The following is a 57,671-nucleotide window of genomic DNA, read 5'->3' on the forward strand; positions in this document are numbered from 1 at the left end:
AATGCAGGTCCGGATGCGCCTGAAGGAAGCCCTGGGTCATCACTGCTGGCAGGATCGACGTGCCCGAGCCGGGTGCGCAGCCTGCGCCGCGGGCGGACAGGGGGACCACCAGCAGCAGGACGCTGCCCAGGAGGGCGGAAGAGACAATCGGGGACATGCACCCTGCTCCAGGGCTCCGGTGCCGAATCAATAGCTTAGGAACGGGGCACGTGCAAGTCAGGTCCGCCCGTCGTCGCCCCGCTACAATCCCCATCCAATGCACGGTCTCAATCCCCCCCAAGCCGCCGCCGTCCTGCACATCGAAGGTCCGTTGCTGGTACTCGCCGGCGCTGGCAGCGGCAAGACGCGCGTGATCGTGGAAAAGATCGCCCACCTGATCGGCTGCGGCCGTTATCCGGCCCGGCGCATCGCGGCGATCACCTTCACCAACAAGTCGGCCAAGGAAATGCGCGAGCGCGTGGCCAAGCGACTGCGCGAGCAGGACGCCGACGAGGTGACCATCTGCACCTTCCACGCACTGGGGTTGAAGTTCCTGCAGATCGAGCACGCGGCGGTGGGCCTGAAGCGCGGTTTCTCGATCTTCGATGCCGACGATGCCGCTGCACAGATCAAGGACCTGATGTACGGGGCCAAGCCCGACGACATCGAGGACATGAAGAACCTGGTGTCACGCGCGAAGAATGCCGGGCTGTCGCCCGAACAGGCGATGGCTGCCGCTCGCAGCAACCGCGAGAAGGAAGCGGCCAGCGTCTACGAGCGCTACCAGCTGCGCCTGACGGCGTTCAACGCGGTCGACTTCGACGACCTGATCCGGCTGCCGGTGCAGGTGCTGGAAGAGAACCCGGACATCGCCGTGGCCTGGCGCGAGCGCATCGGCTACCTGCTGGTGGACGAATGCCAGGACACCAACGATGCACAGTACCGACTGCTGAAGCAGCTGGCTGGCGACAAGGGCAACTTCACCTGCGTGGGCGACGACGACCAGTCGATTTACGCCTGGCGAGGTGCCAATCCGGAAAACCTGCAGCAGATGGGGCGCGATTACCCGGCGCTGGAAATCATCAAGCTGGAACAGAACTACCGCTGTTCCAACCGCGTGCTGCGCGCGGCCAACGCGCTGATCGCCAACAACCCGCATGAGCACCTGAAGAAGCTGTGGAGCGACCAGGCTGACGGCGAGCGCATCCGCGTATGGGAATGCCGCAACAGCGAACACGAAGCGGAAAAGGTCGCCGCCGAGATCGCCTTCGTGGCGCAGTCGCGCAAGGTGCCGTGGAGCGATTTCTGCATCCTGTTCCGCGGCAACTTCCAGTCACGTCCGTTGGAAAAGGCGATGCAGCTGCTGCGCATCCCGTATCACCTGACCGGCGGCACCATGTTCCTGGAACGCCAGGAAGTGAAGGACACGCTGGCCTGGCTGCGGTTGCTGGTAAACCCGGACGACGACACCGCGTTCATGCGTGCGGTGCAGTCGCCCAAGCGCGATGTGGGCGCTGGCACGTTGGCCAAGCTGGCCGAGCTGGCGCAGGAAAAGGACATGCCGATGGCGCAGGCTGCAGAGGCGATCGGTGCCCTGCAGCAGCTGCCGCCGCGCGCAGCCAACAGCCTGGCGCGCTTCACCGACATCCTGCGTGACCTGCGTGCGCAGACCCGCCAGATCAGCTCCGGCGACATGATCCGCAAGGTGGCCAAGGAGTCGGGCCTGCTCAGCGAGCTGCGCCAGCAGGCCAAGGAAGAGGCCAGCTACCAGCGCCGTGCCAACAACATCGAGGAACTGGCGCAGTGGTTCGAGGGCGGCCCGCGCGGTGCCACCGCCGCCGACCTTGCCGGCCAGCTGGCGCTGCTGTCGCGCAGTGACAAGGACGAGGGCGGCAACCAGGTCCGGATGATGACCATGCACGCCTCCAAGGGCCTGGAGTTCCCGTATGTGTTCATCGTCGGCTGCGAGGACGGCGTGCTGCCGCACCAGGTGAGCCTGGACGAGGGCAACCTGCAGGAAGAGCGTCGCCTGCTGTACGTGGGCATCACCCGCGCCAAGATCCAGCTGTGGATGAGTTACAGCAAGCTGACCCGCAAATTCGGCGAGCACGTGCGGCTGAAGCCGAGCCGGTTCTTCGAGGAGATTCCGGCCGAGGAGATCCAGCGTGATGGCGCTGACCCGGTGGCGGATGCGGCGCGTAAGAAGGAGCGGGCGAGTGCCGGGTTGGCGGCGATCGAGGCGCTGTTCGATTAAGGCGCTCCAACGGCGCCGCCCCTCCGTGGTGGAGCACGCGTTGGTTCGGCGGTGTGGCCGGTCGGGGTGGGTTCGCGGGGGACGCCGTGAACCCGTCCCTGGGGGCTTAGCCGCGCCATCCATGGCGCGGATACCCCCGCGAACCCACCCCAACCGGCCTCTGACACGTTCCGGGCGCGTCCTTCCACGGCAATGCAAAGAAAATCAAATTCAACAGCCGGGGGCTGGGGCACAATCGGGGTTTCGGTTGGAGGTCTGCGCATGCATCCCATTGAAAGCGAACGCCTGCGCCTGCGTGCGATAGAACCCGACCGCGATGCGGCGCCGATGCTTGCGCTGTTGAATGATCCGGGCTTCGTGCGCTTCATCGGTGACCGCAACGTGCGCAGTGAAGAACAGGCACGTGAGTACATCGCGCTGCGGGTGCTGCACAGCTACGCGTTGAATGGGTTCGGCATGTATGCGATCGAGCGCTTGTCCGATGGGGCGTGGCTGGGCAATGCCGGTCTGGTGCGGCGCGATGGCCTGCCAGCGCCGGACATCGGTTACGCCGTGCTGTCGGACTTCGCCGGGCAGGGCTACGCCGGTGAGGCGGCGCGGGCGGTGTTCAACCATGCGCGCACCGTGCTGGGCGTGCAGGACCTGTATGGCATTACCGATCTGGACAACGTGGTGTCCGGAAAGATCCTGCTTGGGTTGGGCATGCAGGAACGCGGGGTCATCCAGTTGCCGGGCATCGATACGCCCAGTCGGCTGTACGCCACCTTGGGTGCGGCTGACGTCGGGTAGTGCCGGCCGCTGGCCGGCGCAGTAGCAGCTGACGGTGGGTGCCGACCGTTGGTCGGCACGATTCAGATGCAGTGCCGACCAACGGTCGGCACCCACCATCAACCGCGCAGTTCGGCCAGCTGCGCCTGCAGCTCGGCCACGGCTGCTTCCAGCTGCGCCACGCGCTCGGCCAGGCCGGGATCGGCTGCTTCGCTGCCACCGCCGCTGCTGGCGTACTTCGCAGCCAATGCAGCGCCGTCCACTTCACCGCACAGCAGGTGCATGTAGCGGTCTTCGCGCTGGCCGCTGGCGCGCGGCAGCACTACCAGCAGCGCACGCTGCTGCAGGCGCTCGATGGCGTGGCGGGCTTCGTCGGCGTCGGCGAAGCGGTGCAGGCGTTCGCTGCGGGTGACCAGCTCGCCCAGGGTCTGCGGCCCGCGCAGCAGCAGCTGCGCCAGCAGCACGGTCTGCTGCCGGGTCAGGTCCAGCGCGGCCTGCAGGCGGTGCTCGTAGCGGTCGGCGCGCGAGGAGAAGTGCTGGCGAGCCAGCCCCAGCGTCTCCAGCTGGCGCAGTGCGTGCTGCACGCCGCCAGCGTCGATGTTCATCACCGGCTCGCGGGCGGTCTTCTGGTTGGCGGCTGATTGGGCGGCATTGACCGTCAGCGGATAGGTGTCCGGGGTGGTCGCTTCCTTCTCTACCAGGCAACCCAGCAGGCGGGCCTGCACGGCGTCGAGCAGGGGGATGTCGGGGGTCTGGGTGGAATCGGTCATGGCGGCCTCCGGAAGGGCAACGGGTCAACCGCCAAGCATAGCCGTCCCGGGACCGGCTTTGCCGGTAAAATGCGCCGGTATATCTGATTGCCGGTGAATCCATGCGTCGTCCCGTTTCCCTGTCCCTGACCCTGCTCGCCACCGCGGCGCTGGGCCTGTCCGCCTGCAAGTGCGTGGACGCGCCTGCCGCCGACGCCGCTGCGCCGGAGGCTCCGGCTGCCGCTGCCAAGGCTGAAGGCACGCCCGATGTGACCGCCAACGACAACCTCAACGCAGTGCTGTGGATGCAGCGCGCGCAGGAGTACAAGGCGATCACCGAGCAGACCTACCGTGCTGCCGCCGACCACCTCGATGTGGCGCTGAAGGAAGCCCATTGGGATGCGCTGGTGCCGGAAGAACGCGGCAACGAGGCCAAGGGTCTGAAGCCAGCGGTGGTGCTGGACGTGGACGAGACCGTGCTGGACAACTCGCCCTACCAGGCGCGCCTGGTGCGCGACGGCAAGGAATACGACGAACTGAGCTGGGACCAGTGGGTGGCCGAAAAGAAGGCCAAGGCGATCCCGGGCGTGGTCGACTTCGCCAAGGCCGCCAACGCCAAGGGCGTGACCCTGCTGTACATCTCCAACCGCGCCGTGCACCTGAAGGATGCGACCCTGGCCAACCTGCGCGAGCAGGGCCTGCCGGTGGCCGACGACAGCGTGTTCCTCGGCCTGGGCACCGTGGTCGAAGGTTGCGAGCAGGCCGGCAGCGAGAAGAACTGCCGCCGCCGCCTGGCCGGGCAGAAGTACCGCGTGCTGATGCAGTTCGGCGACCAGCTGGGTGACTTCGTCGAAGTGACCGCCAACACCAACGACGGCCGCGACGCCCTGCTGCAGCAGTACCACGACTGGTTCGGCGAGCGCTGGTGGATGCTGCCGAACCCGACCTACGGCGGCTTCGAGCCGGCGCAGTTCAACAACGACTACAGCCAGTCGCGCCAGGCCCGCCATGATGCCAAGCGCGCCGCGCTGGACTACGCACCGTGAGCCGCGCGCCGCTGCCGCTGCGCGATGACGAGCGCCTGATCTTCGCGCTGGACGTGCCTGACCGCGTGCAGGCGCTGGACTGGGTCGAGCGCCTCGGCGACAGCGTGGCGTTCTACAAGATCGGCATGGAACTGCTGGCCTCCGGCGAGTACTTCCAGGTGCTCGATGAACTGGCCCGGCGCGACAAGCGCGTGTTCGTCGACCTGAAGTTCTTCGACATTCCTGCAACGGCTGCGGCGGTGATCAAGCGGCTGTCGCAGTGGCCGGTCAGCTACGCCACCATCCATGGCTGGCACCCGGCGATGATGGAAGCCTGCGCGGCCGCCAACAGCAGCGACATGCGTTTGCTGGCGGTGACCGTGCTGACCTCGATGGGGCGCCCGGACCTGGCGCAGATGGGTATCGACCGCGAGCCGGTGGACGTCGTTGTCGAACGCGCGCTGGCCGCCCAGGCCGCCGGTATTGATGGCGTCATCGCCTCGGGCCAGGAAGCTGGCCCGATCCGCGCCGCCACCGGCGCCGGGTTCTCGATCGTCTGCCCGGGCATCCGTCCCGGTGGCCCTGTCGGCGATGACCAGAAGCGCACGGTCGGCGTAGCCCAGGCCTTCGCCGATGGCGCCGACGCCATCGTGATCGGCCGCCCGATCCGTCTGGCCGCTGATCCGCAGGCCGCGGCGCGGGCGATCCAGCAGGAAATCGCGTCGGCACTGGCTGCGCGCTGAGGCTGTCGCCGATCGTGCTCCACGCAGGTGTTGTGCCCGAATCGGCAGGAATCACGCCGGAGAATTCCTCTGGTCTCATTTTTGACTTTAGATTTTGAACAAAATCAATAAGTTGAACGGCATTACATCATGTATTGCCTTAACTTGCGGGGCAGCGTAGGATCGCCGCCATCCGGTCCTCGGACCGGACATGTGCCACAACACTGTCCACCGGCCTCGTGCCGGCTTGAAGAGCCTGTGATCCTCGTGATCCGGGCTCTTTTTTTTCGCGCGGGGCCAGAGCCCCCTGCCGCTGGCGGCGGGATCCGACCCCTCTGTTGACGGAACCGTGACCGGGCGGCTTGCCGCTGTCACGTCGCAGGCCGCAAGATGCGGACCGGTCCGGGGAGTCCGATTGCATGAGCGTGGCGGTGCGAGGAAGGTCTGCGCGTGGATGGGGGCTGGCAGCCATGCTGCTGCTGGCCGTGGCCGCGTGCCGTGAATCGGCCGACGATCCGGCCAAGCCGGCGGCCGAACCGGTGGCGGCGGTGCAGGCGATGGCCCTGCGCCTGGCCGAGGACGATCTGGTCGGCTACGCGAAGCTGTCGGTTCCACCCAGCCAGTACCAGCGCCTGCAGCAGGCCTGGACCGACGGCTACAGCCAATGGCCGCTGACCGAGCTGCCGTTGGGCGACCAGCTGCTGCCGATGCTGGCCGCACTGCGCAAGCCCAACGCCAGTGCCGAACTGCAGCGCAGTTTCGACCGCCAGCTGGCAGGCCAGGCCAGCGCGGTACGCCAGGCGGCGCAGTCGATGGGCAACTTCGGCGTGCAGTACCTGCGCCACCAGAAGGGCTACACGCCTGGCCAGCAGGCCCATTACGTCGCCCTGGTGCAAACCCTCGCCGAGTGGGCGCAGGGAGCACCGATCAGCGACCGCGCCCGTGCGCGCAACACCATCGCCGCGCTGGTCGGCGCGGCGGGCAAGGTCGGTTTCGACGATGAGGCCGGCCTGCAGGCCGCGGGCATGGAAGGCAGCCTGCAGCAGCTGGCACCGTTCATCCACACGCTCAAGGCCGTGCTCGGCAGTTACGGGCTGGGCGTGGACGAAGCGCTGCGCAGTGTGCGTGGCGAACTGCTGTCGGTGGAGGGTGACAACGCGCTGGTGCGCCTGCGCTACGACCTGGCCGGCCGCGAGATGACCCTGCAGCTGCCGCTGAGCCGGCGCGAAGGTCACTGGTACCTGACGCGCACCCTGGCTGATACCGATGCCCTGCTGCGCCAGGCCGATGCCGCCCGGGCGGCGGTGGCTCCGGCACCTGTGGAAGCCCCCACCGAGGGTGGGGAAGCGGCAACGCCGCCGCCTAAGCCATAATGGCGCCGATGTCGAAACAGAACCCGCTGCCGTTCCCCGGCGAAGAATCCCAGTCGACGCCCGCCGATACGGCGCCGGCGTCCCCCTCGACCGGTACCGGCCCGAATCCGGTACCGCCGCCGGCGCATGCGCGGCCGGCCGGCCGTCGGCCGCTGTGGGCGCGCCTGCTCGGCCGCCTGGTCGAGCCGTGGCTGTCGCTGAAGATCGAGCCGGAGGATCCGGGCCAGTACAACGATGGCCGCCCGGTGATGTACGTGCTGGAAGACTACGGCCTGTCCAATGCGCTGATCCTGGACAAGGCCTGCCGCCAGGCCGGACTGCCGTCGCCGCTCGTGCCGCTGGCCGGTGACCCGACCGGGCGCAAGCGCGCCTATCTGGCGCTGTCGCGGCGCAGTTCCAGCAATTCGCTGATCCCCGAGCAGCGCGGCGCCAAGACCCATTCCGATTCGCTGGCCAAGGTCCTGCAGGCGCATCGCGTGCGCGATGACCTGGACGTGCACCTGGTGCCGGTGTCGATCTTCGTCGGCCGCGCGCCGGACAAGCAGAGCGGCTGGTTCGCCGTGCTGTTCTCGGAAAACTGGGCGCTGGTGGGTCGCTTCCGCCGCCTGCTGGCGGTGCTGCTCAACGGCCGCAGCACCATCGTCCGCTTCGCCCCGCCGATCTCGCTGCGCAGCACCGTGGACGAAGGCCTGGAGCCGGAGCGTACGGTGCGCAAGCTGCAGCGCGTGCTGCGTACCCATTTCCGCCGCATCCGTGAATCGGTGATCGGCCCCGACCTGTCTACCCGGCGCCTGCTGGTCGATCAGGTACTGGCCGCCGAACCGGTGCGCGAAGCGATCGCCGCGCAGGCCAAGCGCGACAATTCGAAGCCGGCCGATGCCTGGAAGAAGGCGCATGCCTACGCCTGGGAAATCGCCGCGGACTATTCCAGCCCGGTGGTGCGCTCGGCCAGCTTCATGCTCAGCCATGTGTGGAACCGCATCTATGCGGGCGTGCTGGTGCACCACCTGGACAAGTTCAAGGCCGCCGCGCCGGGCCACGAAGTGGTCTACGTGCCCAGCCACCGCAGCCACATGGACTACCTGCTGCTGTCCTACCTGCTGTACGACCGTGGCATCGTGCCGCCGCACATCGTGGCCGGCATCAACCTGAACCTGCCGGTGGTCGGCACCCTGCTGCGCAAGGGCGGCGCGTTCTTCATCCGTCGCTCGATCCGTGGCAACGCACTGTACTCGGCGGTGCTCAGCGAGTACGTCGCGCAGCTGGTGGCCGGCGGCTACTCGCTGGAGTACTTCGTCGAGGGCGGCCGCTCGCGTACCGGCCGCCTGCTGCAGCCCAAGGGCGGCATGATCTCGATGACGCTGCGCGCGTTCCTGCGCCAGCCACGCAAGCCGGTGCTGTTCCAGCCCATCTACATCGGCTATGAGAAGCTGATGGAAGGCGGCAGCTACCTGGATGAACTGTCCGGGCGGCCGAAGGAAAAGGAATCGATCTGGTCGCTGCTGTGGGGCATCCCCAAGGTGCTCAAGCAGAACTACGGCCAGGTGGTGGTGAACTTCGGTGAGCCGATCGCGCTGAACGACGTGCTGGCCGAGAAGGCCCCGGAGTGGGGCGGCGAAGCGGTGTCCGAGGATGAGAAGCCGTCCTGGCTGTCGACCACCGTCGATACGCTGGCCGAGCGCATCCAGGTACGCATCAATGGTGCCGCCGACGTCAATCCGATCAACCTGCTGGCGCTGGCTCTGCTGTCCACGCCGAAGCACGCGATGGGCGAGGCCGACCTGATCGCACAGATCGAGCTGTGCAAGACCCTGCTGGTGGAAATGCCGTACTCGGGCCGGGTGACGGTGACCCCGCATTCGCCGGAGCGGATCATCGCCCACGCTGAGGAAATCAACGTCCTCACCCGCATCAAGCACCCGCTGGGCGACGTGCTCAGCGTCAGTGGCGACACCGCGGTGCTGCTCAGCTACTTCCGCAACAACGTGGTGCACCTGTTCACCGCATCGTCGTGGGTGGCCTGCTGCTTCCAGAACAACCGCCGCATGAGCCGCACCGGCCTGGTCCAGCTGGGCCGCACGGTGTACCCGTTCCTGCAGGCCGAACTGTTCCTGCCATGGACCGAGGACGAGTTCGCCCAGCGCATCGACCAGACCATCGACGTGTTCGTGCGCGAAGGGTTGCTGCAGAACGTCAACGAAGACGACGGCGGCATCCTTGCCCGCAACACCGGGCAGACCGATGAAGTGTTCCGCCTGCGGGCCATCGGCCACTCGCTGCAGCAGGCCTTCGAGCGCTATTACATCGCCATCTCGGTGCTGGTGAAGAACGGCCCCGGCGTGCTGGGTGCGGCCGAACTGGAAAGCCTGTGCCAGCAGGCCGCGCAGCGGCTCAGCCTGCTCTACGCACCGGCGGCGCCGGAGTTCTTCGACAAGTCGCTGTTCCGCGGCTTCATCCAGAAGCTGCGCGAGCTGCGCCTGGTATGGCCGGACGAGAACAGCAAGCTGCTGTTCGACGAACGCCTGGATGCCTGGGCCAAGGATGCCAAGTTCATCCTCGGCCGCGAGCTGCGCCACACCATCGAACGGGTCAGCCCGGAAGCGGCACGCCCGGACGAGCCTGCGCCGCAGGATTGAGGGTAGCGCTGGGCCATGCGGTGGGTGTGGACCTTGGTCCACACATCTTCCAGCCGTGCCAACCAGGGTTGGCACCCACCAGGGCCGTCTTTAGGCCGGTTCGTCGGGAATCTGCAGGCTTTCCAGCTTGGCGATGCAGTCCTTCAGCTGCAGCTTCCGCCGCTTCAGGCGCTTGGACTCCAGCTCGTCTTCACCGTTGGCGGCCATGCGGGTGATCTGTTCATCCAGCAGGCGGTGCTCGGCGCGCAGGGCGGCGAGGTGTTCGACGATCTCGGCGGGGCTGTAGGTGTCCACAGCCTCCGAGCATACACAGCGATGATGACTGCCGGGAGAGGGGAATCCCGACACGGGGTCCAGGCTGCCGCAAGCCGTTAGAATGGGCCGATGACCGCCGTGATTTCCCTGCCCGATCCCCCGCAGCGCGCTTCGCGTGGCCCGCGCGTGGCCGGGCCCGGGCAGGACAGGCTGGGCAAGCGGCTGCGTCGCCAGGTCGGCCAGGCCATCGCCGACTTCGGCATGATCGAAGCGGGCGACAAGGTCATGGTCTGCCTGTCCGGTGGCAAGGACAGCTACACCCTGCTGGACCTGCTGCTGCAGCTGCAGAAGAGGGCGCCGGTGCCGTTCGAACTGGTCGCGGTGAACCTTGACCAGAAGCAGCCCGGCTTCCCCGAGCATGTCCTGCCGGAGTACCTGGCCGCGCTGGGCGTGCCGTACCAGATCATCGAGCAGGACACCTACTCGGTGGTCAGCCGGGTCATTCCGGAAGGCCGGACGATGTGTTCGCTGTGCTCGCGCCTGCGCCGCGGCGCGCTGTACAACCACGCCAAGGCGCACGGTTTCACCCGGATCGCGCTGGGCCATCATTGCGACGACATGGTGGCTACGTTGTTCATGAACCTGTTCCACCATGCCAAGCTGGCGGCCATGCCACCGAAGCTGCTCAGCGACGATGGCCAGCACGTGGTGATCCGCCCGTTGGCCTACGTGCGCGAGCACGACATCGCCGAGTATGCGCAGGCCCGCCGTTTCCCGATCATTCCCTGCACCCTGTGTGGCAGCCAGGAAAGCCTGCAGCGTCGGCAGGTCGGCCTGATGCTCAAGCAGTGGGACCAGGACCATCCGGGCCGTATCGAACAGATCGCACGCGCCATGGCCGATGTACGGCCAGCACAACTGGCCGATGCCACCCTGTTCGATTTCAGGGCCCTGGGCCACAGCGGGCATGCCGCGCATGCCGATGCCTGGCTGGCCGACGCAGTCCCCGAGACGCCTGCCGACTAAGGTCGGGCGCCCTTCTCCTTCAGACACCGGAATTCCATGTTCTTTCGCAACCTGACGTTCTTCCGCTTCCCGACCACCACCGATTTTTCCGAAGTCGACACGCTGCTGCCGCACGCCCTGCTGAAGCCGGTCGGCGCACTGGAAATGAATTCGCGCGGCTTCATCTCGCCGTTCGGCCGCGAGGAGAAGGAACTGCTCTCCCACCGCATCGCCGAGCACCTGTGGCTGACCGTAGGCGGCGAGGACAAGATCCTGCCGGCAGCGGTGGTCAACGACCTGCTCGAGCGCAAGCTGGAGGAGATCGAGGAGAAGGAAGGCCGCCGCCCCGGTGGCCGCGAGCGCAAGCGCATGAAGGACGACCTGCTGCATGAACTGCTGCCGCGCGCCTTCGTGAAGTCCTCGCGCAACGACGCCTTCATCGACCTGCAGCACGGCTACGTCGCGGTGGATACCTCCAGCCGCAAGACCGGCGAGTACTTCATGTCCGACATCCGTGGCCTGCTCGGCAGCTTCCCGGCGATGCCGCTGAACGCCGAAGTCGCGCCGCGCTCGATCCTGACCGGCTGGATCGCCGGCGAGCCGCTGCCGACCGGGCTGAGCCTGGGCGAAGAGTGCGAGATGAAGGACCCGGTGGAGGGTGGCGCGGTGGTCAAGTGCCAGCACCAGGAACTGCGCTGCGACGAGATCGACAAGCACCTGGACGCCGGCAAGCAGGTGACCAAGCTGGCGTTGATCTTCGAAGACAACCTGTCCTTCGTCATCGGCGACGACCTGATCGTGCGCAAGCTGAAGTTCCTCGACGGCGCGCTGGACCAGCTGGAGCATGCAGACGAAGATGGCCGCCGCGCCGAGTTCGATGCCCGCTTCGCCCTGCAGAGTGCCGAGATCCGCCGCCTGTTCCTGTTGCTGGAAGAAGCCTTCAAGCTCAGCAAGGCTGACTGAACAGGCAGCCCGACGGCCGCCGGTCATCCGGCGGCCCGAAGCGGCGCTATGCTGGGTACATGAGCCGTCTGCTGCGCCGCCTGATCAGCCCGACCCCGCCCGCCACCGTGCAGCGCGACACCGTTCGCCTGCGCCTGGAGGATGCCGAGATCGAGGTGCTGCGCGTGCGTGATCCGCGTGCGCGCCGGATCAAGCTGAGCGTGGACGAGCGTGGCGCGCGGTTGACCTTGCCGCCGCGGGCAAGCCTGGTGATGGGCGAACGCTTCCTGGAACAACACCGCGACTGGTTGGCGCTGCAGCTGCGCCAGTACCAGAGCCAGGAACTGCCAGCACCCCTGCAGCCGGGCGAAGCCGGCGTGCTGCCGCTGCGCGGTGAACTGCTGCCGCTGCGCTGGCAGGAAGGCCGTTATGCACGGTTGGAGCTCGACGACCACGGTGCCTGCGTGCAATGGCCGACCCGTGCCGGCGACGCCACTCTGCGCCGCCTGCTGCGTGAGTTCTATGAAGCCCAGACCCGCGCCGATGTCGGCCGCTGGCTACCGAAGTACCTGCCGGGCCTGCCGCGCGCACCCAGCCGTCTGCGCCTGAAGGTGATGTCTTCGCAGTGGGGTTCACTGGCACCTGATGGCAGCATGGCGCTGGACCTGGCGCTGGTGCTGGGCCGGCCGGAAGCCTTCGAGTACGTGCTGGTGCATGAACTCTGCCACCTGATCCAGGCCAACCACTCGCCCGCGTTCTGGCACGAAGTGGAACAACGCTTCCCCGCCTGGCGCGAACAGCGCGACTACTTCCAGCTGGAAGGGCGCCGCTTGAAAGCCATGCTTCGCCAGCTTCTGTAACTGTAGAGCCGAGCCCACGCTCGGCTGCCGTTGAATGCAACCGAGCATGGGCCAGGAGCGTGCGCAGCGCGCGACCCGCTCCTGCTCTTCTTTCTTTCTTCCGTGGTGGGCACACCGGAAACTGTCGAAGGACGGGATGGGTGGGATTGCGGGGGTGTCCGCGGCATGGATGCCGCGGCCAAGCCACCATGGATGGGTTCACGGCGTCCCCCGCAATTCCACCCATCCCGGCCAACCTCATGACCGCGCAGGCCCCACCCACCACGAGGGGCTCAGCCGTTGGCCGAAACCCTCAACCCGCCCGCAACGCCGCCGCCGTCGCCCAACGCGCCGCCACCCGTGGCGCCGTAATGCACACCGCCTGGTCGGTCACCGTCGTCACCGCACGCTCCAGCAGCTGGATATCCGCCTCGTGCTGGCGCGCCACATGCGGATCCTCGAAGAAGATCGCGCGTTGGCAGCGGCCTTCCAGCACCCGGTCAGCAATCTGCGCATCCCCGCCCATCGGGCCACTCTGGTAGCGCGTCACCCACGGCGTATCGCTGGGCCAACCGCGGCTCCAGGCCAGCTCGTTCAAGCGCTGGCCGGTGGTGCCGGTTGCCACGCGCTCGCCAAAGCGCGCCAGTACCTCGAAGTGCTCATCGGCGAAGGCCAGCATCGCCGGCTTCATCGCATCGTGCGCGATCAGCGCCAGCGTCTGGTCTTCGAACGCATGCAGATCGTCGGCGCCGGCATCGGCCGCCAGCCCAGCGTGGATGCGTTCGACCTCGACCCAGTCGCGCGCCGTCGCCACCGTTGAAATGAACGGCTTGCCGTGGATCACGCACTGTCGCTTCAGCGCGGTCGCTTCCGGGAACACCGAGGATGGATCGACCGGGTCGATCAGATAGATCGCGCCATCCAGCGTCCGATCCGGACCCATGCCGACCACCTCGGCGACCAGCTTCATCAACCCGCCTTCGCGGCCATAGGGATAACGGTGCAGGCCGCCGTATCCGGCCAGGAAGCCGTGCCGTTCGATCGCGTCATGGGTGCGCCCGACCGCGTGCAGCGACACACCGAGTTCGCGCAGGCCAGCCTCACTGGCACGCAGCCAACGAAACAGGGCGGCGCGCACGTCGTGGTGGTGGAGACGGTTGGCAGCCAGGCCGATACGCATCAAGAGCTCCGCAGGTACGGGTGAAGGCGGCAGTGTATGTCGCCATTTGCACTTCTGGATGCTTTTGCAACTTTCTTCATTGCCGCCCGCCCGCACGTCGATAGCGTGTCAGGCAGCGGTACCGCTGCGCGGCCGTTTCTTCCGCCTGCGAGATGAGGACGTCCACCGTGAATGCCGCCGGCCTCCCTGCAGCTGTTGCTGTCATGGCCTGCCTGATGCTGCCCGCAACCGCGTCCGCCGCTGGCTGCGAGACACCGCTGCGCATTGCCTGGCCTTCCGATCGGGCGCCATTGTCGTCCGCGATCGAGGGGCAGGCCGAAGGGGTCAGCGCGGCCTACCTGAACCTGCTGGGCGAACAACGGCCGCTGCAGGCGCAACCGCTGCCGGCCACGGCGGTCGTCGAAGGCCTGTTGCCGCCCGCCACCCAGGCGTTGCTGGGCTGGCCGCGCTCGCAGCTGCCTTCCGGCTGGGTGGCCAGTGCACCGTACCTGCAGCTGCCGCAGGTGATCGTGCGCCGCGCCGATGCGCGGCCGGTGCTGGGCCTGGAAGACCTGCGCGAGCGCGCGGTGGCCAGTCCCGACCGGCTGCCGTTGGCCGCGCTGCTGGCCGAGCAGGCTCCGGGTGCACAGCTGCTGCCGCCGGCGCCGTTGGATGATGCGCTGTCGCTGCTGGGCACCGGTCTGGTCGACGCGGTGATCGCCAACCTCGGCGAGGTCGAGGCCGGGCTGCGCCGGTACCAGGGCGATCGGCTGGTGATTGCCGCGCCAGCCGGGTTCGACGATGCGCTTGTGCTGGCCACCGTACCGGCCTGTGCCGGCGTCATTCCCGGCTTCGAGCAGGCCGTGTCGCAGCTGACCGACACGCAGCGCGACGTGATCCGCACGGGATGGCTGCCGGACCAGCCACGCAACCCGCCGTCCTCATCGCCCCTGCGTTGGCTGGTACCGGCCTCGCTGATCCTGCTGGCGCTGGCGCTGGTCTACGCCTTCGGCTATTGGCGCGTGCACCGCGAAAGCGCAAGGCGTCGCGTGGCCGCGCAGCGCCTGCAGGAAGTGACCGCGAACCTGCCGGCGGTGGTCTACCAGGCGCGCCGCACCGCTACCGGGGACTACAGCTTTCCGCAGATTGCCGGCGATGTGCAGGCGCTGTTCGGGGTGAGCGTGGAGACCGCGCGGATCGACCACCCGCGGCTGCTGGCCGCGGTCCATCCCGATGACCGGACTCTGGTGATGGACTGTGTCGAAGCGGCCGCATTGGCCCGTGGACCGATCGACGTCACCTTCCGTACGCGCTCGCCACAGGGCTGGCGCTGGGTGCATTCGCAGGGCCGCACGCTGGCGTGCGATGACAGCAACGTTGAGTGGAGCGGCTACTGGATGGATGTCAGCGAGGTACACACACGTACCCAGGCGCTTGCAGATGCAAGGCGCGAGGCCGAGCAGGCCGCGCTGGCCAAGACCCACTTCCTGGCGACGATGAGTCACGAGATCCGCACGCCGATGAGCACGCTGCTGGGCATGCTCGAACGATTGGCCGCCAGCGATCTGGACCACCGCCAGCAACAGGTGCTGGCCACCATCGGCGACGCCGCGCAGATGCTGCGGCAGATCCTTGACGATGTGCTGCACAGCCAGCGCCTGCAGCCTGCGCCACTGCAGCGGCAGCCTACCGACCTGGCCGCGCTGCTGCGGGCAGTGCAGCAGCTGCTGCTGCCGGTGGCTGCCAGCCGTGGCCTGTACCTGCAGATCCATCTCGATCCTGCACTGCAGGCCGGGTCGCTGGCCGACAGCCTGCGGCTGCGCCAGATCCTGTTCAACCTGGTCGGCAATGCGCTCAAGTTCACCCTGCATGGCGGGGTGGAACTACGGGTGCAGGTGCTGCAGCAGCACGCACAGGGGCAGCGGTTGCGCCTGCAGGTAAGCGATAGCGGTGTGGGCATCAGTGCGGAACGGCAGCAGGCGGTGTTTGGCGCCTACACCCAGGCCGAGGCTTCGACCACGCGCCGCTTCGGCGGCAGTGGACTGGGCCTGGCAATCTGCCGTGAGCTGGCCGTGTCGATGGGGGGAGACCTGCAGCTGCACAGTGCGACCGGCGAGGGCACCACGGTATGGCTGGAGCTGGACCTGAGTGCCTGCGAGTTGCCTGCTGGCGCGCCGTCACCTGCGATCGCCGAGGAACAGCCACTGCCACCGGCACGGGTGCTGGTGGCCGAAGACCATCCCACCAACCTGCAGCTGTTGGAGCAGCGCCTGCACGACCTGGGGCTGCAGGTGCATGCCTGCGCCGATGGAGCGCAGGCCCTGCAGGCCTGGCAGTCGCAGCCATTTGAACTGGTGATCACCGACTGCCACATGCCGGGCATGAATGGCTTCGCGCTGGCACGGGCGATCCGTGCAGACACCTGCCAGCACCGCGCGCGGGTACCGATCATCGCGCTCACCGCCAGCGTGCTGGAACGCACCCGCGAGGCTTGCCGCGACGCCGGCATCGATCACTTCCTGGCCAAGCCGGTGGAGCCGCGCGAACTGCGTGCATTGCTGGCGGTGCTGCTGGCGCCGGATTCAGTGCGCCAGTAGCCGGACGATACTGGCGGCGGCGTCGCGGCCTTCAGCCACGGCGGTCACCACCAGGTCGGCCCCACGTACCGCATCACCGCCGGCGAACAGGCGCGGATGCGCGGTCTGGAACGGCAGTCTGTCCTTGCCACCAGCCACGATGCGGCCGTTGGTCTGGCCCTCCACGCCGTGCTCGGCCAGCCACGCCGGAACGGTGGGCGAGAAACCGAACGCGATGATCACCACGTCCGCTTCCAGGAGCGATTCGCTGCCCTCGATCGGCACCGCGTTCTGGCGGCCATTGGCATCGGGCTCGCCGAGGCGGGTCTCGACCACGGTCACGCCGATCACTTCGTCATCGGCACCGGCTTCAATCGACAGCGGCTGGCGGTTGAACAGGAAACGCACGCCCTCCTCGCGCGCGTTGGCCACTTCGCGCGCGCTGCCGGGCATGTTCGCCTCGTCGCGGCGGTAGGCGCAGGTCACCTTGGCCGCGCCCAGGCGCACCGCGCTGCGCACGCAGTCCATGCCGGTGTCGCCGCCGCCGAGCACCACCACGCGCTTGCCGTTGAGGTCGGGCAGGGCGATGGTGTCTTCCCAGCCGGCAATCGGCCGGCCGTGCGGATCATCGCCACCGACGATGCGGCTGTTCTGCACCAGGAACGGCAACGCCGGCAGCACGCCCTTCAGGTCCTGGCCGTCGAGGCCGCCATCGGTGTAGCGGTAGGCGCCGGTGCCCAGGAACACCGCGTCATGCGTGTCCAGCAACTGCTGCAGGCTGACGTCACGGCCGACCTCCACGCCCAGGCGGAACTGCACGCCCATGCCTTCGAGCACCTCGCGGCGGCGACGGATCACGTCCTTGTCCAGCTTGAAGCTGGGAATGCCAAACTGCAGCAGGCCACCAACCTGCTCGTAGCGGTCGTAGACCACGGCAGTGATGCCGGCATGCGCGAGGCGGTCGGCACAGGCCAGGCCGGCCGGGCCGGCACCGATCACCGCCACCGTGTGGCCGGTGGCCTGCACGGCGGCCATGTCCGGCCGCCAGCCGGTGGCCAGCGCGGTATCGACGATGTACTTCTCTACCGCGCCGATGGTCACTGCGCCGAACTCCTCCAGCGTGCAGCTGCCTTCGCACAGCCGGTCCTGCGGGCAGACCCGGCCGCACACTTCCGGCAACGGGTTGGTGCTGTGGCACAGGGTGGCCGCTTCATGGATGCGGTTTTCCTGCACCAGCTGCAGCCACTGCGGAATGGCGTTGTGCACCGGGCACTTCCAGCTGCAGTAGGGGTTGCCGCAATCCAGGCAGCGGCCGGCCTGGTACTGGGCGTCTTCCTTGCCGAACTTGCCGTACAGCTCACCCCAGTCGCCGGAGGTGCGCAGTTCGACCGGGATGCGCTGCGGCATGGTGCGGGGCAGGTCGAGGAACTGGAAGGCGTGCTTGCGGCTCATGGCGGGCTCTTTGATGTTTTCCGGTTGCCGGCCAGCGGCCGGCACTACGTGATCCTGGGTTGCCGGCCAGCGGCCGGCACTGCCGTTAGGCGGCGCGTCGCAGGGTTTCGGTCAGCGACTCGATGCTGGCGGCCTTCGGTTTGACCAGCCAGAACTTGCCGATGTAGTCGCGGAACTCGTCGAGAATCTGTTGCGCCCAGATGCTGCCGGTCAGCTCGCGATGGCGGCCGATCAGGCGGTGCAGGTGCTGGCGGTAGTTCTCGAAGCCTTCGGCGGAGACGCGATGGATGTCGATCAGCTCGTGGTTGTAGCGGTCAACGAAATCGCGGTCGACGTCCAGTACGTAGGCCAGGCCGCCGGTGAAACCGGCACCGAAGTTCAGGCCGACCTTGCCCAGCACCAGCACCACGCCATCAGTCATGTACTCGCAGCAGTGGTCACCGGCGCCTTCCACCACCGCCAGCGCGCCGGAATTGCGCACCGCAAAACGTTCGCCAGCGCGACCCGCTGCGAAAAGTTCACCGCCGGTAGCGCCGTACAGGCAGGTGTTGCCGATGATGGCCGTGCTGCGTGCCTCGAAGCGCGCGCCACGCGGCGGACGCACCACCAGGCGGCCGCCGGCCATGCCCTTGCCCACGTAGTCGTTGGCTTCGCCTTCCACTTCCAGATGCAGGCCGCCGACGTTGAACGCGCCGAAGCTCTGCCCGGCACTGCCGCGGAAGCGCAGTTCCAGCGGCGATTCGGCCATGCCCTGGTTGCCATGCGCGCGTGCCACCGCACCGGCCAGGCGGGTGCCGATGCTGCGGTCGGTGTTGTGGATCAGGAAGCGGTGTTCGCCGCCGCGCTTGTGCTCGATGGCCGGCGCCAGCAGGCCATCCATCTGCGTGGCCAGGCTGTCCGGCGATTCGTACAGGCGCTGCGCGGCACAGTGGCTGCCTTCGTAGCGGCTGTCGGCCAGCAGGCGCGACAGGTCCACGCGCACGCCGTCGCGTGGCGCGGCATCGATCTGCCGCAGCAGGTCAGTACGGCCGACGATCTCTTCCAGCGAGCGTACGCCCAGGTAGGACAGCCAGCCGCGTACTTCCTCGGCCAGCAGGCGGAAGAAGTTCTCCACGCGCTCGGGCTGGCCAGTGAAGTGATTCTCGCGCAGGCGCTCATCCTGGGTGGCCACGCCGGTGGCGCAGTTGTTGAGGTGGCAGATGCGCAGGTACTTGCAGCCCAGCACGATCATCGGCGCGGTGCCGAAGCCGAAGCTGTCCGCGCCCAGCAGCGCGGCCTTGACCACGTCCAGGCCGGTCTTCAGGCCGCCATCGGTCTGCAGCAACGTGCGCCCGCGCAGGTCGTTGGCCAGCAGCGCCTGGTGTGCTTCGGCAATGCCCAACTCCCACGGCACGCCGGCATAACGGATCGAGCTGACCGGCGACGCACCGGTACCACCATCGTGACCGGAGATGGTGATCAGGTCCGCACCGGCCTTGACCACGCCAGCGGCGATCGTGCCCACACCGGCATGGCTGACCAGCTTCACCGACACCAGCGCGGTCGGGTTGACCTGCTTGAGGTCGTAGATCAGCTGCGCGAGGTCTTCGATGGAATAGATGTCGTGATGCGGCGGCGGCGAGATCAGGCCGATGCCCGGCCTGGCATAGCGCAGCCGCGCAATCAGTTCGTTGACCTTGTGGCCGGGCAGCTGGCCGCCTTCTCCGGGCTTGGCGCCCTGCGCGACCTTGATCTGCAGCACTTCGGCGTTGACCAGGTATTCGGCAGTGACGCCGAAGCGGCCCGAGGCCACCTGCTTGATCTTGCTGCGCTTGGCGGTGCCATAGCGTGCGGGATCTTCACCGCCTTCGCCGGAATTGCTGCGGCCGCCCAGGCGGTTCATGGCGATGGCCAGCGCTTCATGCGCTTCCGGAGAGAGGGCGCCGAGGCTGATGGCGGCGGTGTCAAAGCGCGGGAACAGTTCGCTGGCCGGAGCCACGTCATCCAGCGGCGTCGGCGCAGCGGCCGGCACCAGCTCCAGCAGGTCACGCAGCGCCGACGGCGGACGCGCGTGCACCGCATCGCAGTACTGCTGCCACGCACGCGGATCGCCGCTGCGTGCTGCGCGCTGCAGGGTGGTGACCACGTCCGGGTTGTACATGTGGTATTCGCCGCCGTGCACGTACTTCAGCAGGCCGCCGACATCCACGCCCTGCTGTGCATCCCAGGCCTGTACGCACAGTTCGCGTGCATCGGCATCCAGCCGCGCAAAGCCGGCGCCACCGATGCGCGAGGCGGTATCGGGGAAGCACAGGTCCACGACTTCCGGTTCCAGGCCGATGATCTCGAACAGCTGCGCGCCGCGGTAGCTGGCCACGGTACAGATGCCCATCTTCGAGATGATCTTCGACAGGCCCTTGTAGACGCCCTTGCGGTAGCGACGGCCGATCTGCGACTGCTCACCGCCCTTGCTGAGCTTGAGGATGCCGCGGCGGCCCAGGTCGAACAGGGTCTGGTAGGCCAGGTACGGATACACCGCGGTGGCACCGAAGCCGAGCAGGCAGGCCATGTGGTGCGGATCGCGAGCCGTGCCGGTTTCAACGATCAGGTTCACGTCGCAACGCAGGCCCAGCCGCGACAGGTGGTGGTGGACGGCACTGGTGGCGAGCAGGGCATGCACCATCGGACGCCCGGCCACCGGGTAGCGGTCGGACAACAGCAGCATCACCATGCCATCGCGCGCGGCCTGTTCGGCTTCGGCGCAGATGCGCTCGATGCCGGCACGCAGGCCCTCGTCCTCGCCGTAGGACAGGTCGAGCAGGCGGTTGGCTTGCACGTACTGGTCCATCTTCAGCAGCTGGCGCAGCTTGCGCTGGCTCAGCACCGGGGAATTGAGGATGACGTGGTTCACCGTCTCCGGGCCGGCATGGAAGATGTTGGTCTCCCTGCCGAGCTGGGTGGACAGCGACATCGCGCAGTCTTCGCGCAGCGGATCGATCGGCGGGTTGGTGACCTGCGCGAAGGCCTGGCGGAAATAGTCGTACAGCGGACGACTGCGCTGGCTCAGCACCGCCATCGGCGTGTCGTCGCCCATCGAGCCGGTGGCTTCCTGCTCGGTCTCGGCCAAGGGCCGCAGCACCTGCTCCACTTCCTCGCTGCTGAGCTGGTACAGCTTGTGGTAGCTGCGCAGGGTGCCTTCGTCGAAGGGCTCTTCCACCAGCGAGGGGTCGATCAGTTCGGTCTGCAGGTAGGTCACGCCCTGCTGCAGCCATTGCTTGTACGGCGCACGACCGCGGTTGATGCGGTCCACCGCATCGGAATCGAGCAGGTCGCCGCGCTTGAGATCGATGGCGATCATCTCGCCCGGGCCGAGCTTGCCCTTGCGCACCACGCGCTCGGTCGGCACTTCCCATACGCCCGCTTCGGAGGCGACCAGGAAATGGCGGTCGGCGGTCAGCATCCAGCGCGCCGGGCGCAGGCCGTTGCGGTCGAGGGTACATACGGCGTAGCGGCTGTCACAGGCAACGATGCCGGCCGGGCCGTCCCACGGCTCGCTGTTGAGGCCGTGGAATTCGTAGAACGCGGCCAGGTCCGGGTCCTTGAATTCCAGCGACTGCGTAGCCGGCGGCACCAGGATGCGCAGGGCCTGGATCAGCTCCATGCCACCGGCGACCATCAGTTCCAGCATGTTGTCCAGGCTCTGCGAGTCCGAGCCATGCATGGAGATGACCGGGTCGAATTCACCGATATCGAAGCGTGGTGTCTTCCACACCTTGCTGCGCGCCTGCGCCCAGCGCCGGTTGCCTTCGATGGTGTTGATCTCGCCGTTGTGGGCGAGCATGCGGAACGGGTGCGCCAGCGGCCAGCGCGGCAGCGTGTTGGTGGAGAAGCGCTGGTGGAACACGATCGCGCTGGAGGCCAGCTCGCGGCGCTGCAGGTCCGGGAAGAAGCGGCTGAGCTTGTCCGGCAGCACCATGCCCTTGTAGCTGATCGCATCCGGGGTGAGGGTGGTGACGTAGAAGTCGGCGTGTGCGCGCAGCTGCTGTTCGCTGCGGCGACGGGCCAGGAACAGCGCCAGCGCGAAACCGGCATCATCCTGGCCGACGCCGGCATCGACGAACACCTGCTCGATGCGCGGCAACGTGTCGCGCGCCAGTTGGCCGCAGACGCTGTCATCGGTGGGCACCTCGCGCCAGCCGGCGACCTTGCAGCCCACCGCTTCCAGCTGCGCCTGCAGCTGCGTGCGGCACGCCTGCGCGGCATCGGCATCGTGTGGCAGGAACACCAGGCCGGCGGCGAAGCGTGCGGAGACCGCGATGCCGGCTTCGCTGGCCAGCAGTTTCAGGAACGCATCGGGGCGGCGCAGCAGCAGGCCGCAGCCATCGCCGGTCAGGCCATCGGCGGCGACACCGCCACGGTGGGTCATGCGCGAAAGCGCGGCGATGGCGGTATCAACCAACAGGCGCGATGGTTGATCGTCGAGCTGGGCGACCATGCCAAATCCACAGGCATCGCGCTCGGAGCGCGGGTCGTAAAGCCCTTGGCGGTTGCGGGGGGCCATCTCTACCTCGATGCGGAATGAATTGAACGGGGACACTCAAGCCCGCTCAATCCCTGGAGCGCATCGTGAGGCCACCGGATGCCTCGACTAGATCACAGGTTGCTGCAACGCCGCAATACACGGTTGCAGGTGCAACAGAAAGCGCCGGCAGCCCTGTGCCGGCGCCGGGTCGGACTCAGCCGCAGCGCGCGCCGCTGACTGCGCCCTTGTCGTCCACTTCGATGTTCAGGCGGTCGCCGAGGAACTCCATCGTGGCCACGTCGTTGGGCTTGAGCACGCGCACCTGGCTGGCGCCGGCGTCTTCCTGCGCCTGCTTGCCGAGCGCGTCGGTGTAGGCCTGGCCGACCAGGCTCTGCACCTGGCTGGCGTCGCAGGTGCCGACCGGCGGGGCCTCGGTGGCCTTGCCGGCGTCGTCGGCCGGTGCCTTGGCGGCTTCTGCGGCCTGCTGGGCATGGGCGGTGGCCGAATCCTGTTCGTCCAGCGCCGGTGCCTGGCAGGCGGTCAGGGCCAGCACGGCCGGCAGCAACAGGGCGGAGAGCGAACGGGCGCGAATCGGAAACGACATCATGACTCCGGAAGGGGTTGTGAAGACCCGAGCATAGCGGCGAACCGGCCCTCACGTGTTTGTCTTGTGTTATCGACAGGATCGCGGCATCGCGACGGCGACACTGCGGGCATGTCAGCCACCTCAACCCCCGAACGCCAGGCCGCCCGCGCCGCCGGCCTGCGCTATGTCGATGACACCCAGCCGGGCATCAGCCGGCGCCGCGCCGGCAAGGGCTTCAGCTACCGCGATGCCGATGGCCGCGCGCTGCGTGATGCCACCACCCTGCAGCGCATCCGTGCGCTGGCGATTCCGCCGGCCTACACCGCGGTGTGGATCTGCGCCCACGCCAATGGCCACCTGCAGGCCACCGGCCGCGATGCGCGCGGCCGCAAGCAGTACCGCTACCACGCCGACTGGGCCAAGGAGCGCGACGCCGGCAAGTTCGACCGCATCATCGCCTTTGGCGAGGCCTTGCCCACGCTGCGGCGGCGGTTGTCGCGGGATCTCAAGCGGCCAGGCTTTCCGCGGGAGAAAGTGCTGGCGGTGGTGGTGGCGCTGCTGGCCGACACCCTGGTGCGGGTCGGCAATGAAACCTATGCACAACAGAACCGTTCGTTCGGACTGACCACGCTGCGCAACCGCCATCTGGAGCTGCTGCGCGGCGGCCGGGTACGCATGCGCTTCCGCGGCAAGTCCGGGCAGCTGCAGGAGGTGACCGTGGGCGACCGCAAGCTGGGGCTGCTGGTGCGGCGCCTGCAGCAACTGCCGGGGCAGGCGCTGTTCCAGTACCACGATGATGAAGGTGCACTGCAGCCGGTGGATTCCGGCGCGGTGAATGACTACCTGCGCGAGGTGATGGGTGAGGACTTCACTGCCAAGGATTTCCGCACCTGGGGCGGTACCGTGGCGGCGGTGCAGGCGTTCGCGGCCACCGAGCTGCCGGAACCGGCCAGCCAGCGCGCGCTGGCCCAGGCGCAGCGCGCGGTGGTGTGCGAGGTGGCGTCGCTGCTGGGCAACACTCCGGCGGTGTGCCGCAAGGCCTACATCGACCCGTGCGTGTTCGCCGGCTGGGAGCGCGGCGAACTGGCCAAGCTGGCCGGCCTGCGTGGGCCGCGCCAGTGGGAACAAGCCACCCTGCGCGTGCTGCGCAGGGCGCGCCGGCTCAACCGCAGTCGTCAGCCGCAGTAGATCGCGGTGATGTTGTTGGTGCGGCCCTTCTCGATGGTCAGGCGATCGCCGCCCTCGCTGGCCGGCGGCACCCGCGGACCGTCGTGGCGCAGCACCCGCACGTGCAGGCTGTCGCTGTCCACGCGTGCGCGGGCCACGGTGGCATCCGAAGCGGCCAAGCCCAGTGCGCCGCGCACCATGTCGCTGTGGCACTGCCCGGAAATCACGCCGTCGATCGGCTGCACCTGGGCCATCGGTGTGCTGCTGCAGGCGGCGAGGGCAAAGCAGACGGCGGCGGTGGCGATGGCAAGTTTCATGGAGGCGTTCCTTGTGTGGTTGCGTGCAGCGTGCGATGCCGCACGTGGTGGCGGAATGAATACCGTGCACATCGTGGACACGGTGCGCTCACTGCCGCCAACAGCATAGGTGGAGACACTGCAGGAGCGGCGTATGCCGCCCCCGGTAGTGCGGCGCATGCGCCCGGTAGTGCCGGCCGCTGGCCGGCAACCCCCTTCCCTCCCGAGGAGACCTGCATGGCCACCACCAAGAAGACCCTGACCCGCCGCAAAGCCTCGCCCAAGGTGCGCAAAGGCAGCACCGCGACGAAGACTGCTGCCGACCCCGATCGCCCGCGCGTGGTGAAGACCGCAACCCGCAAGGCTGCCGCCAGCGATCCACGGGCGTCGCGCGTCGCGGCCCGACAGCGACGCCTGCAGGACCAGGAAAAGGCCAAGGACGTGCGCGCGGAAAAGAAGGCAACAAAGAAGACCGCGACCCAGGCAGGCGCACGCCGTCAGCCGGAGGCGATGCCGGCGCAGCAGCTGGCCAAGCCAGGGCATGAACACGAACTGGAGCTGGCGCCGCGTTTCCTTGCACCGGACTACACCGGCAGCGGCAAGCTGCGGGGCATGCGCGCGATCGTCACTGGTGGCGATTCCGGCATTGGCCGTGCAGTGGCGGTGCTGTTCGCACGCGAAGGCGCCGATGTGGCGGTACTGCACCTGGACGAGGCCGAGGACGCGGACATCACCCGCCAGCACGTGGAGCGCGAGGGCGGCCGCTGCGTGGTGATCGCCGGTGATGTGCGTGATCCGCGCTTCTGCAACAAGGCGGTCAAGCAGGTGGCCAAGGCGTTCGGCGGCATCGACATCCTGGTCAACAATGCCGCGTTCCAGCTGCATTGCGCGCGGCTGGAAGACCTGGAAGACGCGCATCTGCAGGAAACCCTGCAGACCAACATCGGCGGTTACATACAGATGGCGCGCGCGGTACTGCCGCATCTGGGCGAGGGTGCCAGCATCATCAACACAGGATCGGAAACGGGAATCTTCGGCAGCAAGGCGCTGATCGATTACTCGGCCACCAAGGGCGCGATCCATGCGTTCACCAAATCGCTGGCGAGCCAATTGCTACCGCGTGGCATCCGGGTCAACTGCGTGGCGCCGGGTCCGGTGTGGACGCCGCTGAACCCGGCCGACAAGCCGGCGGAGGACGTGGCGGAGTTCGGCAAGGACAGCGACATGGGGCGGCCCGCACAGCCTGAAGAACTGTCACCTGCTTACGTGTTCCTGGCCTCGCCGGTCTGTGCCAGTTACATCAGCGGGGTGATCCTGCCGGTGATGGGCGGGCCGCGGGGGTGAGGCCGGGCACGGCATGTGCCGCCTGAATAGGGCAGGTGCTGGGGTGTGCGCTGTGTCAAAAGCTCCGTCGGGCTGCTGGGGTAGGCTGACTCCCAACCGATCACGTTCAAGGACCGACCATGCCCGAAATGGATATCAACGCGGCGGCCAACGAAGTCGTCGCCCTGATGCGGCAGAACGACGTGCGCGGTGCCGCCGCCCGCCTGGAGGCCCTGCACGACGGGCAGAGTGTTGTGGTGCAGGAATCGCTGGATCGCTACATCTCGGCGCGTGCCGCCACCGAGCTTGAGGCGTTGCGCCGGAATGGTGGTGTTGCCGCAGCAGATGCGGCCACAGTGAACCCGATGCTGGATCGCCTGGGTGAGGCGACGCGCCCACCGCGGATGCCCGAGGCGGCAGAGACCGCGGGCTTGAGCCAGGCCCAGCAGTACGACGTCTACGGCAGCATCGTGGCCCAGCGCGGCAACACGGCAGCGAACGAAGCAATGGCAACGCAGGACCGCGTGGTGCTGGGGCTGCGCGACGAGAACCGCACCACGGAGGCGCGCGGGCGTGGTGTCTACGACGACCGCATCGTGGTGCTGTGGAAGGATGCGCAGGGCCAAGGCCATGTGCGCGAGTTCAACCAGGCCACGACCGAGCCGACCGCGCAGTACGACGGCCATGCCAAGACCACGCCGCGCAGCCCGGGCTTCGGCAACGTGGCACCGCGTACCAAGACCGAGGGCGAGGACGTCAATGGCGACCGGGTCAAGGATCTGGGGCGACTGGGCGAAGGCACCACCGAAATGCGCGCGACCACCCACCCGCGCCACGGCCACGCCGATGAGTTCGCGCTGCGTCCCTCGCAGGACGCGGTAACCGCCGGTGCCGGCCGGGTGGAGCGGGACAGCAATGGCGATGGTTGGTTCGACGCGCGCGATACCCAGGGCGTGCAGGACCTCAACGACACCTTCAAGATCCACCGCGGCAGCCGGGCAAACACCGATTCGGCAGGTTGCCAGACCATCGGTGGCGGCGAGTACGACGACTTCGTGGCGACGGTGCGCGGCACGCCCGGGCAGAACCGCTGGCAGTACGTGCTGACCTCGGTCGCACCGGGGCAGGCGCGTGAGCTGGGGCAGGACGCCCCGCTTGCTGCCAATGACGACCCCCGCCAGCCCCAGCATCGCGACCATGCCCTGCAGCAGCAGATCAGTACGCGCCTGCAGGCGTTGGGCGGACGCTACGCCGAGCATGCCGATGCCTACAGCCTGGTGATGCTGCGCGAAGCGAAGGCCGCAGGCATCACCCAGGTCGACCAGATCGTGGCCAGCAACCCCAGCGCGGGTCGTGCAGCCGGTGAGACGCTGTTTCTGGTGCAGGGCAGTCCGGGTGATCCTGCGGCGGTGCGTGCAGGGGTCAATGCGTCGGAGGTGCGCGACACCCCGGTGGAATCCAGCCTGCGCCAGTTGCAGCAGCAATCACGCGAGCAGGCTGCGCCGGCACCCGTGCCCGCGCAGCAGCCCGAAGCCCCTGCGATGGGAGGGCGTTGAATGATGGCCCGCCCGCACCTGACACCCGCCCTGTCGTTGATGCTGCTGCTGGCATGCAGCGCCTGTGCGCCCGCCGGGGAACATATTGCGGCCGCAGCGCCGACGTCGAAACCGTCGACCATGCCAGCGCAGCCCTTGTCGCCTGATCGTGGATTGCCCGGGTTGCCGGAAGCCTCTGGCAGCGCCCATCCCGGCGGCCGCTACGGTGCGCTGCCGGAACCGGCGAGGCGGGTGCTGACGCAACTGAAGTGCGACGTGGACGGCGCCAGCGACGTGCAGGTGTTCTCCCTTCCCGGACAGGGCGACCAGCAGGATTTCATGGTCACCGACCGCAGTGGGCCTGGCTTCCAATACTGGATCCGTTCCTTTGCCGGCAGCGCTGGCACCACAGGCTATCTGGTACAGCTTGAGAATTGCCCGGCAACCACCGCAGGCATGCGCGCCTACATCGCACAGGGAGCCGCACCGCTGCAGGATGTCACCGCGTCGTTGCTGGCGCAGGCCGAGCTGCCCGACGCGGCGACCATGACGGCTTACCAGGACAAGGGCGCGGGTGATCTGTTCGCCTTCATCGGGGCGCTGGACAAGGTGCCGGTGCTGCGCTGGGTGGCCGAAGCAGACCCCGAACAGCCACTGGCCGTCGATGCGCGCAGCTTCGACCATGGCAATGCCATCCACGGCGGTTTCCTGCGCTGGAACCAGGATCACTTCGAAGTGGCCAGGACCGTACCCGCCGCGCTATGGCCCTGCGATGACAGCCCGTTGCTGCCGTGCAAGGGCGACCCGTTCGTGAGCGGGCGTTGAGGCCGCGCGCGCATAGAAATCGGCAATGCGCGGAATGGACTGCTGTGGATTGGCGCCGACCAGATTGGTCAGCACCACCACCGCGACGTCGCGGTCGGGATAGACCACGAAGGCCGAGCGCGCACCGCCGATACCGGCCACCTGAAGGTCGGGCGATGCACGCAGCACCGGCCAGCCGCCCGCCCATGGGCCGGCACGGCCATCGGTGAGGCGCTCTGCGGTCCACATCCTCTTCCGCGGTGCATCCTGAAGCAGGCGCCCGTCGGTCAGCGCGACCAGCCAACGCGCGGTGTCATCGGCGGTGGTGAGGATGCCACCACCGGCCCACAGTGAAGGCGGAATGTCGTAGAACCAGTGCGACAGGCGCGGCGGTGCATCGGCTGCGTCGGTTGCACGCGGGGCCAGGCTGTACATCGTTGCCATCTGCGGAATCAGATCGTAGCTGTCGCCAAAGGTGGTGCGCGCCATGCGCGCGCTGCTGAACTGGCCGGTCGCCAGGAAGTGCGCGTACGGCATGCCCGATTGCTGCGCGATGATCCGCGCCAGCAGTACGTAGTTGGTCTGGTTGTATGCGAAGCGCTGGCCGGAGGCCGCCTCCATCGGCAGCGCAGTGACCGCCGCCCACGCTTGGGCTTCGGTACCACCGCCCAGCAGTCCGCTCGCATCGAGGATGTCCGGAAGGCCTGAGGTATGCGCAAGCAACTGGCGTACGCGTACGTCTCTCCACGCTGCCGGAAGATCATCCAGGTAACGCGAGGCCGGCGCGTCCAGATCCAGCTGCCCCTGCTGGGCCAGCTGCGCGGCGGCCACGCCGGTGAACGCCTTGATGGCCGAATTGAGCGGAAAGCGGGTGTCGCGCGAGGCAAGCACACCGTTCTCGACATTGGCCAGACCGTAGGCCTCGGACAACACGATCTGCCCGTCCTTGACCACCGCAATCTGCAATCCCGGGATGCGCTGCTCCAGCATGATCTGGCGGATCAGCCGGCGGGTCTGGTCGTTGGCCTGATCCTGGCTGGCAGAGACGGCGGCGAAGGGCAGGGCAGTGATGAGCATGAGCACGACTCGAAGCGTTGGGCGGAACATGCGGGATTCCGGCGGGGCGTCGAGGATCGGATGCAGCGGGTGCGTAAAAGGTTTAAGCAGTAGCTGCGCTGCGAGGCAGGTACTGGTTGTGTGCGCGGGGCGTGCCTGCTGCGGCTAGCGGATCTGGGAAGGAGACCTTCCGAACTGCCGCTTGAATGCGGCACTGAAGCTGCTGGTATGGGCATAGCCGGCGAGGCTGGCTGCCACGTCCACTGACACCCGCCGTTGCAGCAGGGCGTCGTGTGCCCGTTGCAGGCGCAGTGCGCGCAGCCAGGCGGCGATGCTGCTGCCGTGCAGCTGCTGGAAGGTGCTTTGCAGGTCGACGGCGTTCGTACCCAGCCTGCGCGCCATCTGGTTGATGGTCAGGCCATCGGCCTCGCCGCTCTGCAGCCACTGCTGCAACTGGTCCACGCAACGCCGCAGATGCGCGCTGGGGGCAGGCGCCTCGCGTTCGGCGATCACGGATCGAACCACGCTGGCCGCGACTTCCAGCGCAAAGCTCTCGCGTTGCAGGCTGGCCAGCAGAGGCGGCTCCGCCGTTTCCGCCCCGAACAACGCTGCGGCCCGCCGCAGCAGTGGCGCAGGCGGTTGCCACGCCTGGTTGCGTGCGTGGCTCAGTCGCAGGCGGGTGAGTCCGGCCGATGCAATGCCATCGAGCTGGCGCGACAACCAGTCCTGGCCGAGGTGCAGGCTGACCTTGGTTTCCTCGCGACCCGCCTGCCAATGGCGCTGGAACGCTTCCTCCTCACGAAGGTGGACCAGCATCGCCGGGCTCCCGGCCCGGCGGCTGTCCATCTGCAGGCGCTGGTTGGTGATGACCACTTCGGCCTGCCCCTGCAGCAGGAAACTGGCGGTGAGACCCGCAGGCAGGCAGTTCTGGCTGCGGCCGCCGACCATGTCCTGGCTGCGGCTGAGGTAGAGCACCAGGCCGCTGTCCATCGACTGCACCTGCTGCCAGCCGGCCAGCACAGGCAGCGCATCGGGGAGACCCGATTCAAAGTCGACCCGGCCGCCCAGCGCGTGGGCGGCGCTCATCAGTTCGGCGCAGGAATAGACCTGCATGCAAGGCACCCGCGAAAGCTGTCGTGCCTAAATTTTCTTTCGTCGCGCCTAAACTTTCAATGGTATTGCAAATTATTCTCATTTGCGGGGGCTCGCTGCCCCTTTCCCCTGTTCAGCAAGAAGGTCGATGGCGATGGGTCTGGTGATCAACGAGGCGGTGGTGCTGCGTGCCGTCTTCCATGGCGCGGTGGATGCGCACCAGATCCGGTACTGGCTGGACCGCGTGCAGGCGCTGATCGATGCCCACCGTCCCTTCTACTTCGTTGCCAGCACCGCGCCCGGTGCCACCTTCTGCGACGATTACCGTGCCCTGCAGGCGGTCTGGTACAAGCAGTACAAGGCCGCCTTCCGGCGGTACTGCCGGGGCCTGGTGCGCATCGCCAGCGATGCCGCCGATCAGCAGCGGCTGGACACTCCGGCGCTGCATGCGGCCTGGGCCGTGCCGTACTTCGTCACCGCCGATGCCGGCGCGGGCATGCGCTGGATTGGCGAGCACCTGGAGCAGGCCGATGCGCACTGAGCGCGCCGCCGCTTCGCCGTTCGGCCTGGGTGTGATCGTCGCGCTGTACATGGCGCATGCCTTGCCCCTGTATTTCTACAACGTGGCGGTACCGGCCATCCTGCGTAGCCAGGGCGTGGATCTGCGCTGGATCGGCATGTTGTCGCTGCTTTACCTGCCGTGGGCGCTGAAGTTCCTGTGGGCACCACTGGTGGACCGCTGGCATCTGCCGGCCCTCGGTCGCCGCCGCAGCTGGCTGTGGCTGACCCAGCTGTTGCTGCTGGCCGGGATCCTGGTGCTGGCGTTCACCGGCCTGGATCATGGCCTGGTCGTGTTCGTGCTGGTCGGCATGTGGATCTCGAGCATTGCCGCCACCCAGGACATCGCCATCGACGGCTACACCGTGGAGGCGCTGGCGCCGGCCGAGCACCGGTTGGGCAGCATGGCGCAAAGCGTGGGTGTGGCCCTGGGCAGCATGATCGGTGGCGCCGGTGTGCTGTGGCTGTATGAAACCCGCGGCTGGAGCGTGGCCCTGCTGAGCCTGGCCGCAATGAGCGCACTGACCCTGCTGGCAGTGCAGCGGATCAACGAAACGCCGGCCAGGCCCGACGCGCCGCGGCCGAGCATCCTGCGTGCGCTGCGTCGTCGCGAACTGCGCTGGGCGCTGCTGCTGATCGTGCTGTACCGGCTGGTGGAAGCGCCGGCCATGGCGATGATCAACCCGCTGCTGGTCGACCAGCAGTTCAGCCTGACCGAGATCGGGTTGCTGATCTCGGTGGGCGGCGCCGGTACCGGCATGCTGGCTGCGGTGGGCGCCGCCTGGCTGCTCAAGCAGCGCCGGGCCGAGCAGTTGCTGATGCACGCTGGCTGGTGGCGCACCGTGTTGTATGTACTGCTGGCGTTGATGCTTTACAGCGGTGCGATGGCGTCGTCACGGTGGGGCCTGGGCGTGCTGGTGATCGCGCTGCTGGCGCTGCGCTATGTGGCGATGACCAGCCTGTATGCCCTGTTCATGCGGGTCAGTTCGCGTGCCCAGGCCGGCACTGACTTCACCTTGCTGGTGTGCTTCGAGCTGCTGGTCAATTTCATCGGCGGTGCATTGTCCGGCTTCCTCGCCAAGGGACTGGGCTACCCCATCTACTACATCGCGCTGGCGGCAGTTTCGGCGCTCGGGTTGCTGCTGTGCCGGCCGCTGATGCGCCGCTTCGCAGCACCCACGAACTCCCCCTGATACGCAACGAGGACACCATGCGGCATACCGCAGCAACCCTTCCGCTGGCGATGCTGGCGTTGGCCATCAGTGGCCAGCTGGCGGCGCAGAATACGTCCGCTACGGCTGGCACCCGGCAACTGGATGCGGTGAGTGTCACCGCCGTGCGAGGCGCACGCAGCGTGGCCGAGATCGCCGGCACCGTGTATGCCATCGAGCGCGAGCAGATTGCCCCGCAGATCACCGCCGGGCGCAGCACCGCCGACATCCTCGGCCAGCTGGTGCCGTCGCTGGCGCCGGCCAGTGGGACCACCAGCAACTACGGCATGACCATGCGTGGCCGCAGCGTGCAGGTGATGATCGATGGCGTGCCATTGACCGGCGCACGCGATGGGTCGCGCCAGCTCAACAGCATCTCGCCGACCATGATCGAGCGCATCGAGGTGATCTCCGGCGCCACCGCGCTGTATGGCGCCGGTGCCAGTGGCGGCATCATCAACATCATCACCCTGCAGCCCGGTGAGCAGCCGGTGCAGCTGGCCAGCCAGTTCGGCCTGCGCAGCCCCTCGCATCTGTCCAGTGACACGCTGGCCTGGAACGCCGCGCAGACCATGACCGTGCGCGGCGATCAGTTCAGTGGCGCGTTCGGCTTCGCCTATGGCCGGCAGGGCGCATCGCTGGATGCGCATGGCCGCCGTATCGGCCCGGAGATCGCGCAGACTGATCGGCAGGACACCGAGACCCGCGAACTCAATGCGCGCTTCGATTGGACGCTGACGGACAGCCAGCGGTTGAGCGTCGGCGTACGCTGGTTCGACGATCAACAGGACAGTGATCACGGCCCCGACTATGGCCCGCGCCTGGCCGCGCTGTTCAACCCTGCATTCACGCCCAGCCACCAGGCGCTGCCCGGCCTGCAGCTGGAGGCGCAGCCGCGTACCCGGCACCAGGGAGTGAATGCGCAGTACCGCAACCGCGATGTACTGGGCGGGCAGGAACTGAGCGTGGAAGCCTATTACCGCAACGAGCAGGGACGCTGGTTCCCGTCGGTGTCGACCCTGGTGCATCCGGCACTGCGCGGGGGCTTCGCCTATGTGGCGATGCAGTCCAACACCGAAATCGACGTTTGGGGCCTGCGCAGCGCGCTGCACAAGGATTTCCAAGTTGGTGGCCGCAGCCTGCAGCTGTCATACGGTGTGGACCACGAGCGCGAGCAGGACAGCCAGCGCGGACAGATGTATGACATCAACCGCTTCATCGCCAGCAATGGTCTGGATTACCGACCGACAGCGCAGTACGCGATGGGGCCGGACGTGCGCGTGGACACCACCGGACTGTTCCTGCAGGCCGACCATTCGCTCGGCGAGCGCTTCAGCGTGCAGGCCGGCGTGCGCCACCAGATCCTGCGCAACCGCGTCGAGGATTCACTTCCCTACACCGAAGCGATCACCGCCGACGCCGTTGCGGGGTACACGCCGCGCCTGCTGCAGGGTGGCCGCGTGCGCCACGCGCAGACCCTGTTCAATGCCGGCGTGGTGTACCGGCTGGACGCATCGCAACAGCTTTTCGCGAACTTCTCGCAGGGATTCAGCCTGCCCGATACGCAGCGCATGCTGCGCGATGTGCCGGCGAGCTTCGTCATCGACAGCCGCAACGTCGGCCCGATCAAGGTCGACAGCTATGAGCTGGGCTGGCGCCGCAGCGATGCATCGCTGCAGAGCGCGGTGACCGCGTTCTACAACCGCTCGGACAAGACCGTGCAGTTCAACCGTGACTACAGCGTGTCGGTGGCCGACACCGATGAGCGCGTGTGGGGCGTGGAGGCCAACCTGCGCTACACGCCGACGGCGCAGCTGGAGCTGGGCGCCAGCCTTGCCAGCACCCGGGGCCAGTACCGCGATGCTGCCGGACGTTGGCGTGAGCTCAATGCGTTCCGCGTTTCACCCTTGAAGGCTGGTGTGCATGGGCAGTGGCGCTTCGCCAATGACAGCCTGCTGCGCTTGCAGGGACAAGTGGTGGGCGGGACCGATCGTGCCTGGCGCGATGCGCCACTCGCAGCGATCAGTCCCAGCATTCGCGCCACCCCGGCGGCGAAGATCCACGGCTATGCGGTGTTCGACCTGATCGGCGAAGTACCACTGGCAGGCGGCCGCTTCAGCGCGGGCATCTACAACCTGGCCGATCGTGACTACCGCACGGTCTATGGCCAGCAGGCCGAGGCGACCTACGGAAAGATGTCCAGTCTGCCGGCGGCAGGGCGGACCTTCTCGATCGGGTACCGGGTGGAGTACTGAGCCGGACGACATCCCCCTACCGTTCGTCGGCCCATGACTTCCGGGGGGTTGACTACAGTTGTCGTCACTCAGAAAGTGGCGACACGTGTAGTCAAGGGAGTGGTGTCATGCGTGGCAAGACGATCGGGGACCAGGAGCTGGCCCTGCTGCAGTACATCGATGAACATGCGCCGGCCAGCGTCGGCGAGGTCGCCAGTGGCTACGGCGAGGCCCGTGGCCTGGCCCGGTCCACCGTGCTGACGATGATGGAGCGGCTGCGGGCGAAGGGGTATCTTCGTCGCCAGCAGCAGGACGGCGTCTACCGCTACCAGGCCACCCGTGGCCCGGAAAGCGTGCTGCAGGGTGCAGTGGCCCAGTTCGTCGACAACACGCTGCAGGGCTCGGTGTCGCCGTTCGTGGCCTACCTGTCGCAGCGCCAGCAGGTCAGCGACAACGAGCTGGCCGAGCTGGAAGCGCTGGTCGCCGAACTCCAATCGCGCCGCCAAGAGGGCTGAGCCATGGACACCACGATGCTGATCCTGTTGTTGGAACGGCTGGGCTGGACCAGCCTGCAGACCGTGCTGCTGGTGGCCCTGGTGTACGGCGTGTGCCGCGCACTGCCGTCCCTGTCGGCGGCCACCCGCTGCCGCCTGTGGTGGCTGGTTTCGCTGCAGGCCGTGCTCGGCCTGTTCTGGAGCCAGCCGCTGCAGCTGGCCTGGCTGCCGGCACCGCAGGCGGTGGCGATGACCGCCACGGACGTTGCCGCAGATATGGTCTACCCGCTGGCGCCGGACGCCTCGGCGCAGCTGCTGGCGACGATGCCGGTGCCTGCAGCGGACGTGCCGGCAGTTGCGTGGTGGGCCGTTGCACTGGCTGTGCTGTGGGCATCCGGTGTGCTGCTGATGGCCCTACGCACCTTCGGTGAGTGGCGCCGCTGCCGGGCGCTGCTGGCCGCCGCCTATCCCTGCGAGGACGAGGCGCTGGTGCAGGCGCTGCAGCTGGCCTCCGATGCCCACGGCGTACGCCCTGCGCCGCGGCTGTGGATGAGCGCGCAGGTGGACGCACCGCAGCTGGTCGGCCCGTTCCGCCCGGTGCTGCTGCTGCCGGCCGGCGACAATGCCCTGCAGGGCGATGCGCTGGACCTGGCACTGACCCACGAGCTGCAGCATCTGCAGCGGCGCGATCTGCAGTGGGGCCTGCTGCCCGCATTGGCCCAGCACCTGTTCTTCTTCCACCCGCTGCTGCGCTTGTCGGTGCGCGAATACGCACAGGCCCGCGAGGAAGCCGTGGATGCGGCCGTGGTCGGCCAGCACGGCGCGAGTCGCCAGGCCTATGGCCGCCTGCTGTTGCAGCTGGGCGTGGCACCGCAGCCACACCTGGGCGTGGCCAGCGCCGCGCCGAACACCACCAGCCTCAAGCGCCGCCTGCTTTCGCTGCAGTCGCGCCGGTCCTGCCCGCGCATCCTGGCGATGGCGTTGACCGCTGTCGTCGTTGTGGTGGGCGTGGCACCGATGCGGCTGGTGGCGGCGCCAGTGCCGCCGGCACCGCCGGCGCCTCCGGCCGCACCGAAGGCCGTGGTGCCGCCGCCCCCGAAGGCTCCGAACGCGCCGCCCGCACCGCCTTCGGCCGCGCGCGTTCCGGCCGTGCCGGTGGCGCCCGCGCCGCCTGCCGAGCCGGCCGATGTCGAGGCGCTGTCAGGCCCGGACGATGCCGATGTGGCGGTCGACGTGGATGTCGATGTGGATACCGACATGCACAGTGAACATTCGACTTCCCACACCACCTCCATCACCACCTACGGGCGCCTGGACCTCGGCAAGTCGCCGTCGCAGGCCTACGTGCTGGTCGATGGTGATTCGACCTTCGCCAATGGCGGCATCGACGATGTAACGGTGGCGCGCAGGCAGCTCGGCAAGGGGCCGGCGCTGTGGTTCCGCCAGGGCGACAAGCGCTATGTGGTGCGCGACCCGATGCTGATCCAGACCCTGCAGCGCGCCTACAGCGGCGCCGCAGACCTCGGTCGCCAGCAGAGCGAACTGGGCCGCCAGCAGAGTGCGCTGGGTCGCGAGCAGGGCGAACTCGGCAGGCAGATGGGTGAGATGGGCCGCCTGCAGGGCGAGGAGTCACGCCGCATTGCGCTGGCCGCCGCTGAGGTAGCGCGCAGCGCGATGGCCGCCCACGACATCAACCGTGAGGCCGCCGCAGAAGCAGCAAAGGCGGCGCGTGGTGCGACCAGCGATATGGCCGTTGCGCGTGAGGCTGCACGCGAGGCCGCCGCCGAGGCACGTCGTGCGATGCAGGAAGCCCGCAGCGAGGCCGCGCAATCCGGCCGCACCCGTGACATGCAGCGCCTGGCCAGCCAGCAGTCCGAACTGGCCAGCCGACAGGCGGCACTGGGCAGCCAACAGGCCGCGTTGGGCGAGCGTCAGGCGCGCGTACATGCGCAGGCATCGCAGCAGGCGCAGCAGGTGATCGCGCGCGCACTGGCCAGCGGCAAAGCCGAGCGCCTCTGAAACGGCGGTAGCGCCGGGCCATGCCCGGCGAGCGCAGCGGCACGCCTGGAGAGGGAAGGCGCCGGGCATGGCCCGGCGCTACCCACCGGGCGATCAACCGCAGCTGGCGCGTTCGATCCGGTTCTGCGCATCTACCTGCACGGTCACGCGGTCCTGGCGGAAGTCCATGGTCACCGCCATGCCCGGCTTGACCACCCGTGCACCGCGCGCGCCGCTGGCGGTCACCAGTTTCTTGATCGTGGCTTCGTCGGCGGTCTTGCCGGTGAAGGCTTCCAGCGCCTCCGGCTTGCATTCGTGCGCGGCATCGGCCACGGGCGCTGGCGCGGGATCGTGGGAGGTGCTGCTGCCAGCGTGACTGCAGGCGGCCAACGGCAGGATGGCGAGCAGGACCAGGGGATTGAGGCGCATCGTCGGGCTCCAGGCGTGGATGGTGGCGGCAGTGTCACCGCTGCCACCGTCAGGCCGCGTCAACGCCTACTGCCCGACCAGCGCCAGGGTTTCGCGTTCACGTTGTTCTTCCCGTACCAGCCGCTGCAGCAGCAGGGCCAGGGTCACCACGTCCTGGTGGTTGTGGTCGGCCACCCGGCGCAGGTTCACCGCGTCGCCGCCGCGCAGGAAACGCAGCCATGCGCCGGGCGCTTCCGAGCCGGGCAGGTCATCCTCGCGCACCACGCGCAGCAGCTGGCGTTCGATGGTGGACAGCTTGCAGTTCTCCCACGTGCCGCGATAGCGGCGGCGGGTCGGATAGAGCAGGTCGACGTGATCCAGCGCTGTAATCGGGCAACGCTGGCGGGCCAGTCGGTAGCGCGCCTTCAACAGGGGTGCATCGTAGCTGCGGCCGTTGTAGCTGCAGAACACGGTGGACGGCTGCAGCCAGCTGGCGAAGGTGGCCAGCATCGCGTCCTCGGCGGCCATCGTCGACATCAACAATTGGCGGATGCGCAGGCCTTCGCCGCGTTGCGGGCACACATGCCAGTCGGCCGCGCCGATCATGAAGGCACGGGTGCCGGTGCCGCCGGCCAGGCCGGTGGTCTCGGTATCGAAGAACAGCAGGTCGCGTGGAGCCACGTGTTCGCCTTCGCGGCGGGCGAAATCCAGCGACATCGACTGCGCCGGAATGGGCTGCGGCTGCAGCGATTCGATCAGGAACAGGCCCGGTGCGATTTCCTCGCCAGGCAGCTGGCGATCCTGCGCGCTGGCCCGTGCAGGTGCAGGGCCGCCTCGCGTGCGCAGGCCGAGCAGGCGATGCAGGCTACCCACTTCCGGCCGACGTAGCGGTGCGGGTGTCGGTGTGGAGGCCGCTGCGCCAGTCGCCTTGTGGCGGATTTCCTGTTCGACCCAGGCGAACACCGAACGCTCGGCCGGTGGTTGCCGCGCATCGTTGGCGGCAACCGGTGCCGGCGCTGCGGGCGGCGGCTCGGGCGCAGCCGGCGTGACTGCTTTCGGGTCACCGGCCTGCTTCCGCAGCAGGCGCAGCTTGTCCAGGCTCAGGCTCACGGGGCCAGCAGCTCCATCGGATCGCGCGTGGTCATCACCACGTCGGGCACGTGCTGGCAGGCCTCGGCATCGAACAGGTCGAGCACGCGCAGCGCCAGCGCACGCGGCGAAGTCTCATCTTCTTCCTGCGCGGCCAGCACCGGCCCGACACAGGCCGGGCAGCCGGCCTTGCAGTCGCAGCGCTGCACCAGTTCGCGCGCGCGCTGCACCAGCTCGGCCTGGCGCTGCCATAGCGGTTCGCTCAGGCCGACGCCGCCGGGGAAGTTGTCGTACAGATACACGGTGGGCACGAACTCCTGCAGCAGCTCCACCACACCGGGATCACCTTCGCTGCCACGCAGCTGGCCACGGCCGCTCTGGTCGGCGATCGCGAACCAGGAACCATCGCCGTTGCCCACGGACTTCTGCAGGTCACGCGCATCGGCCATCACCGCCACGGTGGCGACGATGTGCAGCGCATACGCCGCGCCGAGGAAACCATCGAGCGCATCCTGCTTGCTGGCGAACGCGCGCAGCAACAGCGCCTGCGGCAGCTGCCACCACACCGCGGTGGTATGCAGTTCCTGGTCGGGCAGGTTCACCGGGCCGTAGCCGATATTCTCGTGGGTGTAGTAGCGGATCTTCTTGTAGCCGGCCACGCGGCGCACCACGTGCACTTCGCCATGATGCGAATCACCACGGCCGGCCACGCCACCGTCGAAGCGGTCCAGCACCTTGAGCTTGGTGAAGTCGATGCTGTCGGTGTAGTAATCCACATGCGTGCGGGTGACATAGGCCTTGCGGCCGTCCCAGTCGAGCGTCTCCACCTGGTAGGGCGTGGACTGCACCATGTGGATGGCGCCTTCGTACAGGGTGAGTGCGGCAGCGGAATAGTCGACCTCGGCGATGATCTGCTGGCGGCCATCGCTGCGATCGACCACCACGAAGTTGCCATCGGCCACCGCACGCAGGCTGACCGCGTTCGCTGGATAGCTGTCGGCGATCCATTCCCAGCGTTCGCCTTCGCGGTGGATCACTTCTGTCTCTGCCAGCGCTTCCAGGAACACTTCCGGGTCGATCGGGCCGAAGCCATCACCGACCCGGAACGGCAGCTCGAAGGCTGCGCAGCGGATGTGGTCGAACAGGATCAGCGGCTGGTCCGGCGCGATGCGCGCGTGCTCAGGCGAGGCCTCGGCGAAGAAGTCCGGATGCCGCACCACGTACTGGTCCAGCGGCTGCGAACTGGCCACCATCACCCCAAGCGCCGGCTGCTGACGGCGGCCGGCACGGCCGAAGCGCTGCCAGGTGGCGGCCACGCTGCCGGGGTAGCCGTTGAGGATGACCACGTCCAGGCTGCCGATATCCACGCCCAGCTCCAGTGCCGAGGTGCTGACGATGCCGTCGATGGTGCCGGCGCGCATCGCACGCTCGGTCTCGCGGCGTTCGGTGGGCAGGTAGCCACCGCGGTAGGCGCGGATGCGTGGCGGCTTGCGCGGGTCGTGGTCGAAGATGTCCTTCAGGTACTTGGTCAGCACCTCGACCATCAACCGGGTCTGCGCGAACACCAGGGTCTTCAGCCCGGACTTGATCGCGATGCGCGCGATACGGTTGCTCTGCGAGCGCGCCGAGGCACGCAGGCCCAGATCCGGGTTGATCACCGGCGGGTTCCACAACAGCACCTGCTTGGGCCCGCTGGGCGCGCCGGACTCGGTGATGGCGGTGACCGGTGCTTCGATCAGCGCCTCGGCATGCGCCTGCGGATTGCCGATGGTGGCCGAGCACAGGATGAACTGCGGTTGCACGCCATAGAACGCGCAGATGCGCTTGAGCCGGCGCAGTACGTTGGTGACGTGGCTGCCGAACACGCCGCGGTAGGTGTGCACTTCGTCGATGACGATGTAGCGCAGGTTCTCGAAGAACTGCGCCCACTTGGTGTGATGCGGCAGGATCGCCTGGTGCAGCATGTCCGGGTTGGACACCACGATGTCGCCGTGCAGGCGGATCGCCTGCCGCGCATCGCCGGGAGTGTCGCCATCGAAGGTGAAGGCCTTTACGCCCAGATCGCCGGCACGGTTGAGTTCCAGCAGCTCGGCCACCTGGTCCTGGGCCAGTGCCTTGGTCGGGAACAGGTACAGCGCCTTGGCCTTGTCCTGCATCGCCGCGCTGACCACCGGCAGGGTGTAGCACAGCGACTTGCCGCTGGCGGTGGGGGTGACGATGGCCACATGCTCGCCACGCTGGCTGGCCTCCCAGGCCTCGGCCTGGTGGCTGTAGAGCTGCTCGATGCCACGTGCCTTCAGCGCTGCAGCCAGGGCAGGCGGCACTGAATCGGGCAGCGGCGCGTAGCGACCCTCGCGGCCGGGGATGGCGAAGCTGCCGGTGATACGGTCCTGGTAGCGGCGCTGCAGGCGCGCACTGAGCAGGGCGCCGTCGCGGGCCGGCAGGCCATCACGGGTGGCGAGCTTCTGCTCGGCATCGGCGGTGCGCTTGGCGAGTTCGTAAGCCATGGAAGATGGAGCCGGGACGTTTTTCGAGGGGTCACATGGCACCACATTCACGTCTCAGGATGTGAGACACCGCACACGGAGCGCGTGAATCGTTCAGTCCTCGCGTCCCGTGGTGTCGCCGCATCTCCCCTGGCTGAACAGCTGCCAGTGCAGCAACGAAATCTGAAGCCGGTATCCGTATCCTTGGGCGCTGGACGCAACCAACAGGGTGGATGGCTGTGGCACGACGTGGAACGCAGGGAGCCGTCCTGGCCAGCATGCTGCTGGCCGGTATCGCGCAGGCGCAGCAGGCCACGCCGGTAGCGGTGCCCGACCCAGCGCCCGAACCTCCTGCAGATGCGCCGGCGGCAACCACCGCGCCGATCTCCACCACCCTGCCGCAGGACAACGTCACCACCCTTGGCGAAGTGCGTGCGCTCAAGCCCGAAGACGAGCCGCTGGATCTGTACCGTTTCAAGAACCCGGTGAAGTTCGGCGACAACCGCTTCAGTCGCGACTGGAGCGAACCGCCGTCGCCGGAGCAGGTCAGCATGGGCGGTGGCTACATCATGATGGGCGTGGTCAAGGGTGTGATGGCGGCGGCCAAGGGGATCAACAAACTCACCGGCGGACCGGCGCAGATCCAGGCCGCCGTGGCGCGGCCACCGCCGGAGCTCAGTGCCGAACAGCAGCAGCGTGCGCTGCGGTTCTCCCAGGAGCAGGATGCCGGCGATGCACCGCCGGTGAAGTAGGCCGGTATATCCTGCCGGCTCCCCACCGCTAGTGCTGCCATGTTCCTGCGTTCGATCTGCCTGCTGGCCGCATTGCTGCCGGCGTCCGCCTTCGCCGATGGCATCGCCGGTGATGGCGCCTGCCGCAATGGCGCGTTTCCCTCTGAACAGAGCCGGTTCGCTCTGGCGCGGGTGGTCGATGCGCCCCGTCTGTACCTGCTTGGCGACATGGACGGCTGCCCGGCGAAGGGCGAACCGGCCTGCCGACAGCGCAGCTATGTGGTCAATGGCGATACCGTGGTGACCGGGCGTGATCTTGGCCGCTACCGCTGCGCGTTCTTCCCGAACAAGGTGGGTGGCAGTGCTGGCTGGGTGGACCGCAGCAAGCTGCAGGCGTTGCCGGTGGTCGTGCCGTCGCTGCAGGATTGGGCGGGCCACTGGAAGGACGGCGACAACGGCCTGCGCATCACCGTGCAGGGCGGGCAGCTGCATGTGGAGGGTGACGCCTACTGGCCCTCCGCCAACCCCACGCCGGAGCAGCGTCCCTACGGGCCGAACATGGGCCAGGTGGAAGCGCGCGCGGCGCCGCGTGGTGCCGATGTCGAGTTTGTAGAGGACACCTGCAAGGTGCGCGTGCATTCGCTGGGGGAGGTGCTGATCGTGGCCGACAACCGCGAATGCGGTGGCATGAACGTGCGCTTCAACGGCGTGTACCGGCGCGCGGGCACGCGTTGACCTCGCGGAAAGGCGCCAACCAAGCTTGGCATCTACCAGGGCAACCGGCCAGTAGATCCACGCCATGCGTGGATGCTGTCCGCGATCCAATCGATGGGCTCAGCGTCGCCGTTCCAGCCACCACAGCAGCGATGCGCACAACACGAACGCCAGCCACCAGGGCCAGCGCGAGCCCGGCACGTGCTGCATCACCAACGCGTTCGCCGACGTACTGGAGGCCAACGCCTGAGTGGTTGCATCGATCATCGCCTGCCGATGCAGTGCGGGTGCGTCCTTCGGGTCGAACACATAGCGCCAGACAACGCTGTCGCCGTGCTGCAGGCGCTGCCAGCCCGGTTCGCGGGGCCACCAGCCAGCGCAGCGCAGCGCCGACGTCGCGCCATCGACGATCAGGGATACATCGTCGCCACGCTTGTTGAAGACCTGCAGCGGCGCCTGCACACCGCACAGCGATTGTCGTTCGCCTGCCCAGCCGATCGGTTGCGGTGACCACAGCGCATCAGCGCTGCCCTGTGCACGTGCCAGCGTGGCCACCACGCCGCTCCACAGTTCGCCGTGGCGATCGTCGCGCCCGGCCAGTACCCAGCGCCAGCTGTCGGTCAGCGGCAGCAGGCCGATGCGGCCCTTGCCGGCAGCGCGCCAGCCACCGACAGCCTTGCCCGTGCCATCCTGCAGCAGGGCGGTGCTGCCCGGTGCCTGCAGCGCGAGTGCTTCCAGCGCAGGCAGGGGAGCATTGTGCGAGCTGCGGTCAGCCTCTTCGCCGTAGCCGGTCGGCAGCGTACCCGCGGCGAGCGGGCCACGCCGTGCAGCGAGGACCGCGCTGTCGCCGTCGCCGGGAAGTTCGAGGGTGCGGCTGCTTCCATCGCCCTGCACCGGCAGGCCCAGATCGCGGAGGCGCTGGCGCGCGCTGGCCGAAGGTGCGCCCGCACCGCGTACCAGCACGCCCAGTCCCTCGCGCAACGCCTGCCGCACGGCAGCCAGCTGGCCGGCACTCAATGCGGCCAGGCTGCGCTCGTCCAGCAGCAGCAGATCGCTGCGCGCGAGTGACGCCGCATCCAGCGCGACCGCGCCATCTCCCACGCTGACACCCGCCCCGGTATCGGCCTGCACCTGCACGCGGATGCCGGCATCGGCCGCCCAACGCCGCAGGTACTTCAGCTCTGGACCCGGCGCACTGGCGCGCACCATCAGGCGCAGCGGTGCGGCCGGCAGGGTCTGCTGCGGCACCGGTACGCTGTCCACCACATGGCCGTCGGCATCGAGCAGGCGCAGCTGGAACACGCTGCGGCCTTCGGCGCGGGCGATGCCGCTGAGCTTCACGCGCCCGTCCTCGGCAACGTCCGTGCGATCAACCACGCTGTCGGCGGGGTCAAGCAGCTCTGCTTTCGCTCTGGCCGCGCCACGCGCCTGTGCCTGGACGTCAAAACGAGCACCGGGAGCGACATTGGCCGGTGGTTGCAGTGCGATCCAGCCGCGCGGCTCCGGTGCGGCCTGCCAACGTACATCCGGTGGCAGCAGCGCGTCATGGTCACGTGCGGCCAGGCCCGCACCGACCAGTGTCAGTGTGGACGCCGGATGCTGGCGCAGCGCGGTGGCCAGGTCGGGAACGCGCTGTGCGCCGGGAATATCGGCAGCTTCCGGCAACAGCAACAGCGGGCCTTCGCTGGCCGGGAGCGCGCTGGCCTTGTCGGCATCGGTTCCGAGCACCACCAGCCCGCCTGCGGGTTGCTGGCGGGTGGGCGGCACCAGGCAGAAATACAGCAGCGCGGCGACGATGATCTGCAGTGCGATCATGATCCACCGGCGGCCAGGGTGCGCGGTGTCTCCACGCAGCTGGCGCACGCTGGCGATGACCACGATCAGGGCGAGTGCCAGTGCAATCCACAGGTTCACAGCGGAGGCGTTCATGGCTGCGCCTCCAGCGCATCAAGGTACCGCTGCCCCATCGCATCGGCGGCACTGCGCCGCATCACCTGCGGCAGCGGACGCTGCAGCGCCCGCCACAACTGTGCACGCAGGCGCTGGCGACAGTCGTGGCAACCGGGCTCGATGCGCAGCTGCTCGATGGCCGCAGCCAGATCGAGTGCATCGGGCAGGTAGGCCGCGTTGCGCTGCTGCCAGGTCGCGAGCGCATCCAGATCCGGCGCGCCGGTGTCGTCGCCGAGACGCTGCCAGGCTTCTACGATGGCCGGATCGGGCGGGGTGCGGGCGGCCAGCGGCAGTTCACGACTGGCCAGCCCGGCACGGTCACCGCCGAGGCGGCGGCCTTCATCGATCGGTGGCAGCTCCGGTCCGACCCGGGCCAGATAGATGCGCTCGGCCTGCTGCACCTGCTTGATGAAGCCCAATGCCTTGTAGGCAAACGGCAGCGCCTGCTCCGGGCGGCCCTGGCGCAGCTCGCCTTCGGCCGACCACATCTGGTCAAGCGCTGCCTTCAGCGTGGCACGGGTCTGCGGATCGAGCAGAGTGGCCGCCTCGGCATGGTCATGGGTGTGGCCGTACTCGGAGAGCACGTCGGTGGCGCTGCCGAACACCGGTGGCGTATCGGCATTGGACGCCTTGCCGCCGTGATCGTGGCCATGCTCATCGTGCGCTCCGGCCTCGGCGCCATGGTCGTGATCGTGATCGTCGTCGTGATCGTGGTCGTGGTCGTGGTCGTCTGCGGCGGGCGTATCGCTGGTGGGCAGGTCGCTGGTCGGCGGTGGCTTCGGCGCACCTTCGCTTTCCTCACCCAGGAACTGGCCGTAGCGCAGGCGCAGGATGCGCTGGTCGACACCGATCGCATCGCTGCGCTTCACGAAATCCTCGGCGGCCAGGCTGCGTCGTTGCCGGATCAGCGCTTCGGCATCGATGATGATCTGCCGCTGGCTGCGGAAGTAGGCCGGCAGGGTCTTCTTGATGCGGCCTTCCAGCTCTGCACCGAGTGCGACTTCGGCGCTGGGCAGGCGCAGGATCACGCTGCTGCTGCGTCCGGTCTGCGGCGTGGGCGCATGGTTGTCGCGCACCTCCAGCTGGGCGATGACATCGTTGCCCGGTTGTGCGCCCAGCGCAGCCAGATCAAGGGTGTGGGCGAAACGCCGCGCGGTGGCTTCGCCGCTGCCGGCAAGCGTGACGCTGCGCTTCACGAAGGTGATGTTCTCGCCGCTGCCCTGGGTGGTGGTGATCGACAGCGTTGCCTGCGCCGCGACACCGTAATCGTCGCTGGCCTCGAAGCGCAGCGCCCACTGGCGTTGCCCCGGCGTGCCCAGCACCAGGCTGGCGGAGGGCTCCAGCACGCGCACGCTGGGCGCGCGGTCGGCCACTACATCCAGCCGGTACAGGCGGGTTTCGGCCAGCGCCGGTTCGCTCACCACGCGGTACAGCACCGGCGTGCGTGCCACATCCTGCGCCTGCCACTGTCCATCGTGCTCGCTCAGCGGCAACCGGCGACCATCGTGGAACTGCAGCCATGCCTTGGCCGGTGCGCGGTCGAAGCGCAACGACCACGACAGCTGGCTGTCGGCGGCGACCTTTGCATCCAGCGTGCTCTGCGTCAGCGTGGCTTGCCCGGTGTAAGCCGGTGCGTCGATGCGCAGGCGACTGGACTGCAGTTGCAGCGGGCCTGCGGACGCCGTGCTGCCGGTCGTGGCGGAATGAACGGCTGCCGGGTCTGGGTTCGAACGCGGCCAGCCGAACGCGAGCAGGGCAACGGCCAAGCCACCGATCCAGCACAGCATCACCGCCAGGTGCGGCCAACGCGGACGCAGCTCCGGCATCGCGCGTTCCAGCGTGGCCAGCACATGCGCACGCTGGCGCTGCTGCAGCGGATTGAGTGCGGCGGCGTCGGCGAACAGCAGGTCGGCGCTGTCCTCGCTGGCACCGCTGCCATCGAGCTGGCGCTGCAGCCACTGGCGGTCCAGCTGGCGGGCACGTGCAGTGGCGAAGGCCGCGCAGGCGAGCAGGCTGACCGTGGCGACCACGCAGGCGATATCGAAACCGGACAGCCGCAGTGCGAGCGCCGTCGCAGCCAGCGCCCACGGCAGGCCCAGCAGCAGGGTGATGGCGGCGCGGCGACGACGCGCACGTTGCCAGGCATGCTGCAGCGTCTTCATGCGATCGCCCTGCGCCGCGCGCTGCTGGCCATCCAGCGTTCCAGTGCGAACAGCAGCACGATTGCCAGCAGAAGCCACGCCGTGGGCTCACGCACCGGCGATGCTGCGGCGGGCAGTGCAATCTGGCGCGGCGCCTGGTCCTGTGCATCGCCCACGCGTGGCGACGGCGGCGGCTGCAGGGCCAGCAGCAGGGAACGCGGCAGCTGTGGATCGCGCAGCGCGGTGTTGCTGGCGGCATCCCAATCACCCGGTAGTGACAGCAGGCGGCCAAGGCCGACACGTTGCTGCCACAACAGCGGCACGCCTTCGGCGCTGCGCAGCAGGACCTGGGCTTCCGTGGCGGGCTTGGCGGCGATCAGCACACTGCCGCCATCTTGCAGCCACGCCTGCCAGTTCGCCGGCAGTGCGTCGTTGCGGCTCCATACGCCGATCTCGCCGCGTTCGGGCAGGGCATCCGCCACCAGAGGAGCGAGCGGCGCCTGCACGCCCCACGCGCGCTGCAGTGCATTCAACCAGTGCTGGGCAGCGGCCGAAGCATCGCTGTGCACGCGCAGGCGCGGCGACGTTGCGGCACGCGGTTGCGCAGTGACCGGCATCGGCTGCGTGTGCCATTGCACCTCACGCGACAGCTGCAGGCGGGCGCCATCCAGGCCGGGCAGGGGATCGGGAACGTGCACGGTCAATGCGGTGCCAACGGGCAGCTGCGCGTCCAGTTCGCGCAGCAGGCTGGGCAGGGAGGCCGTGGACGCAGGTGGCACTTGATCAATGGCCGGGAAGCCCGGCGCCAGCCAATGCCAGTTGCCCGCTTCGGCGGTGCCGCGCAGAGCGGTCGCGTCCAGCCCTGGAGCAACGACCGTCCACGCAGTGGGGGCTGGTGCAGGCCCGGTCAACGCAGGCCGTGCCAGCAGCAAAGCCAGCGCGGCAAGCAACAGCAGGCGCACCAGCAGCAATGGCCAGTCATCGAAGCGGATGCGCTGGCGTGGCCGGATCTGTGCGCGCAGCCAGCGCAGCGCAGCGAAATCCAGCGGTGTGTACGGATGGCGGCGGGCGAGGTGGATCAGCAGCGGCAGCAGCCATGCGGCGAGCGCGGCCAGACCCAATGGGAACAGCAGGGTCATGCACCGCCCCCACGGCCAAACAGCGCCTGCAGTGGTTGGTCCAGGGGCTGGTCGAGCCAGCCGGTGGCGCTGGCGATGCCGCTGGCCTGCAGGCGCGACTGCAGCGCACTGCGTGCGTCGGCGAAGCGCTGCAGGTAGTCGGCGCGGATCGCCGCACCATCGCCCAGCAGTTCCTCGCCGGTTTCCGGATCGCGGAAGCGGTGGCCGGCATCGAACGGGAAGTCGCGTTCGTCGGCAGTCAGGATCTGCAGCAGGGCCACTTCACGGCGCGCGCTGGCCAGTTGTTCCAGCAGCACGATGCCGGCTTCATCAAAGCCATCGCCAATGGCCAGCAGCATGTCGCCGGGGCGTACGCGTTCCCACAGCGGGCGTAGTCGATCCGCCGATGGCCAGCCGCCGCGCGCCTGCAGCGCATGAAGTTGAAGGTGCACGCGGTCACGTTGGCGTGCGCCGCTCGCTGCGGGCACCAGCTGCAGTCCATCGCCATTGATCGCCAGCAGGCCGAAACGGTCGCCTTGCTGCAGGGCCAGTTCGACCAGGCAGGCGGCAACGCCGCGCATGTGGTCCAAGCGCGTGCGTTCCGGCGCCGCGCGGTCGGCCTGACCGGCCGAAGCGGTGGCATCGAGCAGCAGCCAGACCGTGATCGGGCTTTCGCGTTCGGATTCGCGCACGAAGAAGCGGTCCGAGCGCGCATACAGCTTCCAGTCGATCTGGCGCAGTTCGTCACCCGGCTCGTAGGCCCGGTACTGGGCGAACTCCAGGCCGGCACCACGGCTGCGGCTGGCGTGCTGGCCAATGCCGCTCGCACCGCTGGCCAGGCGCGGCCGCAACCGCAGCAGGCGCAGGCGCGCGCGCAGTTCGGGTGGCAGGGTCAACGACGTACCAGCGTTCACGCGTGGCTCAACCCGGGAACGGCACGGCCTGCAGCAGGGCGGCGACCACGTCGTCGGCACGCTTCTGCTCGGCCTCGGCGGCGAACGACAACAGCAGGCGATGACGCATCACCGGCGCGGCCAAGGCCTGCACATCCTCACGGGTGGCGGCGAAGCGGCCCTGCAGCAATGCGCGTGCTTTCGCCGCCAGCACCAGCGATTGCCCGGCGCGTGGGCCAGCGCCCCATTTCACCCATTGGTTGATTGCCGCCGGTGCGCCTTCGGCGGGACGGCTGGCGCGCACCAGGCGGGTGATCCAGGCCAGCACATCGGGGCTGACATGCACCTGGCGCACCGCGGCCTGCAGGGCAATCACCGCTTCGGCATCCATCACCTTCGGCACCGCGTCGGTGGCACCGCCGGTGGTCTGTTCCAGGATCTGCCGCTCTTCGTCCTCGCTCGGGTAATCCACCAGCACGTGCAGCAGGAAACGATCCAGCTGTGCTTCCGGCAGCGGGTAGGTGCCGGCCTGCTCGATCGGGTTCTGCGTGGCCAGCACGAAGAACGGTGCAGGCAGTGCATACGTGGTGCCTGCGTAGCTGACGGTACGCTCCTGCATCGCTTCCAGCAGCGCGGCCTGGGTCTTGGGCGGGGTACGGTTGAGTTCGTCGGCCAGCAGCAGGTTGGTGAAGATCGGGCCCTGCTGGAAGCGGAAATGGCGATGGCCGGTGCCGTGATCTTCCTCCAGCAACTCGGTACCGAGGATGTCGCTGGGCATCAGGTCGGGGGTGAACTGCACGCGCCGGAACTGCAGCTCCAGCGCCTGCCCGAGCGAGCGCACCAGCAGGGTCTTGCCCAGCCCCGGGGCGCCTTCCAGCAGGCAGTGGCCGCCGGCCAGCAGGCCGATCAGCAGCTGTTCGACCACGGTGTTCTGGCCCACCACCGCGCGTGCGAGCGCAGCGCGCAGATCGTGCAGGCGCGGCAGCAGGGAGTCGAGGTCAGCGGTGGTCATGGGCGTGCAGGTCCTATCAATTGTTCAACGCGTACATCACGATGTTGACGCCGAAGCGGGTGTTGTCTTCGGCCAGGAAGCGCTTGTTGCGCCAGTCGTAGTCCCACTCGCAGCCGTAGTCCTTGTTGCTGTAGAGCAGGCCCAGGCGGCCGTCGACCTCGATGCCTTTCAGGTAGTCGTGTACCAGGTCATCGCCCCAGCCATTGAGCTCGAAACTGGTGGCCGGTGGCCCGTCGGGGAAGCGGAAGAAGCTGCGGTACAGCGCGTGGCTGTTGGGCAGCTTCTGCAATGCTTTCGGTCCAAACAGGCGACCCATCTGCGCCTCGAACGAGGTGGCGAACAGGCCGTCGATATCATGGTTGCAGTCGTCGACGAAGACGAAGCCGCCGTTGCGCACATAGCGCACGAAGTTCTGCCGCTCGGCGGCATTGAACTCCACCAGTGTGTGCCCGGCGAGGTAGCAGAACGGCGCTTCCAGCATGCGCGGATCGGCCAGCGCCACCACGTGTTCCTGCGGATCCACGCGCAGCGAGGTGTAGTCGATCAGCGAGGTGATCAGGTTGGACGGCATGCGCGCGTCCACGTCCCAGTCGCCGGAGTCGTACTGCAGGCGGGTGAACCAGAAGTCGTAGCGGGAACTGCGCGGGCCTGCCTGCGCGAAAGCCGGCAGCGCCGCCGCCGAAGCGGCAGCGGCCAACCAGCGCAGGCAGGCCCGGCGATCCATCAGACGGCGTCGGACAGCGAGGTGAAGGTGAAATCGCGCAGCTTCATCGGCGGGATCATCATCACGTAGTTGGATTCATCGCCGGCCACGCGCACCGGCTTGCCCAGCTCTTCGATGTTGTTGAGCATGATCACCGGCGACTCGTTGAAGCGGAAGTTCTTCACCGGGTGCTTGATCTGGCCGTTCTCGATGTAGAAGGTGCCGTCGCGGGTCAGGCCGGTCAGCAGCACGGTCTGCGGATCAACCATGCGGATGTACCAGGTACGGGTGACCAGGATGCCCTTCTGGGTGCCGCGCACCAGCTCGGCGGTGCTCTTGTCGCCACCGCTCATCAGCAGGTTGCCCGGCGAGGCCTTGGCGGTCTTGCCCTGCTTCTGGGCCCAGAAGCGCGAGTAGTCCAGGTTGGCGATCTTGCCGTTTTCGATGATGGCGATGCGCTCGCGTGGCATGCCCTCGTTGTCCCACGGCAGCACCGGTGCGTCCGGGTGCCACGGGTCGGCGAACATGGTCACGCGCGGATCGTAGACCTGCTCGCCCAGTTTGTTGCCGCCGCCCTTCTTCGACAGGAAGCTGCGGCCTTCATCGGCCGAGCGTGCGCTGAAGAAGTTCATCATGAAGCTGATCAGGCCCGCGGCTGCGGCCGGTTCCAGGATCACCGTGTACTTGCCCGGCTCCAGCGCCTTGGCTTCGGCCGACTCGGTGGCCTTGCGCATGGCGATGCGGATGTCCTGGTCGGCCTTGAAGTCCGCTGCGTCCTTCAGGTTGCGGCCGACCCAGCCCGAACCGCGGCCGTCTTCGGTACGCACGGTGCAGGTGTAGTCGAAGTTGGTGGTGCGCTGGTAGGCGAAGTTGCCGTTGCTGTTGGCGGTGGCCTGGAAGCCCTGGCCGTCTTCGAGGAAGCCGGCGGCGATCAGGCCGTGGCCACGGCACGGGGCGATCGAATCGGCGGCGACCTTGGCGCGGAAGGCCGGATCGATCGCTGCAGTGGATTCGCTGAAGGTCGGGCTGGCGCGATAGCTCTGCTTGCCGATGGCCGGCATGAACTCCGGGTTCTCCGGCGCCAGGCGCGCCAAGTCTTCGGCGCGGCGTACCACGCGTTCCAGCGCGGCATCGTCGAACTCGTTGATCGAGGCGGTGCCGACGCGCTTGCCGAAGGCGACGGTCACCGCCAGTTCGGTGTTGTCGACGATGCCGCTGGTGGAGACATTGTTCAGCGCGAAACGGATGTTGCCGTTGATCGCACCGGCCAGTACGGCGGTGCACTCATCGGCCTTGGACAGGGCGATGACCTTGTCGAGGATGGCCTTGGCCTGGGCTTCGGTGAAGATACTCATGGTGTAAGGGCTCCTGACCGGTCAGCCGAGGCTGCGTGCGGTGTTGATGACATTGATGCCGTTGAAGCGCGCGGTCGACGAACCGTGCGAGACCGCCGAGACCTGGCCCGGCTGGCCCTTGCCGTCGAAGAACGAACCGCCCAGGCGGTAGTCGCGCTCGTCGGCCACGGCGGTGCAGGCATTCCAGAACTCCGGCGTGCGGATCTGGTAGGCCACGTCTTCCAGCATGCGGGTGATCTGGCCGTTCTTGATCTCGTAGAACAGCTGGCCACCGAACTGCGCGTTGTAGCGCTGCTGGTCGATCGAGAACGAGCCGTCACCGATGATGTAGATGCCGTTCTCCACGTCCTTGATCAGGTCGGGCACGCTCAGCGGCTTCTTGCCCGGCGCCATCGACACGTTGGCCATGCGCTGGAACTGCACGCTGGACCACGAGTCGGCATAGCAGCAGCCATCGGACTCGGTCTTGCCGAGGATGTGGGCCTGGTCGCGGATGGTCTGGTAGTCCACCAGCTTGCCGTTGCTGATCAGGTCCCAGCGCTTGCACTTCACGCCTTCGTCGTCGTACGCCACCGCACCGAGGCTGCCCTGCTGGGTCTTGTCGGCGAAGATGTTGACCAGCTCGCTGCCGTACTGGAAATGCTGTTCGCGCTTGTCCAGGGTGGCGAAGCTGGTGCCGGCGTAGTTGGCTTCGTAACCGAGCACGCGGTCCAGTTCCAGCGGGTGGCCGATCGATTCGTGGATGGTCAGCCAGGTGTGCGACGGGTCGAGCACCAGATCGTACTTGCCCGGCTTCACCGACGGTGCCTTCAGCTTCTCCTGCGCCTGCTTGGCGGCCGCGATGGCGTCTTCCTTCATGTCGTAGGAGGAGCTGTAGTTGACCACGCCATTGGGGCTGACCACCTTGCCGGCGGCGGCACCGTCCAGGTACTCGTAGCCCAGGCCCATCGGCGAGGACAGGCCCGAACGGGTGCGGAACTTGCCGCTGGTCTTGTCGATGGCGGTGACCGTCATCGGCGCCCAGATGCGGTGTACGTCCTGGTCGATGTAGGAGCCATCGGTGGAGGCGAAGTATTTCTGTTCGTTGACCAGGAACAGCATCGAATTGACGAAGCTGGCACCAGCGCCCATCGCCGCAGCGTTGACGTCCAGCAGCAGGCCGACCTTGTCCTTGATCGGCACTTCCATCGCATTCTTGTGGATCGGCGTGCGCCAGCTCACCTCACCGACGCCCGGCGCCTTGGCCAGCTGTACCGGAGCAGTCTGCACGCCGGCATTGGCCTTGGCGATCGCCGCGGCCTGCTGCGCGGCCCTGGCCACGTCGGCGGTGCCCAGCGCATTGGTGGCGGCGAAGCCCCAGGCCCCGTTGACGATCACGCGGATGCCCACACCGGTGGACTCGGTGTTCACTACGTTCTGCACCTTGTCCTCGCGGGTGATCACGAACTGCCGCAGGTAGCGGCCGATGCGCACGTCGCAGTAGGTGGCGCCGGCGCTGCGCGCGGCCTGCAGGGCGGCGTCGGCCAGGCGCTTTTTCAGCGCGGGGTCGAGGCTCGACTGCAGTTGCTCGGCGGCGATCGCCTTGCCGAAGAACGACGGCACGATCAGGCCGCCAGCGGTAAGCCCGGTCAGGGCCAGGAAGTCACGTCTGTGCAAGGCTGCTCTCCATGAAGGACGGGTGGCTCAAGCGCCGAGACTGCGCGCGGTGTTGATGATGTTGATGCCGTTGAAACGGGTGGTGGACGAACCGTGCGAGACCGCCGACACCTGGCCGGGCTGTCCCTTGCCGTCGAAGAACGAACCGCCGAGGCGGAAGTCGCGTTCATCGCAGATGGCGGTGCAGGCGTTCCAGAATTCCGGCGTGCGGATCTGGTAGGCCGCATCCTCGACCATGCCGGTGATCTTGCCGTTCCTGATCTGGTAGTACAGCTGGCCGCCGAACTGCGCGTTGTAGCGCTGCTGGTCAATGGAGTACGAGCCGCGGCCGTGGATGTAGATGCCGTTCTCCACGTCCTTGATCATGTCCTCCACGCTCAGCGGCGTCCTGCCCGGTGCCAGCGAGACATTGGCCATGCGCTGGAACTGCACGCTGGACCACGAGTCGGCATAGCTGCAGCCATGCGAGGCATCGCGGCCGAGGATGTGCGCCTCATCGCGCGTCGCCTGGTAGTCGACCAGGATGCCGTCGCGTACCAGGTCCCAGCGCTGGGTCTTCACCCCTTCATCGTCGTAGCCAACCGCGCCGAGGCTGCCCGGCTGGGTCTTGTCGGCGAAGAAGGTGACGATGTCGCTGCCCCAGCGGAAACCGGCATCGCGCTTGTCCAGCGTAGCGAAGCTGGTGCCGGCGTAGTTGGCTTCGTAGCCGAGCACGCGGTCCAGTTCCAGCGGGTGGCCGACATTCTCGTGGATGGTGAGGAACAGGTTGGACGGGTCCAGCACCAGGTCGTACTTGCCGGGCTTCACCGAGGGCGCCTTCAGTTTCTCGCGCGCCTGGCGGGCAGCGGCGATGGCGTCTTCAACCGGGTCGTAGGAATCGCGGTAGGCGGTGATGCCGCCCGGCAGCTGTACCTTGCCGCGCGCGTCGCCATCGAGGAATTCGTAGCCCATGCCCATCGGCGAGGACAGCCCGGCGCGGGTGCGGAACTTGCCGCTGGCCTTGTCGATGGCGGTGGCGGTGAACGGCAGCCAGATGCGGTGGATGTCCTGGTCGATGAACGAGCCGTCGCTGGAAGCGAAGTACTTCTGCTCGTTGACCAGGAACAGGGTGGAATTGATGTAGTCGGCACCCGCATTCAGTGCGGCCGCATTGAGCGCCAGCAGCAGCTCGACCTTGTCCTGGATCGGCACTTCCAACGCGTTGCGGCGGATGGGGGTCTGCCAACGCACCTCGCCGACCGCCGGGGTGGGCGCCAGCTGCACCGGGCGGGACTGGATGCTGGCATTGGCGCGGGCGATGGCGGTGGCCTGTTCGACGGCGGTGCGCACCGCCGCTTCGGTCTGCTGGTGGGTGGCGGCGAAACCCCAGGCACCGTTGACGATCACCCGCACGCCCACGCCGGACGATTCGCGGTTGGTCACGTTGCCGACCTGGTGCTCGCGGGTGATCACCGACTGGTTGAGGTAGCGCCCGATACGCACGTCGCAGTAGCTGGCCTTGGCCGAACGCGCGGCGGCGAGGGCGACCTCGGCCAGGCGCCGGCGCTTGGCCGGGTCGACCGGGGCCAGCAACTGCTCGGCGGCGATCAGCCGCGAATGCGGCAGGGTCAGGCCCGCCAGGCCCAGAGCGGAAAATGCCAGGAACTCACGTCGTTGCACAGCGTCTCTCTCTCACTTCCGTGCGGCCGGCAAAGGACCGATCCGATCACGTCAACTCCTCGACTTTCGCCAGCGCAGCGCGTCCGGGCAAGTGACTGCAGTCATGGTTGGGGATGTTTCGGCAGGGCTTGCAGCCCTGCACCTGCTCAATGCAACGGCAACGGCCAGAGCCAGAGCCAGAGCCAGAGCGGCATTCCGTGGGATGGCGGGGCGGTGTCGGAGTGCGGGGACGCCGCAAGTACGTCCCTGTAGGCTTGGCAGCCGCATCCATGCGGCTGACACCCCGCACTCCGACACCGCCCCACCTCTGACAGATCTCCGGGGCTGTTGGTAGGTGTCGACCTTGGTCGACACATCTGTCAGATATCGAAATGAATCCGGGGTCAGATCCGTTTTCCGCAGGAAAACGGATCTGACCCCAAGATCCCTTCCAGCAGATCGCGGAAAACTGTCGAAGGCGGGATGGGTCCGGTTGCGGGGGTGTCCGCGGCATGGATGCCGCGGCCAAGCCCCCAAGGACGGGTTTACGGCGTCCCCCGCCACCGGACACACTCCGCCATCCCGCAGGAGGCCAGCTTCTGCTGTTGCTCCGGCAGTTGCCGCGGCCTCTGCAGGTGCAGGGCGCAGCCCTGCTCATTACCCCCCTCGTGCACAATGAGGCCGACCCCGCCTGGACGCCGTCTCGATGTCGAGCAAGCCGTATTCAGAAGCCTGCGAACGCAACCGCGAACCGATCGCCGCTGCGCTCGACCCGTGGATGGGAGATCGCCACCGGGTGCTGGAGATCGGCAGTGGCACCGGCCAGCACGCGGCCTTCTTCGCCGAACGCTGGCCGTGGCTGCGCTGGCAGCCCAGCGATCATCCGGACCATCTGCCCGGCATCGAGGCCCGGCGTGCGGAGGCCGCGCTGCTCAATCTGCTGCCGCCGGTGGCGCTGCAGGTGGAACTGCCCCCGGCGCCGGGCCTGTCGTTGCCCGAGGGCAGCACGTTCGATGCCGCATTCAGCGCCAACACGTTGCACATCATGAGCTGGGAGCACGTGCAGGCGCTGTTCGCCGCGCTGCCATCGGTGATGCGCCACGGCGCGCTGCTGGCGGTGTACGGCCCGTTCAACTACGGCGGTCGCTACACCAGCGACAGCAACGCGCAGTTCGATGCGTGGCAGAGGACGCGCGATCCTCGTAGCGGCATCCGCGATAGCGAAGCGGTGCAGGCGCTGGCGGCCGACAATGGCTTCACCCGCCTGGGTGACGTGGCGATGCCGGCCAACAACCGCCTGCTGCTGTGGCGGCTGGGCTGATCAGGCGTCCGGCGACATGCTGGAAAGGCGTGCCGCTGCAGCGCGCAGCCCGTTGAAAATGGGTTCGGACACGTTTACGGGGAAATCACTTGGGAGCTGACGCGTGACCTGCTCGATGGCGGGTTCGACGGCTGCGATCAGCGCTTCGATCCACGGCTCTGCACCATCAGCGACACCACAGGCGCGTGCGGTTTCGTTCCAGTGGCGTCGTCGCACAAGGTGCAGCTTCCGGTGGTGGTTCTTGCCCTGGACGGACATGGCGAGCTGTGCATTCCGCGGGTCGAGCTGGTTTGGCCCCCTGCCCAGGATGGGATGCACCGACAATACGTCGTAGACGGGCGTCAGGCGGAAGCGTCCATCGGCTTCGAGGTAGACACTGAAGTTCTTGGCATGTCCATCGGTTGCAGCCAACATCCAGAAAAGAATCTGCGTCTTGAAGAAGGTCTCGCGATCCTTGAAATGCTCGGATTGTCGAAGCAGATCCATGATGGTCACGATGCCTGGGCCGCCATCGGATTCATACTTCCTGGCGGCGGGCAGACCGAAGACCTGGCACATGTCTTCCTGCGGCAGCCGCAGCCACCACCGGCGATCCGCAGAAAGGCGGCGGTCGAATCGCTCCACAATGAGCGCGCGTTCGTCCTTGAAGCGTCCCATCTGCGTATTCGCAACGGGGATTCCAAAGGCGGAAAGCAGCTGCATGCACAGCCATTCGTTCTCGACGGATTGGTGCATGTCCGCCCGCATGTTGCCCACAATGCCAAGCGGCAGCTTGAAGATATGGGTGGATGGGGTACTGCCGGTAGGAATGCACCACTGGCCAGCATGCAGCAGAAGTCCCGTCTTCTCCTGCGCACCGGCGATGGATATGCGGAACGCATCATCACTGGTGGGTGCGCCAGGCAGGTTCCCTGTCGTCACCTGACGCAGGATCGCAGCGACGCCTGATTCGTCCAACGCTTCGCACGTAATCTGCTGGATGTCCCCCGGTGTATGCGAAAGCGGCAGCAGTTGCGCTGCGCCGACGCAATCCCGGCCAATGGCTTCGAGAAGATCGAATGTGTCGCTGCTGCGCGTGGAGAACCTGTCGCGGATCCGGTTGCGGATGACACCGTTGTCGGGAAGAAGGTTGTCGAAGTAGTTGTTGACGACATTGCCCCGATGGCTCTCGCCCTCCGGGAGCAGGGGCAGTGAGAGTGACAACGGCCGGGACTGGGCGGAGCTGATCCACGAGTCGACGTACGAAAGCCGGGAAGAGCCGCTCCGGACATCATCCCAGAGCGCGACCTCGACACCATTCATCCAGACCCGCAGCGTACCCATGGCTCACCACTCCAACGTTGACGTTGTCTCCGGGGGACTTCGCTGCTGCAATCTGACTTCCAGACCCAGCACTGCCCAGACCCGCATCAGCCGTTCGAAGCTTGCCGATGCCGGGTCGCGCTCCAATGCGCCTACTGCCTGGCGGCTTATGCCGAGCTGTGCCGCCAACTGCGCTTGGCTCAGGCCCGCCTGGCGCCTGAACGCACGCATCAGCGGTGCCAGTTGTTGAGGTGTCCTCACCGTGTGCAGCGGCCTGTCCATATCGGCAGTCCCCGAGAAAGTGACCGTACGCGAGCGTGTACGCAAAGGATAGGTTGCATTACGACAAGCAACCTATCTCTTTCCTTCGCTGGAGGCAACCTATCAATTGCTATTTCAGTATGCAATCAATAGGTTGCTTTTACGCCGTCAGCGGCGCTCAAGCCACCTGCACGATATGCAGCGCCTTCGGGTTTCGCCACTGCGCCAGCAGGGCGGCTTCGCGCGCCTTGGCCTGCTCGAAATGCGCTTCCTTGACGTGGCCGAAGCCGCGGATGTGCTCGGG

General features: G+C 67.6%; 47 protein-coding genes (2 of these 47 running past the window's edge). 22 read left to right on the top strand and 25 right to left on the bottom strand.

All coding sequences use genetic code 11. The features are described from left to right. Window positions 1-157 carry the start of an SEL1-like repeat protein gene (locus tag SMAL_RS00245; RefSeq protein WP_012509629.1) on the bottom strand. 572 nt of this gene lie to the left of the window's left edge, so 157 of the gene's 729 nt are visible here — the first part of the coding sequence; it begins with the start codon at window positions 155-157; its stop codon lies off the left edge, out of view. A 99-nt stretch (window positions 158-256) separates the two neighbouring features. On the opposite strand from SMAL_RS00245, the gene SMAL_RS00250 reads away from it, so the two are divergent. Both SMAL_RS00250 and SMAL_RS00255 read left to right on the top strand, forming a co-directional pair. Next, entirely contained in the window at window positions 257-2,233 is a 1,977-nt protein-coding gene (locus SMAL_RS00250; protein ID WP_012509630.1) for a UvrD-helicase domain-containing protein, read from the top strand. Window positions 2,234-2,494: 261 nt separating this feature from the next. Next, a complete protein-coding gene (locus SMAL_RS00255; RefSeq protein ID WP_012509631.1) occupies window positions 2,495-3,022 on the top strand; it encodes a GNAT family N-acetyltransferase in 528 nt (175 codons plus the stop codon). A gap of 98 nt (window positions 3,023-3,120) precedes the next feature. Here SMAL_RS00255 and SMAL_RS00260 read toward each other — a convergent pair whose 3' ends face one another. Continuing rightward, a complete protein-coding gene (locus SMAL_RS00260; RefSeq protein WP_012509632.1) occupies window positions 3,121-3,771 on the bottom strand; it encodes a YceH family protein in 651 nt (216 codons plus the stop codon). Window positions 3,772-3,872: 101 nt separating this feature from the next. On the opposite strand from SMAL_RS00260, the gene SMAL_RS00265 reads away from it, so the two are divergent. The 4 genes from SMAL_RS00265 to plsB all read left to right on the top strand — a co-directional run bounded on the left by SMAL_RS00265 (window position 3,873) and on the right by plsB (window position 9,506). After that, the gene (locus SMAL_RS00265) at window positions 3,873-4,796 is read left to right on the top strand and encodes a 5'-nucleotidase, lipoprotein e(P4) family (protein WP_012509633.1); all 924 of its coding nucleotides are present in this window, start codon (window positions 3,873-3,875) and stop codon (window positions 4,794-4,796) included. Continuing rightward, window positions 4,793-5,518 (top strand): orotidine-5'-phosphate decarboxylase, encoded by a 726-nt coding sequence (gene pyrF, locus SMAL_RS00270; RefSeq protein WP_012509634.1) that lies wholly within the window; start codon window positions 4,793-4,795, stop codon window positions 5,516-5,518. The genes SMAL_RS00265 and pyrF overlap by 4 nt, the downstream gene beginning before the upstream one ends. Window positions 5,519-5,916: 398 nt before the next feature. Further along, a complete protein-coding gene (locus SMAL_RS00275) occupies window positions 5,917-6,870 on the top strand; it encodes a hypothetical protein (protein WP_012509635.1) in 954 nt (317 codons plus the stop codon). Beyond that, entirely contained in the window at window positions 6,870-9,506 is a 2,637-nt protein-coding gene (plsB, locus tag SMAL_RS00280) for a glycerol-3-phosphate 1-O-acyltransferase PlsB (protein ID WP_012509636.1), read from the top strand. Before SMAL_RS00275 ends, plsB begins: the two co-directional genes overlap by 1 nt. A gap of 90 nt (window positions 9,507-9,596) precedes the next feature. Here plsB and SMAL_RS00285 read toward each other — a convergent pair whose 3' ends face one another. After that, window positions 9,597-9,800, bottom strand: coding sequence for a YdcH family protein (locus SMAL_RS00285; RefSeq protein ID WP_012509637.1), 204 nt, complete (start codon window positions 9,798-9,800; stop codon window positions 9,597-9,599). A 90-nt stretch (window positions 9,801-9,890) separates the two neighbouring features. Here SMAL_RS00285 and ttcA point away from each other — a divergent pair, with 90 nt between their 5' ends. From ttcA to SMAL_RS00300, 3 genes are read left to right on the top strand one after another with little or no spacing between them, the layout of a single operon-like run. Beyond that, window positions 9,891-10,787, top strand: coding sequence for a tRNA 2-thiocytidine(32) synthetase TtcA (gene ttcA / locus SMAL_RS00290; protein WP_012509638.1), 897 nt, complete (start codon window positions 9,891-9,893; stop codon window positions 10,785-10,787). A gap of 36 nt (window positions 10,788-10,823) precedes the next feature. After that, complete coding sequence (locus SMAL_RS00295) at window positions 10,824-11,729, top strand: recombination-associated protein RdgC (protein WP_005411825.1); 906 nt, start codon at window positions 10,824-10,826, stop codon at window positions 11,727-11,729. A 59-nt stretch (window positions 11,730-11,788) separates the two neighbouring features. Next, a complete protein-coding gene (locus SMAL_RS00300) occupies window positions 11,789-12,568 on the top strand; it encodes a M48 family metallopeptidase (RefSeq protein ID WP_012509639.1) in 780 nt (259 codons plus the stop codon). Between the two features lie 292 nt (window positions 12,569-12,860). On the opposite strand, the gene SMAL_RS00305 is transcribed toward SMAL_RS00300, so the two are convergent. Continuing rightward, window positions 12,861-13,727 (bottom strand): methylglyoxal synthase, encoded by an 867-nt coding sequence (locus tag SMAL_RS00305; protein ID WP_012509640.1) that lies wholly within the window; start codon window positions 13,725-13,727, stop codon window positions 12,861-12,863. 167 nt (window positions 13,728-13,894) lie between these two features. On the opposite strand from SMAL_RS00305, the gene SMAL_RS00310 reads away from it, so the two are divergent. Beyond that, window positions 13,895-16,303 carry an ATP-binding protein gene (locus SMAL_RS00310; RefSeq protein ID WP_041864452.1) on the top strand — a complete coding sequence of 803 codons (2,409 nt, stop codon included), beginning with the start codon at window positions 13,895-13,897 and terminating at the stop codon, window positions 16,301-16,303. On the opposite strand, the gene SMAL_RS00315 is transcribed toward SMAL_RS00310, so the two are convergent. From SMAL_RS00315 to SMAL_RS00325, 3 genes are all read right to left on the bottom strand, one after another. After that, window positions 16,289-17,734 (bottom strand): FAD-dependent oxidoreductase, encoded by a 1,446-nt coding sequence (locus SMAL_RS00315; RefSeq protein ID WP_012509642.1) that lies wholly within the window; start codon window positions 17,732-17,734, stop codon window positions 16,289-16,291. The two genes, SMAL_RS00310 and SMAL_RS00315, sit on opposite strands and share 15 nt — an antisense overlap. Window positions 17,735-17,819: 85 nt before the next feature. Beyond that, window positions 17,820-22,274, bottom strand: a complete 4,455-nt coding sequence (gene gltB, locus SMAL_RS00320; RefSeq protein ID WP_012509643.1) for a glutamate synthase large subunit — start codon at window positions 22,272-22,274, stop codon at window positions 17,820-17,822. A 175-nt stretch (window positions 22,275-22,449) separates the two neighbouring features. Beyond that, on the bottom strand, window positions 22,450-22,839 hold the full coding sequence (locus SMAL_RS00325) for an I78 family peptidase inhibitor (RefSeq protein WP_012509644.1): 390 nt from the start codon (window positions 22,837-22,839) through the stop codon (window positions 22,450-22,452). A 111-nt stretch (window positions 22,840-22,950) separates the two neighbouring features. On the opposite strand from SMAL_RS00325, the gene SMAL_RS00330 reads away from it, so the two are divergent. Then, the gene (locus tag SMAL_RS00330) at window positions 22,951-24,009 is read left to right on the top strand and encodes a DNA topoisomerase IB (RefSeq protein WP_012509645.1); all 1,059 of its coding nucleotides are present in this window, start codon (window positions 22,951-22,953) and stop codon (window positions 24,007-24,009) included. On the opposite strand, the gene SMAL_RS00335 is transcribed toward SMAL_RS00330, so the two are convergent. Then, window positions 23,997-24,305: a hypothetical protein gene (locus tag SMAL_RS00335; RefSeq protein ID WP_012509646.1), complete on the bottom strand. Its 309-nt coding sequence runs from the start codon at window positions 24,303-24,305 to the stop codon at window positions 23,997-23,999. The genes SMAL_RS00330 and SMAL_RS00335 overlap by 13 nt on opposite strands. A gap of 216 nt (window positions 24,306-24,521) precedes the next feature. On the opposite strand from SMAL_RS00335, the gene SMAL_RS00340 reads away from it, so the two are divergent. The 3 genes from SMAL_RS00340 (at window position 24,522) to SMAL_RS00350 (ending at window position 27,967) form a co-directional block, all read left to right on the top strand. Continuing rightward, window positions 24,522-25,628 carry an SDR family oxidoreductase gene (locus SMAL_RS00340; protein ID WP_012509647.1) on the top strand — a complete coding sequence of 369 codons (1,107 nt, stop codon included), beginning with the start codon at window positions 24,522-24,524 and terminating at the stop codon, window positions 25,626-25,628. Window positions 25,629-25,747: 119 nt separating this feature from the next. Further along, a complete protein-coding gene (locus SMAL_RS00345; RefSeq protein WP_012509648.1) occupies window positions 25,748-27,163 on the top strand; it encodes an XVIPCD domain-containing protein in 1,416 nt (471 codons plus the stop codon). Between the two features lie 120 nt (window positions 27,164-27,283). Beyond that, complete coding sequence (locus SMAL_RS00350; protein ID WP_232274001.1) at window positions 27,284-27,967, top strand: hypothetical protein; 684 nt, start codon at window positions 27,284-27,286, stop codon at window positions 27,965-27,967. On the opposite strand, the gene SMAL_RS00355 is transcribed toward SMAL_RS00350, so the two are convergent. Both SMAL_RS00355 and SMAL_RS00360 read right to left on the bottom strand, forming a co-directional pair. Continuing rightward, window positions 27,902-29,023 carry a serine hydrolase domain-containing protein gene (locus SMAL_RS00355; protein WP_012509650.1) on the bottom strand — a complete coding sequence of 374 codons (1,122 nt, stop codon included), beginning with the start codon at window positions 29,021-29,023 and terminating at the stop codon, window positions 27,902-27,904. The two genes, SMAL_RS00350 and SMAL_RS00355, sit on opposite strands and share 66 nt — an antisense overlap. Window positions 29,024-29,167: 144 nt before the next feature. After that, the gene (locus SMAL_RS00360) at window positions 29,168-30,115 is read right to left on the bottom strand and encodes a helix-turn-helix transcriptional regulator (protein WP_012509651.1); all 948 of its coding nucleotides are present in this window, start codon (window positions 30,113-30,115) and stop codon (window positions 29,168-29,170) included. Between the two features lie 127 nt (window positions 30,116-30,242). Here SMAL_RS00360 and SMAL_RS00365 point away from each other — a divergent pair, with 127 nt between their 5' ends. The 5 genes from SMAL_RS00365 (at window position 30,243) to SMAL_RS00385 (ending at window position 36,610) form a co-directional block, all read left to right on the top strand. Further along, a complete protein-coding gene (locus SMAL_RS00365) occupies window positions 30,243-30,635 on the top strand; it encodes a hypothetical protein (protein ID WP_198283150.1) in 393 nt (130 codons plus the stop codon). Beyond that, window positions 30,625-31,845, top strand: a complete 1,221-nt coding sequence (locus SMAL_RS00370) for an MFS transporter (RefSeq protein WP_012509653.1) — start codon at window positions 30,625-30,627, stop codon at window positions 31,843-31,845. Before SMAL_RS00365 ends, SMAL_RS00370 begins: the two co-directional genes overlap by 11 nt. 17 nt (window positions 31,846-31,862) lie before the next feature. Beyond that, entirely contained in the window at window positions 31,863-34,118 is a 2,256-nt protein-coding gene (locus SMAL_RS00375) for a TonB-dependent receptor (RefSeq protein ID WP_012509654.1), read from the top strand. Between the two features lie 107 nt (window positions 34,119-34,225). After that, complete coding sequence (locus tag SMAL_RS00380) at window positions 34,226-34,612, top strand: BlaI/MecI/CopY family transcriptional regulator (protein ID WP_012509655.1); 387 nt, start codon at window positions 34,226-34,228, stop codon at window positions 34,610-34,612. Window positions 34,613-34,615: 3 nt separating this feature from the next. Then, the gene (locus SMAL_RS00385) at window positions 34,616-36,610 is read left to right on the top strand and encodes a M56 family metallopeptidase (protein ID WP_012509656.1); all 1,995 of its coding nucleotides are present in this window, start codon (window positions 34,616-34,618) and stop codon (window positions 36,608-36,610) included. 93 nt (window positions 36,611-36,703) lie between these two features. On the opposite strand, the gene SMAL_RS00390 is transcribed toward SMAL_RS00385, so the two are convergent. The 3 genes from SMAL_RS00390 to SMAL_RS00400 form a co-directional block, all read right to left on the bottom strand. After that, window positions 36,704-37,018 (bottom strand): I78 family peptidase inhibitor, encoded by a 315-nt coding sequence (locus SMAL_RS00390; protein ID WP_012509657.1) that lies wholly within the window; start codon window positions 37,016-37,018, stop codon window positions 36,704-36,706. Window positions 37,019-37,084: 66 nt separating this feature from the next. After that, entirely contained in the window at window positions 37,085-38,107 is a 1,023-nt protein-coding gene (locus tag SMAL_RS00395) for a ribonuclease H-like domain-containing protein (RefSeq protein ID WP_012509658.1), read from the bottom strand. Continuing rightward, on the bottom strand, window positions 38,104-40,593 hold the full coding sequence (locus tag SMAL_RS00400; protein ID WP_012509659.1) for a DEAD/DEAH box helicase: 2,490 nt from the start codon (window positions 40,591-40,593) through the stop codon (window positions 38,104-38,106). Before SMAL_RS00400 ends, SMAL_RS00395 begins: the two co-directional genes overlap by 4 nt. A 212-nt stretch (window positions 40,594-40,805) precedes the next feature. On the opposite strand from SMAL_RS00400, the gene SMAL_RS00405 reads away from it, so the two are divergent. Together SMAL_RS00405 and SMAL_RS00410 are read left to right on the top strand one after the other, a co-directional pair. Then, the gene (locus tag SMAL_RS00405; protein WP_012509660.1) at window positions 40,806-41,324 is read left to right on the top strand and encodes a hypothetical protein; all 519 of its coding nucleotides are present in this window, start codon (window positions 40,806-40,808) and stop codon (window positions 41,322-41,324) included. Between the two features lie 39 nt (window positions 41,325-41,363). Next, a complete protein-coding gene (locus tag SMAL_RS00410) occupies window positions 41,364-42,038 on the top strand; it encodes a hypothetical protein (RefSeq protein WP_012509661.1) in 675 nt (224 codons plus the stop codon). A 99-nt stretch (window positions 42,039-42,137) separates the two neighbouring features. Here SMAL_RS00410 and SMAL_RS00415 read toward each other — a convergent pair whose 3' ends face one another. From SMAL_RS00415 to SMAL_RS00455, 9 genes are read right to left on the bottom strand one after another with little or no spacing between them, the layout of a single operon-like run. Beyond that, window positions 42,138-43,946 carry a hypothetical protein gene (locus SMAL_RS00415; protein WP_012509662.1) on the bottom strand — a complete coding sequence of 603 codons (1,809 nt, stop codon included), beginning with the start codon at window positions 43,944-43,946 and terminating at the stop codon, window positions 42,138-42,140. Then, window positions 43,943-46,129, bottom strand: a complete 2,187-nt coding sequence (locus SMAL_RS00420) for a hypothetical protein (RefSeq protein WP_012509663.1) — start codon at window positions 46,127-46,129, stop codon at window positions 43,943-43,945. The genes SMAL_RS00415 and SMAL_RS00420 overlap by 4 nt, the downstream gene beginning before the upstream one ends. After that, window positions 46,126-47,247, bottom strand: coding sequence for a BatA domain-containing protein (locus SMAL_RS00425; RefSeq protein ID WP_012509664.1), 1,122 nt, complete (start codon window positions 47,245-47,247; stop codon window positions 46,126-46,128). Before SMAL_RS00425 ends, SMAL_RS00420 begins: the two co-directional genes overlap by 4 nt. Beyond that, on the bottom strand, window positions 47,244-48,140 hold the full coding sequence (locus tag SMAL_RS00430; RefSeq protein WP_012509665.1) for a DUF58 domain-containing protein: 897 nt from the start codon (window positions 48,138-48,140) through the stop codon (window positions 47,244-47,246). The genes SMAL_RS00425 and SMAL_RS00430 overlap by 4 nt, the downstream gene beginning before the upstream one ends. Window positions 48,141-48,147: 7 nt before the next feature. After that, entirely contained in the window at window positions 48,148-49,131 is a 984-nt protein-coding gene (locus SMAL_RS00435; RefSeq protein WP_012509666.1) for an AAA family ATPase, read from the bottom strand. 16 nt (window positions 49,132-49,147) lie between these two features. Continuing rightward, complete coding sequence (locus tag SMAL_RS00440) at window positions 49,148-49,855, bottom strand: DUF4159 domain-containing protein (protein WP_012509667.1); 708 nt, start codon at window positions 49,853-49,855, stop codon at window positions 49,148-49,150. Next, a complete protein-coding gene (locus tag SMAL_RS00445; protein WP_012509668.1) occupies window positions 49,855-51,189 on the bottom strand; it encodes a TldD/PmbA family protein in 1,335 nt (444 codons plus the stop codon). The genes SMAL_RS00440 and SMAL_RS00445 overlap by 1 nt, the downstream gene beginning before the upstream one ends. A gap of 21 nt (window positions 51,190-51,210) precedes the next feature. Then, window positions 51,211-52,845 carry a TldD/PmbA family protein gene (locus SMAL_RS00450; RefSeq protein WP_012509669.1) on the bottom strand — a complete coding sequence of 545 codons (1,635 nt, stop codon included), beginning with the start codon at window positions 52,843-52,845 and terminating at the stop codon, window positions 51,211-51,213. A 27-nt stretch (window positions 52,846-52,872) separates the two neighbouring features. Next, window positions 52,873-54,504 carry a TldD/PmbA family protein gene (locus tag SMAL_RS00455; RefSeq protein WP_012509670.1) on the bottom strand — a complete coding sequence of 544 codons (1,632 nt, stop codon included), beginning with the start codon at window positions 54,502-54,504 and terminating at the stop codon, window positions 52,873-52,875. 685 nt (window positions 54,505-55,189) lie between these two features. Between SMAL_RS00455 and SMAL_RS00460 the strand changes: the two genes are divergently transcribed. Next, the gene (locus SMAL_RS00460) at window positions 55,190-55,804 is read left to right on the top strand and encodes a DUF938 domain-containing protein (RefSeq protein ID WP_012509671.1); all 615 of its coding nucleotides are present in this window, start codon (window positions 55,190-55,192) and stop codon (window positions 55,802-55,804) included. On the opposite strand, the gene SMAL_RS00465 is transcribed toward SMAL_RS00460, so the two are convergent. The 3 genes from SMAL_RS00465 to SMAL_RS00475 form a co-directional block, all read right to left on the bottom strand. Further along, window positions 55,805-57,127: a type II toxin-antitoxin system HipA family toxin gene (locus tag SMAL_RS00465; RefSeq protein ID WP_012509672.1), complete on the bottom strand. Its 1,323-nt coding sequence runs from the start codon at window positions 57,125-57,127 to the stop codon at window positions 55,805-55,807. It lies immediately after the preceding gene. Between the two features lie 3 nt (window positions 57,128-57,130). Then, a complete protein-coding gene (locus SMAL_RS00470) occupies window positions 57,131-57,388 on the bottom strand; it encodes a helix-turn-helix domain-containing protein (RefSeq protein WP_004134030.1) in 258 nt (85 codons plus the stop codon). 157 nt (window positions 57,389-57,545) lie between these two features. Then, window positions 57,546-57,671, bottom strand: partial view of an indolepyruvate ferredoxin oxidoreductase family protein gene (locus SMAL_RS00475; RefSeq protein ID WP_012509673.1) — the final stretch only. The gene runs 3,561 nt beyond the window's last position; only the last 126 of its 3,687 coding nucleotides appear in the window; the start codon falls outside the window, past its right edge; its stop codon occupies window positions 57,546-57,548.

The sequence above is a fragment of the Stenotrophomonas maltophilia R551-3 genome, from assembly GCF_000020665.1.
In the GTDB taxonomy this organism is placed as follows: Bacteria; Pseudomonadota; Gammaproteobacteria; order Xanthomonadales; family Xanthomonadaceae; genus Stenotrophomonas; species Stenotrophomonas maltophilia_L.

Coding starts and splice junctions, on each gene's coding strand:
- SMAL_RS00250 (WP_012509630.1), top strand. CDS start 257: ATGCACGGTCTCAATCCCCCCCAAGCCGCCGCCGTCCTGCACATCGAA.
- SMAL_RS00255 (WP_012509631.1), top strand. CDS start 2,495: ATGCATCCCATTGAAAGCGAACGCCTGCGCCTGCGTGCGATAGAACCC.
- SMAL_RS00260 (WP_012509632.1), bottom strand. CDS start 3,771: ATGACCGATTCCACCCAGACCCCCGACATCCCCCTGCTCGACGCCGTG.
- SMAL_RS00265 (WP_012509633.1), top strand. CDS start 3,873: ATGCGTCGTCCCGTTTCCCTGTCCCTGACCCTGCTCGCCACCGCGGCG.
- SMAL_RS00275 (WP_012509635.1), top strand. CDS start 5,917: ATGAGCGTGGCGGTGCGAGGAAGGTCTGCGCGTGGATGGGGGCTGGCA.
- plsB (WP_012509636.1), top strand. CDS start 6,870: ATGGCGCCGATGTCGAAACAGAACCCGCTGCCGTTCCCCGGCGAAGAA.
- ttcA (WP_012509638.1), top strand. CDS start 9,891: ATGACCGCCGTGATTTCCCTGCCCGATCCCCCGCAGCGCGCTTCGCGT.
- SMAL_RS00295 (WP_005411825.1), top strand. CDS start 10,824: ATGTTCTTTCGCAACCTGACGTTCTTCCGCTTCCCGACCACCACCGAT.
- SMAL_RS00300 (WP_012509639.1), top strand. CDS start 11,789: ATGAGCCGTCTGCTGCGCCGCCTGATCAGCCCGACCCCGCCCGCCACC.
- SMAL_RS00305 (WP_012509640.1), bottom strand. CDS start 13,727: ATGCGTATCGGCCTGGCTGCCAACCGTCTCCACCACCACGACGTGCGC.
- SMAL_RS00315 (WP_012509642.1), bottom strand. CDS start 17,734: ATGAGCCGCAAGCACGCCTTCCAGTTCCTCGACCTGCCCCGCACCATG.
- gltB (WP_012509643.1), bottom strand. CDS start 22,274: ATGGCCCCCCGCAACCGCCAAGGGCTTTACGACCCGCGCTCCGAGCGC.
- SMAL_RS00325 (WP_012509644.1), bottom strand. CDS start 22,839: ATGTCGTTTCCGATTCGCGCCCGTTCGCTCTCCGCCCTGTTGCTGCCG.
- SMAL_RS00330 (WP_012509645.1), top strand. CDS start 22,951: ATGTCAGCCACCTCAACCCCCGAACGCCAGGCCGCCCGCGCCGCCGGC.
- SMAL_RS00335 (WP_012509646.1), bottom strand. CDS start 24,305: ATGAAACTTGCCATCGCCACCGCCGCCGTCTGCTTTGCCCTCGCCGCC.
- SMAL_RS00340 (WP_012509647.1), top strand. CDS start 24,522: ATGGCCACCACCAAGAAGACCCTGACCCGCCGCAAAGCCTCGCCCAAG.
- SMAL_RS00345 (WP_012509648.1), top strand. CDS start 25,748: ATGCCCGAAATGGATATCAACGCGGCGGCCAACGAAGTCGTCGCCCTG.
- SMAL_RS00350 (WP_232274001.1), top strand. CDS start 27,284: ATGCCAGCGCAGCCCTTGTCGCCTGATCGTGGATTGCCCGGGTTGCCG.
- SMAL_RS00355 (WP_012509650.1), bottom strand. CDS start 29,023: ATGCTCATCACTGCCCTGCCCTTCGCCGCCGTCTCTGCCAGCCAGGAT.
- SMAL_RS00360 (WP_012509651.1), bottom strand. CDS start 30,115: ATGCAGGTCTATTCCTGCGCCGAACTGATGAGCGCCGCCCACGCGCTG.
- SMAL_RS00365 (WP_198283150.1), top strand. CDS start 30,243: ATGGCGATGGGTCTGGTGATCAACGAGGCGGTGGTGCTGCGTGCCGTC.
- SMAL_RS00370 (WP_012509653.1), top strand. CDS start 30,625: ATGCGCACTGAGCGCGCCGCCGCTTCGCCGTTCGGCCTGGGTGTGATC.
- SMAL_RS00375 (WP_012509654.1), top strand. CDS start 31,863: ATGCGGCATACCGCAGCAACCCTTCCGCTGGCGATGCTGGCGTTGGCC.
- SMAL_RS00380 (WP_012509655.1), top strand. CDS start 34,226: ATGCGTGGCAAGACGATCGGGGACCAGGAGCTGGCCCTGCTGCAGTAC.
- SMAL_RS00385 (WP_012509656.1), top strand. CDS start 34,616: ATGGACACCACGATGCTGATCCTGTTGTTGGAACGGCTGGGCTGGACC.
- SMAL_RS00390 (WP_012509657.1), bottom strand. CDS start 37,018: ATGCGCCTCAATCCCCTGGTCCTGCTCGCCATCCTGCCGTTGGCCGCC.
- SMAL_RS00400 (WP_012509659.1), bottom strand. CDS start 40,593: ATGGCTTACGAACTCGCCAAGCGCACCGCCGATGCCGAGCAGAAGCTC.
- SMAL_RS00405 (WP_012509660.1), top strand. CDS start 40,806: ATGGCTGTGGCACGACGTGGAACGCAGGGAGCCGTCCTGGCCAGCATG.
- SMAL_RS00410 (WP_012509661.1), top strand. CDS start 41,364: ATGTTCCTGCGTTCGATCTGCCTGCTGGCCGCATTGCTGCCGGCGTCC.
- SMAL_RS00415 (WP_012509662.1), bottom strand. CDS start 43,946: ATGAACGCCTCCGCTGTGAACCTGTGGATTGCACTGGCACTCGCCCTG.
- SMAL_RS00420 (WP_012509663.1), bottom strand. CDS start 46,129: ATGAAGACGCTGCAGCATGCCTGGCAACGTGCGCGTCGTCGCCGCGCC.
- SMAL_RS00425 (WP_012509664.1), bottom strand. CDS start 47,247: ATGACCCTGCTGTTCCCATTGGGTCTGGCCGCGCTCGCCGCATGGCTG.
- SMAL_RS00435 (WP_012509666.1), bottom strand. CDS start 49,131: ATGACCACCGCTGACCTCGACTCCCTGCTGCCGCGCCTGCACGATCTG.
- SMAL_RS00440 (WP_012509667.1), bottom strand. CDS start 49,855: ATGGATCGCCGGGCCTGCCTGCGCTGGTTGGCCGCTGCCGCTTCGGCG.
- SMAL_RS00445 (WP_012509668.1), bottom strand. CDS start 51,189: ATGAGTATCTTCACCGAAGCCCAGGCCAAGGCCATCCTCGACAAGGTC.
- SMAL_RS00460 (WP_012509671.1), top strand. CDS start 55,190: ATGTCGAGCAAGCCGTATTCAGAAGCCTGCGAACGCAACCGCGAACCG.
- SMAL_RS00465 (WP_012509672.1), bottom strand. CDS start 57,127: ATGGGTACGCTGCGGGTCTGGATGAATGGTGTCGAGGTCGCGCTCTGG.
- SMAL_RS00470 (WP_004134030.1), bottom strand. CDS start 57,388: ATGGACAGGCCGCTGCACACGGTGAGGACACCTCAACAACTGGCACCG.